57 protein-coding genes and 1 pseudogene (1 of these 58 running past the window's edge) are annotated in these 55,052 nt (G+C 63.0%); 42 read left to right on the forward strand and 16 right to left on the reverse strand.

Annotated features, from left to right (window positions below):
- The first annotated feature begins 178 nt into the window (after positions 1-178).
- From RTQ46_RS20885 to RTQ46_RS20910, 6 genes are all read left to right on the forward strand, one after another.
- Positions 179-1,009 carry an ABC transporter substrate-binding protein gene (locus RTQ46_RS20885; protein WP_312439509.1) on the forward strand — a complete coding sequence of 277 codons (831 nt, stop codon included), beginning with the start codon at positions 179-181 and terminating at the stop codon, positions 1,007-1,009.
- 5 nt (positions 1,010-1,014) lie between these two features.
- A complete protein-coding gene (locus tag RTQ46_RS20890) occupies positions 1,015-1,695 on the forward strand; it encodes an amino acid ABC transporter permease (protein WP_312439510.1) in 681 nt (226 codons plus the stop codon).
- Entirely contained in the window at positions 1,692-2,384 is a 693-nt protein-coding gene (locus RTQ46_RS20895) for an amino acid ABC transporter permease (protein ID WP_312439511.1), read from the forward strand. The genes RTQ46_RS20890 and RTQ46_RS20895 overlap by 4 nt, the downstream gene beginning before the upstream one ends.
- On the forward strand, positions 2,381-3,124 hold the full coding sequence (locus RTQ46_RS20900; protein WP_312439512.1) for an amino acid ABC transporter ATP-binding protein: 744 nt from the start codon (positions 2,381-2,383) through the stop codon (positions 3,122-3,124). The genes RTQ46_RS20895 and RTQ46_RS20900 overlap by 4 nt, the downstream gene beginning before the upstream one ends.
- A 109-nt stretch (positions 3,125-3,233) precedes the next feature.
- Positions 3,234-3,809, forward strand: coding sequence for a hypothetical protein (locus tag RTQ46_RS20905; RefSeq protein WP_312439513.1), 576 nt, complete (start codon positions 3,234-3,236; stop codon positions 3,807-3,809).
- 94 nt (positions 3,810-3,903) lie between these two features.
- A complete protein-coding gene (locus RTQ46_RS20910) occupies positions 3,904-4,266 on the forward strand; it encodes a hypothetical protein (RefSeq protein ID WP_312439514.1) in 363 nt (120 codons plus the stop codon).
- Between the two features lie 5 nt (positions 4,267-4,271).
- On the opposite strand, the gene RTQ46_RS20915 is transcribed toward RTQ46_RS20910, so the two are convergent.
- Positions 4,272-5,147, reverse strand: a complete 876-nt coding sequence (locus RTQ46_RS20915) for a universal stress protein (protein ID WP_312439515.1) — start codon at positions 5,145-5,147, stop codon at positions 4,272-4,274.
- Positions 5,148-5,308: 161 nt separating this feature from the next.
- On the opposite strand from RTQ46_RS20915, the gene phbB reads away from it, so the two are divergent.
- Positions 5,309-6,067, forward strand: a complete 759-nt coding sequence (phbB, locus tag RTQ46_RS20920; protein ID WP_312439516.1) for an acetoacetyl-CoA reductase — start codon at positions 5,309-5,311, stop codon at positions 6,065-6,067.
- 155 nt (positions 6,068-6,222) lie between these two features.
- Here phbB and RTQ46_RS20925 read toward each other — a convergent pair whose 3' ends face one another.
- The 3 genes from RTQ46_RS20925 to RTQ46_RS20935 all read right to left on the reverse strand — a co-directional run bounded on the left by RTQ46_RS20925 (position 6,223) and on the right by RTQ46_RS20935 (position 7,967).
- Entirely contained in the window at positions 6,223-6,663 is a 441-nt protein-coding gene (locus RTQ46_RS20925; RefSeq protein ID WP_312439517.1) for a VOC family protein, read from the reverse strand.
- Between the two features lie 87 nt (positions 6,664-6,750).
- Positions 6,751-7,197, reverse strand: a complete 447-nt coding sequence (locus tag RTQ46_RS20930; RefSeq protein WP_312439518.1) for a hypothetical protein — start codon at positions 7,195-7,197, stop codon at positions 6,751-6,753.
- Entirely contained in the window at positions 7,194-7,967 is a 774-nt protein-coding gene (locus RTQ46_RS20935; protein ID WP_312439519.1) for a hypothetical protein, read from the reverse strand. The genes RTQ46_RS20930 and RTQ46_RS20935 overlap by 4 nt, the downstream gene beginning before the upstream one ends.
- 124 nt (positions 7,968-8,091) lie before the next feature.
- Here RTQ46_RS20935 and RTQ46_RS20940 point away from each other — a divergent pair, with 124 nt between their 5' ends.
- Entirely contained in the window at positions 8,092-8,541 is a 450-nt protein-coding gene (locus RTQ46_RS20940) for a hypothetical protein (protein ID WP_312439520.1), read from the forward strand.
- A gap of 17 nt (positions 8,542-8,558) precedes the next feature.
- Here the strand turns inward: RTQ46_RS20940 and RTQ46_RS20945 are convergent.
- Together RTQ46_RS20945 and RTQ46_RS20950 are read right to left on the reverse strand one after the other, a co-directional pair.
- A pseudogene (locus tag RTQ46_RS20945) lies at positions 8,559-8,683 on the reverse strand (IS1595 family transposase); the annotation flags it as partial.
- Between the two features lie 238 nt (positions 8,684-8,921).
- Positions 8,922-10,292, reverse strand: a complete 1,371-nt coding sequence (locus tag RTQ46_RS20950) for a DEAD/DEAH box helicase (RefSeq protein WP_312439521.1) — start codon at positions 10,290-10,292, stop codon at positions 8,922-8,924.
- A 266-nt stretch (positions 10,293-10,558) separates the two neighbouring features.
- Between RTQ46_RS20950 and RTQ46_RS20955 the strand changes: the two genes are divergently transcribed.
- The 4 genes from RTQ46_RS20955 (at position 10,559) to RTQ46_RS20970 (ending at position 15,246) form a co-directional block, all read left to right on the forward strand.
- Entirely contained in the window at positions 10,559-12,295 is a 1,737-nt protein-coding gene (locus RTQ46_RS20955) for a methyl-accepting chemotaxis protein (RefSeq protein ID WP_312439522.1), read from the forward strand.
- Between the two features lie 87 nt (positions 12,296-12,382).
- Positions 12,383-12,760 carry a BlaI/MecI/CopY family transcriptional regulator gene (locus RTQ46_RS20960; protein WP_312439523.1) on the forward strand — a complete coding sequence of 126 codons (378 nt, stop codon included), beginning with the start codon at positions 12,383-12,385 and terminating at the stop codon, positions 12,758-12,760.
- Positions 12,761-12,763: 3 nt separating this feature from the next.
- Positions 12,764-14,233: a M23/M56 family metallopeptidase gene (locus RTQ46_RS20965; protein ID WP_312439524.1), complete on the forward strand. Its 1,470-nt coding sequence runs from the start codon at positions 12,764-12,766 to the stop codon at positions 14,231-14,233.
- Positions 14,234-14,592: 359 nt separating this feature from the next.
- Positions 14,593-15,246, forward strand: a complete 654-nt coding sequence (locus RTQ46_RS20970; protein ID WP_312439525.1) for a hydrolase — start codon at positions 14,593-14,595, stop codon at positions 15,244-15,246.
- A 43-nt stretch (positions 15,247-15,289) separates the two neighbouring features.
- Here RTQ46_RS20970 and RTQ46_RS20975 read toward each other — a convergent pair whose 3' ends face one another.
- Genes RTQ46_RS20975 through RTQ46_RS20985 form a run of 3 tightly spaced genes read right to left on the reverse strand, consistent with a single transcriptional unit; the run spans position 15,290 to position 17,759 of the window.
- The gene (locus RTQ46_RS20975; RefSeq protein ID WP_312439526.1) at positions 15,290-16,651 is read right to left on the reverse strand and encodes a VWA domain-containing protein; all 1,362 of its coding nucleotides are present in this window, start codon (positions 16,649-16,651) and stop codon (positions 15,290-15,292) included.
- Positions 16,651-17,262 (reverse strand): TadE/TadG family type IV pilus assembly protein, encoded by a 612-nt coding sequence (locus tag RTQ46_RS20980; RefSeq protein ID WP_312439527.1) that lies wholly within the window; start codon positions 17,260-17,262, stop codon positions 16,651-16,653. Before RTQ46_RS20980 ends, RTQ46_RS20975 begins: the two co-directional genes overlap by 1 nt.
- A complete protein-coding gene (locus RTQ46_RS20985; protein WP_312439528.1) occupies positions 17,262-17,759 on the reverse strand; it encodes a pilus assembly protein in 498 nt (165 codons plus the stop codon). Before RTQ46_RS20985 ends, RTQ46_RS20980 begins: the two co-directional genes overlap by 1 nt.
- A 336-nt stretch (positions 17,760-18,095) precedes the next feature.
- On the opposite strand from RTQ46_RS20985, the gene RTQ46_RS20990 reads away from it, so the two are divergent.
- The 15 genes from RTQ46_RS20990 (at position 18,096) to RTQ46_RS21060 (ending at position 33,693) form a co-directional block, all read left to right on the forward strand.
- Positions 18,096-19,748 (forward strand): sensor histidine kinase, encoded by a 1,653-nt coding sequence (locus RTQ46_RS20990; RefSeq protein ID WP_312439529.1) that lies wholly within the window; start codon positions 18,096-18,098, stop codon positions 19,746-19,748.
- A 42-nt stretch (positions 19,749-19,790) separates the two neighbouring features.
- Positions 19,791-20,492: a response regulator transcription factor gene (locus RTQ46_RS20995; RefSeq protein ID WP_312439530.1), complete on the forward strand. Its 702-nt coding sequence runs from the start codon at positions 19,791-19,793 to the stop codon at positions 20,490-20,492.
- Positions 20,493-20,693: 201 nt separating this feature from the next.
- Positions 20,694-20,855: a Flp family type IVb pilin gene (locus RTQ46_RS21000; RefSeq protein ID WP_312439531.1), complete on the forward strand. Its 162-nt coding sequence runs from the start codon at positions 20,694-20,696 to the stop codon at positions 20,853-20,855.
- Between the two features lie 425 nt (positions 20,856-21,280).
- Positions 21,281-21,442: a Flp family type IVb pilin gene (locus RTQ46_RS21005; RefSeq protein WP_312439532.1), complete on the forward strand. Its 162-nt coding sequence runs from the start codon at positions 21,281-21,283 to the stop codon at positions 21,440-21,442.
- Positions 21,443-21,571: 129 nt separating this feature from the next.
- Positions 21,572-22,165: a prepilin peptidase gene (locus tag RTQ46_RS21010; RefSeq protein ID WP_312439533.1), complete on the forward strand. Its 594-nt coding sequence runs from the start codon at positions 21,572-21,574 to the stop codon at positions 22,163-22,165.
- 27 nt (positions 22,166-22,192) lie between these two features.
- Positions 22,193-23,590, forward strand: a complete 1,398-nt coding sequence (locus tag RTQ46_RS21015) for an ATP-binding protein (RefSeq protein ID WP_312439534.1) — start codon at positions 22,193-22,195, stop codon at positions 23,588-23,590.
- Complete coding sequence (gene cpaB / locus RTQ46_RS21020; protein ID WP_312439535.1) at positions 23,587-24,435, forward strand: Flp pilus assembly protein CpaB; 849 nt, start codon at positions 23,587-23,589, stop codon at positions 24,433-24,435. The genes RTQ46_RS21015 and cpaB overlap by 4 nt, the downstream gene beginning before the upstream one ends.
- Before the next feature lie 23 nt (positions 24,436-24,458).
- Positions 24,459-26,039: a type II and III secretion system protein family protein gene (locus RTQ46_RS21025; RefSeq protein WP_312439536.1), complete on the forward strand. Its 1,581-nt coding sequence runs from the start codon at positions 24,459-24,461 to the stop codon at positions 26,037-26,039.
- 10 nt (positions 26,040-26,049) lie between these two features.
- Positions 26,050-26,331, forward strand: a complete 282-nt coding sequence (locus RTQ46_RS21030; RefSeq protein ID WP_312439537.1) for a pilus assembly protein — start codon at positions 26,050-26,052, stop codon at positions 26,329-26,331.
- A gap of 37 nt (positions 26,332-26,368) precedes the next feature.
- A complete protein-coding gene (locus RTQ46_RS21035) occupies positions 26,369-27,529 on the forward strand; it encodes an AAA family ATPase (RefSeq protein WP_312439538.1) in 1,161 nt (386 codons plus the stop codon).
- 25 nt (positions 27,530-27,554) lie between these two features.
- On the forward strand, positions 27,555-28,925 hold the full coding sequence (locus RTQ46_RS21040) for a CpaF family protein (RefSeq protein ID WP_409518358.1): 1,371 nt from the start codon (positions 27,555-27,557) through the stop codon (positions 28,923-28,925).
- Positions 28,926-28,931: 6 nt separating this feature from the next.
- Positions 28,932-29,909: a type II secretion system F family protein gene (locus RTQ46_RS21045; RefSeq protein ID WP_312439539.1), complete on the forward strand. Its 978-nt coding sequence runs from the start codon at positions 28,932-28,934 to the stop codon at positions 29,907-29,909.
- Between the two features lie 33 nt (positions 29,910-29,942).
- Complete coding sequence (locus RTQ46_RS21050) at positions 29,943-30,872, forward strand: type II secretion system F family protein (RefSeq protein ID WP_312439540.1); 930 nt, start codon at positions 29,943-29,945, stop codon at positions 30,870-30,872.
- A gap of 4 nt (positions 30,873-30,876) precedes the next feature.
- On the forward strand, positions 30,877-31,374 hold the full coding sequence (locus RTQ46_RS21055; RefSeq protein ID WP_312439541.1) for a tetratricopeptide repeat protein: 498 nt from the start codon (positions 30,877-30,879) through the stop codon (positions 31,372-31,374).
- Positions 31,375-31,440: 66 nt separating this feature from the next.
- Complete coding sequence (locus RTQ46_RS21060; protein ID WP_312439542.1) at positions 31,441-33,693, forward strand: hypothetical protein; 2,253 nt, start codon at positions 31,441-31,443, stop codon at positions 33,691-33,693.
- A gap of 75 nt (positions 33,694-33,768) precedes the next feature.
- Here the strand turns inward: RTQ46_RS21060 and RTQ46_RS21065 are convergent, their stop codons facing one another.
- Positions 33,769-34,548, reverse strand: a complete 780-nt coding sequence (locus tag RTQ46_RS21065) for an inositol monophosphatase family protein (RefSeq protein WP_312439568.1) — start codon at positions 34,546-34,548, stop codon at positions 33,769-33,771.
- Between the two features lie 193 nt (positions 34,549-34,741).
- On the opposite strand from RTQ46_RS21065, the gene RTQ46_RS21070 reads away from it, so the two are divergent.
- From RTQ46_RS21070 to RTQ46_RS21125, 12 genes are all read left to right on the forward strand, one after another.
- Complete coding sequence (locus RTQ46_RS21070) at positions 34,742-35,500, forward strand: RNA methyltransferase (RefSeq protein WP_312439543.1); 759 nt, start codon at positions 34,742-34,744, stop codon at positions 35,498-35,500.
- 2 nt (positions 35,501-35,502) lie between these two features.
- On the forward strand, positions 35,503-36,408 hold the full coding sequence (locus tag RTQ46_RS21075; protein WP_312439544.1) for a LysR substrate-binding domain-containing protein: 906 nt from the start codon (positions 35,503-35,505) through the stop codon (positions 36,406-36,408).
- A 91-nt stretch (positions 36,409-36,499) separates the two neighbouring features.
- Positions 36,500-37,666: an MFS transporter gene (locus tag RTQ46_RS21080; RefSeq protein ID WP_312439545.1), complete on the forward strand. Its 1,167-nt coding sequence runs from the start codon at positions 36,500-36,502 to the stop codon at positions 37,664-37,666.
- Positions 37,667-37,755: 89 nt separating this feature from the next.
- Entirely contained in the window at positions 37,756-38,262 is a 507-nt protein-coding gene (locus RTQ46_RS21085) for a hypothetical protein (protein WP_312439569.1), read from the forward strand.
- A 10-nt stretch (positions 38,263-38,272) separates the two neighbouring features.
- A complete protein-coding gene (locus RTQ46_RS21090) occupies positions 38,273-39,901 on the forward strand; it encodes a GMC family oxidoreductase (protein WP_312439546.1) in 1,629 nt (542 codons plus the stop codon).
- A complete protein-coding gene (locus tag RTQ46_RS21095; RefSeq protein ID WP_312439547.1) occupies positions 39,898-40,848 on the forward strand; it encodes an alpha/beta fold hydrolase in 951 nt (316 codons plus the stop codon). The genes RTQ46_RS21090 and RTQ46_RS21095 overlap by 4 nt, the downstream gene beginning before the upstream one ends.
- A gap of 333 nt (positions 40,849-41,181) precedes the next feature.
- Positions 41,182-44,805, forward strand: coding sequence for an EAL domain-containing protein (locus RTQ46_RS21100; protein WP_312439548.1), 3,624 nt, complete (start codon positions 41,182-41,184; stop codon positions 44,803-44,805).
- 44 nt (positions 44,806-44,849) lie between these two features.
- Positions 44,850-45,293, forward strand: coding sequence for a phasin family protein (locus RTQ46_RS21105; protein ID WP_312439549.1), 444 nt, complete (start codon positions 44,850-44,852; stop codon positions 45,291-45,293).
- A gap of 85 nt (positions 45,294-45,378) precedes the next feature.
- Positions 45,379-46,077 (forward strand): TetR/AcrR family transcriptional regulator, encoded by a 699-nt coding sequence (locus RTQ46_RS21110; protein ID WP_312439550.1) that lies wholly within the window; start codon positions 45,379-45,381, stop codon positions 46,075-46,077.
- Between the two features lie 12 nt (positions 46,078-46,089).
- Positions 46,090-46,863, forward strand: a complete 774-nt coding sequence (locus RTQ46_RS21115; protein WP_312439551.1) for a hypothetical protein — start codon at positions 46,090-46,092, stop codon at positions 46,861-46,863.
- A 12-nt stretch (positions 46,864-46,875) separates the two neighbouring features.
- Positions 46,876-47,421: a TIGR00730 family Rossman fold protein gene (locus RTQ46_RS21120; protein WP_312439570.1), complete on the forward strand. Its 546-nt coding sequence runs from the start codon at positions 46,876-46,878 to the stop codon at positions 47,419-47,421.
- 301 nt (positions 47,422-47,722) lie between these two features.
- Positions 47,723-48,316 carry a PEP-CTERM sorting domain-containing protein gene (locus RTQ46_RS21125; protein ID WP_312439552.1) on the forward strand — a complete coding sequence of 198 codons (594 nt, stop codon included), beginning with the start codon at positions 47,723-47,725 and terminating at the stop codon, positions 48,314-48,316.
- Between the two features lie 125 nt (positions 48,317-48,441).
- On the opposite strand, the gene RTQ46_RS21130 is transcribed toward RTQ46_RS21125, so the two are convergent.
- From RTQ46_RS21130 to phaP, 3 genes are all read right to left on the reverse strand, one after another.
- The gene (locus RTQ46_RS21130; RefSeq protein WP_312439553.1) at positions 48,442-48,951 is read right to left on the reverse strand and encodes a M48 family metallopeptidase; all 510 of its coding nucleotides are present in this window, start codon (positions 48,949-48,951) and stop codon (positions 48,442-48,444) included.
- Positions 48,952-49,050: 99 nt separating this feature from the next.
- Positions 49,051-49,464: a KGG domain-containing protein gene (locus RTQ46_RS21135; RefSeq protein ID WP_312439554.1), complete on the reverse strand. Its 414-nt coding sequence runs from the start codon at positions 49,462-49,464 to the stop codon at positions 49,051-49,053.
- A 67-nt stretch (positions 49,465-49,531) separates the two neighbouring features.
- Positions 49,532-50,032 (reverse strand): TIGR01841 family phasin, encoded by a 501-nt coding sequence (gene phaP, locus RTQ46_RS21140; RefSeq protein WP_312439555.1) that lies wholly within the window; start codon positions 50,030-50,032, stop codon positions 49,532-49,534.
- Between the two features lie 350 nt (positions 50,033-50,382).
- Here phaP and purU point away from each other — a divergent pair, with 350 nt between their 5' ends.
- Positions 50,383-51,252 carry a formyltetrahydrofolate deformylase gene (gene purU, locus RTQ46_RS21145; RefSeq protein WP_312439556.1) on the forward strand — a complete coding sequence of 290 codons (870 nt, stop codon included), beginning with the start codon at positions 50,383-50,385 and terminating at the stop codon, positions 51,250-51,252.
- Positions 51,253-51,289: 37 nt separating this feature from the next.
- Entirely contained in the window at positions 51,290-51,832 is a 543-nt protein-coding gene (locus RTQ46_RS21150) for a YaeQ family protein (RefSeq protein WP_312439557.1), read from the forward strand.
- 49 nt (positions 51,833-51,881) lie between these two features.
- Here RTQ46_RS21150 and RTQ46_RS21155 read toward each other — a convergent pair whose 3' ends face one another.
- Complete coding sequence (locus tag RTQ46_RS21155) at positions 51,882-52,667, reverse strand: head GIN domain-containing protein (protein ID WP_312439558.1); 786 nt, start codon at positions 52,665-52,667, stop codon at positions 51,882-51,884.
- Positions 52,668-52,832: 165 nt separating this feature from the next.
- On the opposite strand from RTQ46_RS21155, the gene RTQ46_RS21160 reads away from it, so the two are divergent.
- Positions 52,833-53,468, forward strand: coding sequence for an SAM-dependent methyltransferase (locus tag RTQ46_RS21160; RefSeq protein WP_312439571.1), 636 nt, complete (start codon positions 52,833-52,835; stop codon positions 53,466-53,468).
- A 191-nt stretch (positions 53,469-53,659) separates the two neighbouring features.
- Here the strand turns inward: RTQ46_RS21160 and RTQ46_RS21165 are convergent, their stop codons facing one another.
- Together RTQ46_RS21165 and RTQ46_RS21170 are read right to left on the reverse strand one after the other, a co-directional pair.
- On the reverse strand, positions 53,660-54,937 hold the full coding sequence (locus RTQ46_RS21165; protein ID WP_312439559.1) for a c-type cytochrome: 1,278 nt from the start codon (positions 54,935-54,937) through the stop codon (positions 53,660-53,662).
- A protein-coding gene (locus tag RTQ46_RS21170; protein WP_312439560.1) for a cytochrome c4 crosses the window boundary here: on the reverse strand, positions 54,934-55,052 show its final stretch. The gene runs 598 nt beyond the window's last position; the window shows 119 of its 717 coding nt (coding positions 599-717); the start codon falls outside the window, past its right edge; the stop codon is at positions 54,934-54,936. Before RTQ46_RS21170 ends, RTQ46_RS21165 begins: the two co-directional genes overlap by 4 nt.

Genomic DNA, 55,052 nt, shown 5'->3' on the forward strand with positions numbered 1-55,052 from the left:
AACGGCATGAGGGGATAATACAAGGTCGGATTAGGCCGCAGGCCGTAATCCGACAACATTGTTGGCGGTGTCAAGTAATAAGTAAATTTTCTCATAAGCAAACCCGAAAATATTCCTTTTTGCAAATATAACGCGTGCGGTCTAATGGCGGCATTGCTCATGTCACCACAGGATTTCCATGCAGACCCGTCTTCACCTCGCCGCGCTTGTCTTGACCACCGTCGCGTTTACCCAGCTGGCGCATGCCGACCAGCTGGCCAATATCAAGGCCAAGGGGGAGCTGGTGTGCGGCACGCTGGGGACGGACGAGCCGAACAGCTTTATCGATGCGAAGACGCGCCAGCTGGTCGGCTACGAAGTGGATCTGTGCCGCGAGATCGCCAAAGGCCTGGGCGTGAAACCCGTGCTCAAGCAGCTGGCGGTGGCCGCCCGTATCCCGGAGCTGCAGCAGGGCCGCATCGATATCCTGACCGCCTCGCTGACGCACAACAGGGAGCGCGAAAGCCTGATCGATTTTTCGCTGTCGACGTTTGCCACCGGCCAGCGCGTGCTGGTGAAAAAGAGCAGCAATATCAGCAGCGTTGCGGGCCTCGCCGGCAAGAAAGTGCTGACCGTCAAGGGCGGCACGCAGGAGCCGAATATCCGCAAGGCCGTGCCCGGCGTCGAGGTGGTGACGTTCGAAACGGCCGGCCAGGCCTACCTCGGTTTGCAGCAGGGCAAGGGCGCCGGCTATGTCGACGATGAAGTTTCCTTGCTGAACAATTACGGCAAGCTGGGCGCGGCGCAAAAGGACTATCTGGTGTTGCCGCAAAACATCAGCCACGAAGTGCTGGCGTTCGGCATCCGCAAGGGCGAAACCGGTTTCAAGACGGCGGTCGACAATGTGCTGCGCGGCCTGGAAAAATCGGGCGAGGCGGAAAAGCTGTTTTTCAAATGGTATGGCCCGACCAGCAATGTGAAGTTTGAAAAACGCACCTTCAAGATCGACTCGGACAAGATCGCTTCTTAAGCGGCATGTTTGATCCACAAGTTTTGCTGTCCGGCGACTACCTCGACTGGTTGCTGGCCGGACTGCAGATGTCCTTGCTGCTGATGGGCATGACCTTGCTGCTGGCGCTGCCGCTGGCCTGCGTCGTGGCCATGCTGCGCCTGGCGCCATCGCGGCTGCTCAATGCCGTGGGCATGCTGTATATCGAGCTGATCCGCAACGTGCCGCTGCTGGCGCATTTCCTGTTCTGGTATTTTGCCGCGCCCGAACTGCTGCCGCAGCAGTGGAAGGAGCAACTGTACGCCGGCAATATCGAAGCGACCAGCGCCGTCGTCACGCTGACCTTGTATACAGCCGCCTACATGGCCGAAGATATCCGCAGCGGCATCCGCGCAATTCCCGTGCAACAGTTTGAAGCAGGGCGGGCGCTCGGCTTCAGCTATCTGCAAACCATGCGCCTGTGCATCCTGCCGCAGGCGCTGCGCCTGGCCGCGCCGCCGCTGCTGTCGCAAACCCTGAACCTGTGGCAGAACACCAGCATTGCCACCGTGATCGGCGTGGCCGAGCTGATGTACCAGACCCAGCGCGTGGAAACGGCCTCGTTTCGCAGCGTGGAAGCGTTTGCGTTTGCCAGCGCCGCCTACCTGGCGATCTCGCTGCTGATCGCCGGCGTGGCGTTCCTGCTGCAGAAAAGGCTGGCGCGATGATCGACCTGATACACGATTACTGGCTGTATTTCCTGGTCGGCCGCTATCCGGACGGCCCGCTGGGCGGGCTGGCGCTGACGGTGCTGCTGGCCAGCCTGGCGCTGGTGCTGAGCCTGCCGTTGGGACTGCTGTTGGGCCTGGCCCGCATCAGCCCGTGGCGCGCGCTGCGCTGGCCGGTAGCCTGCCTGATCCAGCTGGTGCGCGGCGTGCCGCTGCTGCTGGTGATTTTCTGGGCGTATTTCTTTTTGCCCAGCTTGACGGGCCACGAAAGCGGCCAGTTCGGCACCATGCTGGCGGCACTGGTGGTATTCGATGCGATCTACCTGGCGGAAATCGTGCGCGCCGGCGTGCAGGCAGTGCCGAAAGGACAGTTCGAGGCGGCCCGCTCGCTCGGTCTCGGCTATGTGTCCACCATGCGCGCGATTATCTTGCCGCAGGCGCTGCGCCATATGCTGCCGTCGCTGGTCAACCAGTTCGTCTCGACCATCAAGGAAACCTCGCTCGGCTACATTATCGGCCTGTCCGAAGTGTCGTTCATCGCCTCGCAGATCAATGGCCTGGTATTGACGAAACCGGTGCAAGTGTATTTCCTGCTGGGACTGACGTACTTCATTCTCTGTTTCAGCCTGTCGCGCGCCGCCTTCTGGCTCGAGCGGCGCCAGGCCCGCATCTTGAAAGCTGCCGCATGATCACGTTTGAGAAGGTCAGCAAATACTATGGTAGCCATCACGCGCTTGACAGTATTTCGGGGCAGGTCGCCAAAGGTGAGGTGCTGGTGGTCTGCGGGCCGTCCGGGTCGGGCAAGTCGACCCTGATCCGCACCATCAACCGGTTGGAGTCCATCGCCTCGGGCCGCATCACGGTGGCGGGCCAGGATATCCATGCACCGGGGCTGGAGGTGAACGCATTTCGCTCGCAGATCGGTTTCGTGTTCCAGCAGTTCAACCTGTTTCCACATTTATCGGTGCTGGACAATTGCGCGCTGGCGCCGCAGCGGCTGCGCGGCCTGTCGCGCCAGGATGCCGAACAGCGCGCGCTCGACCTGCTCGACCGCGTCGGCCTGGCGCACAAGGCAAAGGCCATGCCGGCCGCCCTGTCCGGCGGCCAGCAGCAGCGCGTGGCGATTGCCCGCGCGCTGGCCATGCAGCCGCCGTTGATGCTGTTCGACGAGCCGACCAGCGCGCTCGATCCGGAAATGGTGGGCGAGGTGCTGCAGGTGATGCGTGACCTGGCACAGGACGGCATGACCATGGTCTGCGTCACGCACGAGATGGGCTTTGCGCGCGAGGTGGCCGACCGGGTCTGGTTCATGGACCATGGCAAGGTGCTGGAGCGGGCCACGCCCGGCGAATTCTTCAGCCGGCCGCAGCATCCGCGCGCGCGGCAATTCCTGGCCGATATCCGCAGTCCCTGGGCGGCGGCCGGCTGATTTTTTGGCAACGTGCGCAAGCGTACAGTCGTCTCGGCCCTGCAGGCGCACTCTGGTGACCGTGGCGCCCGTGCGCCGATCATCGACAATCGCGACCAGGAGAACCATCATGTCACGTATCCTTGCAGGGCATTTCCAGTTACAGGACGAGGTCGACGCAGCGCGCGCGGCCCTGATCCAGGCAGGCTTTCCCGACAGCCGCATCAGCGCTTTTTTCGTCAACCAGCCGGGCCAGCATGATTTGCATGAGCTCGGGGGCGACCGCGACATGTCGCCGGGCGCCAAGGAAACGCCGGAAGGCATTGCCGAGGGTGCCGCTGTCGGGGCCGCCGTCGGTGCCGGCGTGGGCGCAGCGGCCGTGCTGGTGACCGGCCCGATCGGTCCGGTGGTCGGCGCACTGGTCGGCGCCCACGTGGGCTCGCTGTACAGCCTGAACAAGATGAAGGGCGCTGGCGAGTCGGAAGAAGTGGAGCCCGGCGAAGGCAGTCCGCATGAAAACCTGCGCCGCCCGCGCCAGCCCGGCATGCTGATTGCCGTGGCCCTCGATGGCGTCGCGGATCGCGAAAAGGCACTGGCGACCCTGCACGAACTGGGTGCACGCAATATCGAGGAAGCCGAAGGCACCATCGTCAACGGCGACTGGCAGGACTTCGATCCGCTCAGCATCCCGGTGCTGGTGGCCTAGAGGCGCGATAATAAACGTGTGTGTGTGCGACAAGTTCCCTGTTACTATTATTTACATCGATAGTGCCAGCCAACGAGCAGGAATAGGGGGCATCATGACACAAGCATGGTTTATTCTTACCCGGCCTGATGGGCGCGACGTCAGCGCCCCCACGCCCAGCCAGCTGTCCGAAGCGCTGGACCAGGTGTATCACGATGCCGGTACGGTGGCCGATGGCAATCCGGCCAGCGCCATGCTGCGCTTTGGTTACGATGACGGCCTGATGTACCAAGTGGAAGTGACTAGCGGTGGCGAAGTCACTTTCGAGGAGTGGTCGGACCGCGATTGCGAGATCGCGCTGGCCAGTCCGCGCCGCATGACGGCGCTGGAGCAGGACGACGCGTTGCAGCTGTGGCAATGGCTGGCGCAGCGCCAGGTGGCCAAGATCCGCAGCCAGCCCTGGCATTCAGAAGAATAAAAAAGTTAATGCGCCATCAGCACGGGGATGGTCATGCTTTGCAGCACTGTGCGCGTGACGCCGCCGAGGATGGTTTCGCGCAGGCGCGAGTGGCCGTAGGCGCCCATCACCAGCAGGTCGGCCGACAGGTCGGCAGCTTGCGACAGCAGCGCGTCGCCGATATCGCCGCGCCGCGTGGCGCCCCCGTCGAGCAACAGCAGTTTCGCCTGCACGCCGTGGCGCGCCAGGTATTGCAGGATATCGGCGCCCGGGTTTTCGCCATGCTCGGCCGCATGCAGCTGCGCGTCGAACACGGCCACGTGCACCTGGCCTGCCCGTTGCAACAGCGGCAGGGCGGCACTCACCGCACGGCTTGCTTCCTTGCTGCCATTCCATGAAATCAGCACATTGTTTGCCGCTGCCGGATGGGCTGCCGGCGCCAACTGTTCAGCCCGCAGTGCATGCGGCACGATCAGCACCGGCCGCCCCGAGTGCAGCAGCACATAGGCCGGAAAATCGCGCATCACGGACGGCGACTTGTCCTCGGCATTGTACTGGCTGATGACCACCAGGTCGGCATAGCGCGCCAGCAGGCTGATGCCACCGGCCGCTTCGTCATCGACCACGCGCTGCTCGTACGAGGCCACGCCGAAGCCGCTGGCCTGCTGCTCGAAACCGTCGAGCGCACGGGCGGCCCGCTCGCGCAGGAAATTGAGGTGCAGTGTCAGGTTGGGATCGGCATCCAGGTCGGGCTGGTGCTGGTACAGCAGGCGCGATACGCCGGTCAGCGCCACACCCGTCAGATGGCCGCCGCAGGCTTGCGCCACGCTGGCGGCCAGCGCCACGCGCGCATCGCGCCCGGCGCCGTCATCGATATGCAGCAATACGGTCTTGTATGTCATGTCTCCACCTTTTCAACAGAATACCAGGCCCATTCTGGCACAGAGAGGGAGTGGGCCTGCGCACGGCAGCACCAGGCCGATCGCTTGATCTTGCGCAAGGCCGGCCATAAAAACAGCTCCTACACTTGATCCCACTCAGAAAAACAATTCAAGGAGACGAGATGGCAGAACAGGGTGTGGAACAACGCGTGGCGCTGGTGACGGGCGGCATGGGCGGTCTGGGTACGGCACTGTGCCGTCGTTTGCAGCGCGCCGGTTTTGCCGTGGTGGCCACGCATACGCCAGGCAACCCGCGCGTGGCGCACTGGCTGGAAGAGCAGCGCGCGGACAACTTCAATTTCCATGCGCTGGCCGCCGACGTGAGCGATTTCGAGGCCTGCCGCTCGGCCGTCGGCCATGTGCTGCAGCAGTTCGGCCGGGTCGACGTACTGGTCAACAATGCCGGCATTACACGCGACCACAGCATGCGCAAGATGGAGCGCGTGCACTGGCAGGAGGTGATGCGCACCAATCTCGACAGCCTGTTCAACATGAGCAAGCAGGTGCTCGAACCGATGCTGGAAAACCGCTGGGGCCGCATTATCAATATCTCGTCCGTCAACGGGCAGAAGGGCGCGTTCGGCCAGTGCAATTATGCGGCGGCCAAGGCGGGCGTGCACGGCTTTTCCAAATCGCTGGCGCTGGAAGTGGCGCGCTACGGCGTCACCGTCAACACCATTTCTCCCGGCTACCTGCGCACGCAGATGGTGACGGCCGTGCCGGCCGAGATCATGGAAACAAAGATCCTGCCGCAGATTCCGCTGGGCCGCCTTGGCGAACCCGAGGAAGTGGCGGCGCTGGCGGCTTACCTGGCGTCCGACGAAGCGGCGTTCGTCACGGGCGCCAATATCGCCATCAACGGCGGACAGCACATGAGTTGAACAGATTTTGGCAGTGGAGGAGACCCGGCGCCCAGCCGGCACGCAGAGGCGGGCAGGCGCTGGAGCAGTAGCGGAGTGGCGGCATGCGGCAGGCACGAAGACAAAGGGCAGGGCAGCGATGCCTTGCCCTTTGTTGTTTGCCGGTGTCGATGGTTTCAGGCCGGCTTCAGGCAATTGATCATCCAGGCCACGCCGAACTGATCCTGCAGCATGCCGAACTTGCGTGCCCAAAAGGTTTCCTGCAGCGGCATCTGCACCTTGCCGCCTTGCGCCAGTGCGCCGAACACGCGTTCCGCTTCGCCCGGCTCGTCCACCGTCAGGCAGACGGCCGATCCGCGCATGCCCTGCTGGCTGTCGATGGTATTGGCGTCACCGCCCTCGCCCGGGCAGCCGCCGTCCGCGCCCATCAGCATGGTCGGCCCCAGCGTCACGCTGCCGTGCATGATCTTGTCCTGCCAGTCAGCGCCTACCTGGTCGGCGGCCGGACTGCCGCGATACGGCATCAGGCACAGCTCTTCGCCACGCAGATGCTGGCGGTAATATTCGAACGCTTGCGCGCAGTTGCCATTAAATTGCAGATACGGTTCGATACGCATGATGGCCTCCCTTGATGGATTCCGGCGGCGCCATTGCCGCGCGGCGCAGTCGCATTGGAATTATAGGAAGCGCCGCGCCGATTGCAATCACTCGCCGGCAACCTCCTGCAGCCGTTCGCGCACGGTATCGAACGTCGCCAGGATGCGTTCCGGACTGCGCGCCAGCACGGCGCGGCCCAGGTTCAGCAGGCCGGTGGCCAGGCTGATCCAGTGGCTGACATGGTCATGCCGGGCGATGCGCTGGCGCACCGCATCGAGCAGGCCGCTCAGCTGGCGCTGGGCCGTGTCGAGCCCCGTGATGGCGTGGCCGGCCGCATCGGCATACAGTGTATTGGCCTGCTGGCGCAGTTCCACTTCCAGCGCAAACACGGCCTGCGCCTCGGCCTGGCTGATGCCGGCCTCGCCCAGGCTGGCGCGCTTGCGGATGGCGCGTATCACGGCCGCATGCAGGGCGGCGGCTGCCTGCGACAGGCTGTCGGCCAGCTGCTCGACGCGCATGGCGTTGCTGAGCGCAGCTTCGCGGCGTTCGCTCATGGCAGTTCCTCCAGCGCGGCCAGCCGCGCATGCTCGCTGGCCAGCGCCGCCAGTTGCCGCTGCGCCAGCGTATGGCGCAGACCGTACAGCCGGTATTCGTCCGTCTTGCTTTGCTGTACCGTCTTGGCCAGTACGGCCAGCAGGCGCTGCGATGGCGTATCGGCGAAGGCGATATCCATTTCCAGCAGGCCCAGCACAATATCGCGCTCATTGTCGCCGGCCTTGTCGTACAGGCGCAGCAAGGTGGTCAGCGCCGAGACCAGCGTCTGCATTGCCGCGTTGCCGTCGCGCAGCGCCTGGCCCAGTGTCTGCCGCTGCGCCTGTTCCCCGCGCATGCGCGCCAGCAGGCGCAGCAAGATCGTATACGCCGTCACTTCCCGGTCGGCGATGCCGGTACCGGGCCAGGCGCGCAGCGCGACGCCGGCGCTGTTGATCTCGCTGGTGTAGGCCAGCCGGTCCTGGCGCGCCAGCTGGCCCAGGCCCTGCAGATACTGCGCCAGGCCCTGCTGGATCAGCGCGACGTCGGCATGCATGGCGCGGCGCTGCTGGTCCAGCGCCTGTTCGCTGGCGTCCTGCTGCGGGTTCAGATAGGGCCGCAGCCGGTGATAGCTGTCACGGTGGCGCAGCGCCAGCTCGCCGAATGCCTGCAAGGCTTTGGCGTCGTCGGCCAGCGCCAGCACTTGACGGGTAAGGGGTGGGGCGGGCTTGGCGGCGCAAGCGCCCAGCAGCAGGCACAGCAGCACAGCGGCGAAAAAAGGCAGGGGCTTCATGATGGTCGGCATGGTGGCGGAATAGATATTGTCGCCGGCCGATTGCTAAAGGTATTGCGATTAAGCAACTTTTATGGCATCTTGCTGCCATTCATTATTTTGTTCATATCGAGAAAATTCCAACATGAAAAAATCCGTCTTCGCCGGCATGACATTGCTGGCTGCGCTGTCGTCGGCACACGCTGAATGCACGTTCAACAACCAGACCAGCGACGATATTCGCGCTACGGTGGTGGCCGCCGGCGGCTGGCCGATCAACGATGCAAAGTGCGCGGTGCTCAACGCGAAGAAGCTGAGCCTGAGCGTCTCCGGCCAGGCCACGGTGCTCGATGGCGTTTCTGTCGGCTGGGTCAGCGTGATGCTGACGGATACGGCACTGAACATCCGTTCCGATCTAACGCAAAAATCAACCTACGTCAATACCAAGCGCGCCAGCATGGACCTGGCCAAGGAAATCCAGTACGACGCGATCCGCGATGCGATCAACGGCCTCGATTTTGACAAGGCTGCGCGTGAAGTCGACGCCTACCGCGCCAAGGCGCTGGCCAGTGGCAAAGCGGGCATCAAACGCTGAGCTTGCCATAAAAAAGGCTATGTCACTGTCATGTGTGGAAAAAACCGAGAGTGGCTTTGAGCAAGCTCTCGGGCGACATGATGCGGCGCGCGTCGAGTATCCAGCGCCAGCCCAGGTAGTTGGGCAAGTAGCGGGTCGCCATGGCGCAGCAAATCGGCGCCGGCGATACGCTGGCGTGGGGACAACTGCGCGAACTGGGCGATGAAAGCCTGCCATTGCTCTGGACGCATGATGTGCTCCTGTATGGAAAGGTCTGATCAGTTAGACCTCAGGCACGCAGGAACATTCCCCCATTTACCACTGACAGAGCTTAAAAAAAAACCGTCCGTCAGTTGCCTGAGGGACGGTTTTTTTATCAGCCGCAAGCCTGCGGCATGATATTAACGGCCGCGGCCGCCCGAACGATGGTTCGCTGCCGAACGCGGCGCGTTGCCGGAGCGGTTGCCGCCGCCACCGCCGCCCGACGGGCCGGCGCTGCGCGGCTTGGCGCCGCTGCCGCCGGTTTTCACGCGCACCACGGCGCCGGCTGGCGCACGGCTGTTGTTGCGGTGGCCGCCGGTACCGCTGCGCAATTGCACAGGCTGGGCGCGGGCGTTCAGGTCCGGCTCGAAGCCTTCGATGACTTCGCGCGGCAGGGTTTGCTTGATCAGCTTTTCGATGTCTTTCAACATTTCGTGTTCATCCACGCAGACCAGCGACACGGCTTCGCCCTTGGCGCCGGCACGGCCGGTACGGCCGATACGGTGCACATAATCTTCCGGAATGTTCGGCAGGTCGTAGTTGACGACGTGCGGCAACTGGTCGATATCGATACCGCGCGCGGCGATGTCGGTGGCGACCAGCACTTGCAGCGTGCCGTCCTTGAACTCGGACAGCGCGCGGGTGCGGGCCGACTGGCTCTTGTTGCCGTGGATCGCCAGCGCGCCGATGCCATCGGCGCCCAGCTGTTCAACCAGTTTGTTGGCGCCATGCTTGGTACGCGTAAATACCAGCACCTGCGTCCAGTTGTTCGATTTGATCAGGTGCGACAGCATCGGGTGTTTCTTGTCGCGGTCGACCGGATGGATCTTCTGCTTGATCACTTCGACGGTCGAATTGCGGCGCGCCACTTCAATCATGGCTGGCTTGTTCAGCAGGCCATCGGCCAGGGCCTTGATCTCTTCCGAGAAGGTAGCCGAGAACAGCAGGTTCTGGCGCTTCGGCGGCAGCACGGCCAGCACTTTCTTGATATCGCGGATAAAGCCCATGTCCAGCATGCGGTCGGCTTCGTCAAGGATCAGGATTTCCACTTTCGACAGATCGACCGTGCCCTGGCCCATGTGGTCGAGCAGGCGGCCCGGCGTGGCCACCAGGATGTCGACACCATGTTTCAGCTGCTTGATTTGCGGGTTGATGCCGACGCCGCCGAAGATCACGGTCGAGTTCAGCTTGGTGTACTTGCTGTAGGCGCGCACGCTTTCTTCGACCTGGGCCGCCAGTTCGCGCGTCGGCGCCAGGATCAGGGCGCGGATCGGGCGCGTCGAGCTGTTGCTGGTAATGGCTGCGCCATTGGCGTCGGTCGACAGGCGGTGCAGTACGGGCAGGGTAAAGCCGGCGGTCTTGCCGGTACCGGTTTGTGCGCCGGCCAGCAGGTCGCCGCCAGCTAACACGGCAGGAATCGCCTGGGTCTGGATCGGGGTCGGCACGGTGTAGCCGTGTTCGGTAACGGCACGTACGATAGCGTCGGACAATCCGAGGGAGGAAAAGGACATGGTAACTTTATTGTGAGATCGGCCTGTCGCCATCGGGAGGCGCCAGTCGCAGGCAATCAGATTAGGAGTCAAAAGACAGCGGCAAGGGGACTGGTCATATGTGCCGCACACGCGAAGTATAACAGCATGGAGAAAAAGCGCTGTAACTGATTCAGATCAAAGGTTGTGTGGGTGGCGCGCCTCATTTAAACTTTTTGATAATATTTCCGTCACCTTAGCGCGGGAGGCGCCGCGCCGCCACGATTTTTCACCCAGGAGAAATAATCATGCGCATTGCCGATCTACGCATCGCCACCCGCCTGTACGGCGGCTTTGGCGCCACCGTGCTGCTGGTGGCGGTACTCGTCACCGTCGCCTCCGTCAACTTTGCCCGCCTGTCCGAGGCCAACGCCATCAACACCCATACGTACCAGGTGCTGGCAAAATCGAATGAACTGCTGGAAAGCCTGCTCAATATGGAAACGGGCGAGCGCGGCTATGTCGTCACGGGCCTGGACAGTTCGCTCGATCCGTATACCAAAGGCAAGGCTTCGTTTACGGAACAGCTGGGGCAGATGCGCGCCCTGACCAGCGACAACCCGGCCCAGCAGCAGCGCCTGGCGCAGCTGGAAACGGCGCAGCAGGGGTGGCTCTCCAGCGCGCTCGACCCGGTGATCGCCATGCGGCGCGCGGTGGCGCAGGGCACGGCCGAGATCGAGCCGGTGCTGGCACTGGAGCGGCAGGGCAAGGGCAAGCAGGGCATGGACGCCATGCGCGCGCTGCTGGCGCAAGTCGGCGACGCTGAAACCGCGCTGCTGGCCGAGCGCAGCAGCGCCGCCGCCGGCCGGCAGGCGCAGACGCGCTGGGTGCTGCTCGGTGGCGGCGCGCTGACCATGCTGCTGGCCGCCATGATCGCGATGTGGCTGGCGCGCAATATCAGCCGGCCGCTGCGCTCGGCCATCGAGGTGGCGCGGCAAGTAGCCGAGGGCGACCTGACGGTGCGCGTGGAAGTAAAATCGAAAGATGAAACAGGCGAGCTGATGCAGGCGCTGCGCGACATGACGGCCAGCCTGCTGCGCATCGTTACCGAAGTGCGCGGCGGCACCGACAGCATCGCCACCGCCTCGCGCCAGATCGCCGCCGGCAACCTCGACCTGTCGTCGCGCACCGAGCAGCAGGCCAGTTCGCTGGAGGAAACCGCGTCCTCGATGGAAGAGCTGACCAGCACGGTGCAACAGAACGCCCACAATGCGCGCGAAGCCAATGACCTGGCCGCTTCGGCCTCCAGCGTGGCCGGCAAGGGCGGCGCGGTGGTGGCGCAGGTAGTCGACACCATGGGCTCGATCAATGACTCGTCGCGCAAGATCGTCGACATTATCGGCGTGATCGACGGCATTGCCTTCCAGACCAATATCCTGGCGCTGAATGCGGCGGTCGAGGCGGCGCGCGCGGGCGAGCAGGGACGCGGCTTTGCGGTGGTGGCTACCGAAGTGCGCAACCTGGCGCAGCGATCAGGCCAGGCAGCGCGCGAAATCAAGGAGCTGATCAACGACTCGGTGGCGCAGGTGGAAAGCGGTGCGCGCCTGGTCGATGAAGCGGGACTGACCATGCGCGACATCGTCGACAGCGTGCACAAGGTCAGCAGCATTGTCGGGCAAATTGCCGCCGCCAGCGACGAGCAGCGCGCCGGCATCGAGCAGGTCAACCAGGCCATCGTCCAGATGGACCAGGTCACCCAGCAGAATGCCTCGCTGGTGGAACAGGCCGCCGCCGCTGCCGAAGCCATGCAGGACCAGGCGGCGCGGCTGGCCGAGGCGGTGGGCGTGTTCCGCACCGGCGAAGCAGCTGCTGTCGCCAGCCGTCCTGTTGCCCGCGCGCGCATGGTGACGCGCGCGCCCGTGAAAGTGCTGGCGGCCACGCCGGCCAAATCGGCCGGGCCAGTCACCCTTGCCAGGGCGCCGTTGGCGCCGCACGCTCCAGCCGGCAAGCCGCGTCCCGGCGAAGATGAGTGGGAAGAATTCTAGGGTGTGTGACAGCGGTCGCGGAAAGTGCTTGCACGGCGTGTGACAGCGGTCGCATAATCGCTGCACACGTTATTGCAAAGGATTCCCATGGCCACGCCCTCCGTTACCGAACTGACGCTATTGAAAGCCTTGTGGAAAGGCCAGCCGCTGTCGGCCCGCGCGCTGCACGCCAGCGTCGAGGCCGAACTGGGCTGGTCGTTTTCATCGACGCGCAAGACTGTCGAGCGCATGCTGGAAAAAGGCATGCTGGTGCAGCGCAGCGAGCAGGGCGTACAGGTATATGAAACGCGGGCCGACAAGGTCAGCACGCTGGCCGCGTTTGCCCGCGACTTTGGCCAGCGCGTGATGGAACTGGACAGTCCTTTGCCGGTCAGCATGTTCACCGGCAGCAAGCTGGTCGACCGGCAGGAACTGGCGCAGCTGGAGCAGCTGCTGCAGGACTGGCCGCTTGAGTCGAAGGAGTAGGCGATGCTGCTGCTGTCGCTGACCCTGGTGCAGGCCAGCGTTGCCTGCATGCTGACGGGCCTGCTGTTGTGGGGCTTGCTGAGCCAGGCAGCGCGGCACTGGCCTGCGCTGGCGGCGCAGCGCAGTGTCTGGCTCGGTGCGCAACTGGTGCTGGCCGCCGCCTTTGTACTGCCCTTGCTGCCAGCGACGCAACAACTGAGCGTGGTACCCGAAGTCGGCGTGCCGGCTGCGCTGGCCGTGTTAAACCCGTTGGACCCGTTGGGCCCACTGGGCCATCTCGCGCCCGGCTTGCCGATGGCAACCGATGCGCCCGCCACCGCGCCGCCGTCGGGCATGGCGTGGCTGGCGCTGGCGCCGCCCGCCTGGAGCCTGATCTATCTGCTGGGTTTGGTGTGCACGGCCTGGCGCTGGCAGCGTGGCCGCGCCATGCTGCGCACATTGCTGCAACTGGCGCAGCCACGCCATCTGCATGGCATCGATGCGCTGGAAGTGGACGCGCCGATTTCGCCGATGCTGGTCGGCGTCTGGCGTCCCCGGTTGCTGCTGCCGGTCCATCTGGCGCAGTTCACGCCAGAGCAGCAGCAACTGGTGATTGTCCACGAGCTGACCCATGCGCGCCGCCGCGATCCGCTGATCCTGCTGCTGGCGACGCTGCTGCAGGCGCTGCTGTGGTTCAATCCGGCCGCACGCTGGCTGGCCGGCAAGCTGGCCTGGGCGCAGGAGCTGGGCTGCGACCGCCAGGTACTGGCCGGGCGTCCCCCGCGCGAATGCCAGCAATATGCGGCGGCGCTGGTAAAGCAACTGGGCCTGCAGATGCAGCCGCTGCCGGGACTGGGCTTCGGGGGCGGCACGCGCGTGATGGCCGAGCGCGTGATGCGGATGCGCGAAGGGCAGAAGCGCCAGCCTGTGGCGATGCGGGTGCTGACAGGATCGGCCCTGTGCGCCATCGGTGCGGCCAGCCTGGCGCTGCAGCCGTCGCTGGCGTGGACGGTCGCCGCAGTGCCGGCTGCCATGCTGGCCGCGCCAGCCACGGCGCCAGCGGCATGGCGCAATCCGCTCGACACCATGCGCGTCACCGGCTTCTTCGGTGTGGTGCGCCCGGTCACGCCGCAGGGTCACAGCGGCATCGACCTGGCTGCCAGGCGCGGCACGCCCGTCCATGCGGCGGCCGACGGCATCGCCAGCGTCAGCGAGGATGCGCGCCTGGGCAAGGCCGTGCGGATCAATCATGGCGGCGGCGTCGAGTCGCTGTACGCCCATCTCGACCAGGTCAGGCTCGCCACCGGCATGGCGGTCACGGCAGGGCAGGCCATCGGCACGGTGGGCGCCACCGGCATGGCGACGGGACCGCACCTGCATTTCCAGGTCAGCCGCAACGGGCACTTGCAGGACCCGCAGCAATGGCTGGCCGGCCTGGACGCCAAAGCCACGGCGCGCGCCCTGCGCGTGCGCAAGGAACAGTTCGGGCGTTGATTAACCCAACAGCAGGGGCTGGGGTCGGACCCTCAGGGTCCGACCCCGGCATTTCCCGAGCTTGGGGTTCATTCAACCGGCACGATCTCACCCCCCGACTTTAAAGGCTTTTGATGCCACAAGCCGATATCTTGGCTTGCGCGCGCTGCCGCAAGGGAGGTTATAACGCTCAAAATCAATATTCGAAAATATCGAATATAACCTCGCAAACTTTGCGTTTTAAATTTCGCGATACGTGCTGCATACTGCACAGCACTGGCCCGGCACATACAGACATAGAGTGAAGGCCAGGCAGTACCAATCACGTTTTACGATATTCAATTTTTTCGACCAATTTCAATTTTCTAAAGGAAACCATCATGCCTGTCGCCACCGCCCAAGCCGCTCAAAAACTGCTGACCCCGAACGACCACACGCTGATCATGATCGATCACCAGTCGCAGATGGCGTTTGCCACCCGCTCGATCGACCTGGCTTTGCTGCGCAACAATGCGGCGCTGGTGTCGAAGGCGGCGGCCGAATTCAAGGTGCCGACGATCCTCACCACGGTGGCGGAAAAATCGTTCTCCGGCCCGATCTTCGGTGAAATTCAGACGGTGTTCCCGGAACTGGCGCCGATCGACCGTACCAGCATGAATACCTGGGAAGATGCGCGCATCGCCGAGCGCGTCAATGCCCACGGCAAGGGCAAGATCGTGCTGGCCGGCCTGTGGACCTCGGTATGCATCGTCGGCCCCGCACTATCCGCGCTGGAGCAGGGTTTCGAGGTGTACGTGATCGCCGACGCCAGCGGCGACGTCTCGGACGAAGCGCACCAGATGGCCATGCAGCGCATGATACAGGCGGGCGCCCAGCCGATGACGTCGGTGCAATACCTGCTGGAATTGCAGCGCGACTGGGCCCGTGGCGAGACCTACAACGAAACCGTGGCCACTGCCGTGGCGCACGGCGGCGGCTATGGCCTGGGCTTGATTTATGCGAAGACCATGTTCAATGCCAGCGAAGGGCATTGATGCCAGGTTGAGTACTGCAACCCCGCCTGCGTGGCGGGGTTTTTTATTTCGAGATGCGCAGGATGGCCGAGGCCAGGCGCGTGAAGCAGGGGCTGAGATCGCTTTCGGTGGCGGCGTAGCAGTACAGGCCGACGGGCTCGGCCGCCTTGCGGCAGCGGCTTGGCGCGTCCACGGTGTTGGCCAGGCAGCGCAGCAGGTCTTCGCCTTTTTCAGCGTCGGGTCCTTCCGCTGCCGTCAGCGAGGCGCCCATGCCGAGCGTGAAAACAAAAATGCCTTCCTGGCGCGCCTTGGTCGCGATCGCTTCTGCCAGATTCCGTGAGGCGCGGTGCACATTGGTCCATTCCAGCAGCGGCGTGGCCAGCGAGTTGGTGACCACGCGCGGTGTGGTGGTGACGATAGGAAATTCGCGTACCGTGGCGCTGTAGGTGCGGGCTGCGTCATTTTGCATGTTATACCAGTCAGGCAGGGTGGTGAGCTTGTCAACGTCGCAGGAGGTAGTGGGCGCCAGTTCCGTATCGGTTGCATCCATTCTGTAGAGGCCGCGCAGCGGCGAGGCGCTACCGGGTTTGTCGGTGAGAGTGGCGATCGTTCCCGTTGACTTGCAAGTAGTGCTACCAGGGAAAAAATACGAAGAAAATGCTGCTGGCGAACCATCGGAAAAAAATACGATCACCCGCAGGCTGGAGCGGTTGATCTGCTCAATGCTGTTGAGTTGACTGCGCGCCTGCCACATCCCCTCCGAAGAATTGGTGCCGCCGGTAAAATTGAATGCATTGATCGCTGTCGATGCGATCGTTCGGTCAAAGCCGCGATTGACAGGTTTGATCGGCAGGTCCAGCTGGACGCCGCTGGCAAAATGCAGCAATCCTACCCTGTCCACCGTTGTATTGAATTTGTTCAGGAACGACACCCCGGCAGCCCTGACAGCTTTTGCATTGCCATTGAGCGAACCAGACGTATCCATCACCAGTACCATATCGAGGTCCTTGCGAATGGTTTGCGCGCTGGCGGCCACGTCCAGCGTCTTGAAACCGAGTACTCCCATCAGGGATACGGGCAGTGATGCGGTGGCCGACACGTCGATCGTTACCATGCCCTTGTCGAAGGTGACGCCGACCGGATTGAGGGTCGGTGTCGACAGCAGGAATTTGTCGGGATAATTAATGTTGAAGAATTCTTTTGCCGATTGGCGCGCATTGGCTGCCTGCTCGGTCTGGGTGTCGCCCAGCGTCACGCTGCGCGCCGCCGCCAGGCTGGCCGAATCGACTGCCGAATTGAGTTTTGCCTTGACCAGGTAGCCCAGGCCGGAATCTACCGCCAGTCCCACCGAGGCGATCAGCACGATCGCGCACAGCGCCACCAGTATCAGTACCTGTCCGTCTTGTCGTCTGTAAGGAATGCGCATCAGAACACCGTCATCGAATAAAGGTTGGGTCCCAGTACCGGGGTAGTCGTGCTGCCGATCTGTAATGTGCCGAACAACACGTCGAAGTTATAGAAGGTCTCCACGGCATAAATGAGTTCGCCATCGGCCAGCTGCTTCTGCATCAGGGTGACAGTAGGCGCACTGGCGCCTTTTAGAATAGTGGTGCAAGTGCCATTGCTGTCCCAGCCGCCGCAGTTCCACACCTGGCTGGCAGGCTGGTAGCCGCTGCTTTTCACGCCGGCGTTCCAGCGGTATTGCTCCAGCACGATATTGGGCTGGCCCGCCGTTGCCGGGCCCATGATCTTGGTGATGTAGATCATGCCGCGTTTATTCATGTCCAGCGGCGGGGTGGTCGCCGCCAGCGCGTTGAGAATGGTCTGGCTGGAGCCGACCAGGTCGGACGTGGCGCGTGCGGCCAGGTTGGCGCCTTCGCGGCTGATATTGAGCAGGATGATTTTGGCCTGGATGGCGCGTGACAGGTCGACTACCATCACCAGCAGCAGGGCCAGCAGCGGCAGGACGATAGCAAATTCAACTGCGGCAATGCCGCGGGCCTTGCACCGGGGGAAAGAGAAAGAAAGTCTTTTCATCACAGGCCACCGAAGCTCTCGTTGCGCATGGTTGCCGCCACCACGAAGTGCGCTTTGCCATCCTTGAAAAAGGCCGCAATCATCGGGGTCGAGAAAGGCCAGCTGCAATCGACGGAAATGACGACGATGTCGCCAGCATTGCCGAACATGCTGGCACTGGTCGTGTTGACGCCATTGACCGAGATGACGGGGTTGACCTTGTCGTACATGCCCATCGAGCTGTCTTTCATTTTTTGAATGACGGCCTGGTAGCGCTGCTGGTTGGAGGCATTCGGGTCGAGATTGCTCTGGCCCGTCACGGCATAGCGTGCGCCCTCGCGTACCGCGTGCTGCATGGTGAGGTTGGCGAAATAGGCCATGCTCAGTTCGATCACGGCGATCATCAGCAGCAGGAACACCGGTGCGATGATGGCAAACTCGACGACCGTCGCCCCTGCCTGTCTGGCCTGCTTCAGGCGCGATGGCTGGCAGCGGCCTGCAGCCTTGAAAAGGATCATGTCTGATATCCAAAGAAAAGAGGCACGCCTGGCGGCGTGACGGGGTGTGGCGTTGCGCGCACTTGCCCGACGCCATTTTATATTGCTTTACATAAGTAAGCGGGTAATAAAATGCTTATAAATCACGCCTGTTGCATTTAATATAGTAAAAACTGTGTAAATAAGCAGCTTCGTATGTCATAAAACTAGTGCGTAAGAGTAATATGCAGGTGGATGGATGGTCCGGTGCACATGCGTGGCATGGATAGCCCCGGACTTGGATTTTTGTATAAAAGTGATGACATCAGGATGGTGCAACAAAAACAAGGTCAGCTAGAACAGAGCAATGGATTGGTCATGCCGATGACCGATCATGCGGACCTGACGATGATTTTCGGCATGCGGTTATTGTTGGCAGTCACAGCCCTGCTGACCCTGTTCATCAATATCGAGCATATGGACGTGCCGCCCCTGCCGGCCTGGCTGGCGCTGTCGCTGTATGTCGTCCACAGTGCGGTGTTGTTTCTTCTGCTGTATGTCAACGTGCCGGTAACACACGGCAGGCTGATTTTCTGGCTCGACGTCTTGTGGTACGGCCTGATCGTCCTGTGTACCGGCGGCGGCGAAAGTTATTTTTTTCCCTTCTTTTTCTTTGTCATCCTGACCTCGTCATTCCAGCGCGGACTCGACGAGGGCGCGCGCATCACGCTGGCCTCCTGCCTGTTGCTGGGGCTGGTGTCGGTCGTGGCCGATCACGCGCTGAACACGCCGAAACTGCTGCTGCGCATGACGTTCGTGATGGCGCTCGGCTACATGATTGCCTACTGGGGTGGCCTGAGCCTGCTGCAGAAGCGGCGCCTGGCCTTGCTGCGCGAGGTCAGCCAGCAAGCCAATCCGCGTTTTGGCGTCGACCATACGGTTGCTTCAATACTGGAGAAGGCGCGAGTTTTTTTCGGCGCCAGCAGCTGCATACTGGTCATGCGCGAAAACGGCGCGGAGCATTGGCAGTTGCGCACCGCGCTCAACAGCGGCGGCGGACGCCCCGGGTATGTCAGCCAGATGAGCGAAGCGGCCGTCGCACCGCTGATGGGGTTTGGCGCGCGCCAGAGCGTGCTGTACGCGCCGTCGCTGCGCGCGCGCCTGCGCCTCGGCCATGCATTGTCGGCCATCGAACGCGGCGGCATGAGATGGCAGGGACTCGATGCGGCCAGCGGCGCTGCCCTCGCCGAACTGCTTGACGCCAGGTCTTTCATCAGCGTATCGATTCCCTTGCGCAAAGGAGAGGGACGCATTTACGTCGTGTCCACCAGTCACCATTTCTTTCGTTCCGATGCCAGGTTTCTGATGCACCTGGTAGCGCATGTCTTTCCGCTCGTCGAAAATATCGCGCTGCTCGATACGCTTGCTTCCGGCGCCGCTTTTCGGGAGCGCCAGAAAATCGCCCGGGACTTGCATGACACGACGATCCAGCCGTATATCGGCCTGCGCCACGGCCTGAACGCCTTGCGGGCCAGTGCCGCGCCGGACAATCCGCTGGTGGGCGAACTCGACAAGCTGATCGACATGAGCACGCAAGTCATCGCCGATTTGCGGCATATGGCGCAATCGGTCAAAAGCGGCGTCCAGCGCGAAGAGCTGGAACTGGTATTCGCACTGAGGCGCCAGGCTGAGCAGTTGAAGAAATTTTTCGGGCTCGATGTCGAGATCGTCGCCGACCAGGCGTTTCACGTGAGTGATCGCCTGGCCGCTGAAGTGTTTCAGATTGTCAATGAAGGCATGAGCAACATGCGCAAGCACACCACGGCACGCGGCGGACGCGTGGTGCTGGCGCGCGATGCCCACATGCTGACGATATCGATCGAAAACGAGCGTGCCGCCGGTGTTGCGGCACAGGCGGCGGACTTCATGCCGGTGTCGATCACAGAGCGGACACAGGCGTTGGGCGGTACTGTCCAGGTGGGCCATGGCGCCAATGGCGCAACTCTCGTACGCGTCGACATTCCGGTGTAGGCGCGCCGCCCGGTGTGGCGGTTTTCAGTGAAAAGGTAAAGCATGTCAAGTCAAGATGCCATCCGGGTCATATTGGTCGATGATCATAAGACCATGTTGTGGGGACTGGAAAAATTATTGGCAGGCGCGCAGCCTGCAATGGAAGTGGTCGGCACCGCCAGCGACATCGGCAGTGCCGTGGCGCTGGTCAACGCACTGGTTCCCGATGTCGTCGTGCTCGATGTCGACCTGGGTGGCGTCTGCTCGGTCGATTTCCTGCCGGCGCTGCTGGCCAACGGCGCAACGCGCGCCATGATGCTCAGCGGTTCGCGCGACCAGGAGGTGCTCAGCCGCGCAGTGCGCAGCGGCGCGCGCGGCGTGATGGGCAAGGAAGCCTCGGCCGAGCAGGTGATCGATACCATCGCCAGGGTGCACCGTGGCGAATTGTGTCTGGACCAGGATCTGTTGGGCAGCATGCTGGGGGCCCTCAGCCGTCCGGCGCCGCCGCCCGATCCCGAAGCGCCAAGAATCGCCACCCTGACACTGAAGGAGCGCAAGATCGTGGCGATGATGGTCGAAGGTAATGGCGCGCTGAACAAGGCTATCGCCCAGCGCGCCTTTATTTCCGAGCAAACCCTGCGCAACCATCTGACCTCCATTTACAGCAAACTGGGCGTGGCCAACCGGCTGGAACTGTATGTCTATGCTACCAGACATGGGCTGGCTGATGCGGCAAGCCCTGTAGCGCAGGGCAAGGCAGGATAAATGTCATGTTGGCCATGTCCTGGAAATAGGTGGTTTGTACTGTATAAAAAGTGATATTTGTCTGATTTGCATTAAAATCCATTGATATATTATCTATTCTTGGTCGTCCGCTCGCCTGGTGCATGGCGCAGCGCACAATATTGTTTTTTTTTGACATCGGCCGCGACCTTGCCGTTGTTGAAATAACCTGAATGGATAATCATGAACTTCATTAAAAACTTTATCACCGACGAAGATGGCGTTACCGCAATCGAATATGCGCTGATCGCAGCATTGGTCAGCGCCGTGCTGGTCGCAGCAGTGACCAGCATGACCGGCGGCCTGACGCTCGTTTTTGATCGCATCAAAGGTTTGTTGACCTGATTGCTGGTGTTGCCAACCGATCCAAGAGCGATTGGTACAAATGTACTGTTACGGGGTAGGAGAAAGGGCTGTTTTGTACTGCCACGAAAATGACTTTTGTCTGATTCAAAGCAATATGCAACGCTCTATAATTCTTACATCAGCAAACAGTAATTGTTGCCGACAAACCAGTACGGCATAAAAGACAGTTACAGGAGCAGGGAATGCAGTTAAAGAATGGTGCAGGACCGCAGCTCGCCGATTTTATGCGAGAGCAGAGCGGAACTTCATTTTCGGAGCATGCCTTGCTTGCGTCACTGGTAGTGGTAGTGTGCCTGATTGCACTTCTCGCCATTTGCAAGGGTCCATAAAGTTGATCCATTTACTGGGTGCTAGTCGTAAAAAACCCCTTACATGTTGTTAAACTTACTCTGAATGGATTAATCATGAATTTCATCAAAAACTTTATCGCTGAAGAAGATGGCGTTACCGCAATTGAATACGCACTGATCGCAGCACTGGTCAGCGCTGTACTGGTAACGGCTGTGACCGCAATGAGCGGTGGCCTGACTGCCGTGTTCACCCGCATCACCACTTCGCTGAAATAAACACGACTTGCGCTGTCGGCGAGTGCACCTTTAGCGTGCTCTTGCTGGCGTGGTGGTCCGGGCCATATTTGATGGCGCCGGGCCGTTTTCGCTTTGTCGACGCTGCTTTTCTCTTGTGCTGGCTTATCCATGTACGCTCATCCTGTTGTGACCTGGTTGCCGTCGCTGTTGCTGGCCGGCCTGATGGCTGGCGCTGTTTGGCATGACGTGCGCAGCCGCAAGATCCCCAATCGTCTCGTCTTTCCCGGCGCACTGGTCGGCGTGCTGCTCAATGCCCTGCTGCCGGCCGCTGGCACTGCTTTCATGCCGGTGCCGGGTGGCCTCGGTATGCTAACTGCATTGGTCGGCCTGGGTCTGGGTCTGTTATTGCTGCTGCCGATGTATGCGCTGAAAACCATGGGCGCCGGCGATGTCAAGCTGATGGCAATGATAGGCGCGTTCGTCGGCCCGCAAGCGGTGTTCGGCTGCATGCTGTTCAGCCTGCTCGCTGGCGGCGTGCTGGCGCTCGGCGTGGCGGCGTATCACGGTACGCTGCGCCAGATGACCAGCAACAGCTATCATTTGTTGTTGAGCAGCTTGATGCGCGGCATTGCCGGCCAGCGTCCCGAGGTCGATGCGCCGAAGGCTCCCAGCGGCAAGCTGCCGTATGCCATCGCCATCGCTGCAGGCACCCTGATTTATCTGTTGCTGGTTGCCAGCGGCCGCTTTGCCTTGTTTGCGTAATGCGTTTCATATCCTTCCCGATTGCCGATGTTTATCCATCCTGACGCGCGCGACGTTGCCGACCCGGTGCCGGCATCCTTGCGCGCTGCGCGCACGGTCGAAGAAACCGGCCTGCCTTTTCTCTTCCTGGTCGAGCTGCTGGTGAAGGTGTTGTTCCAGCGCGGCCAGCTCCATCTTCCTGAACTGGCCTCGTATGTCAAGCTGAGTCTGGTCGTGATCGATCCCGTGATCTCTTTCATGCGGCAAGAAAAGATGTGCGAAGTCACACGCCGTGGCGCCAGCGGCACTGACGCCGACATTCATTATCAACTGACGGACAGCGGGCGCCAGCGCGCGCTCGAATGCCTGGCGCGCAATGCCTATGCGGGGCCATGCCCGGTGCCGCTGGCTGCCTATAACGCCCAAGTGGCCGCACAAAGCGTGGCCAGCATGCATGTCACGCGGGCCGACGTGCAGGCCAATTTCGACGGGATTGCGGTCAACGCCAGGGTGTTGGACCAGCTGGGCTCGGCCATGAATTCCGGCCGCGCCATTTTTATCCACGGCGCTGCCGGCAGTGGCAAGACCTACCTGGCGGAACGGCTGTCCGGCCTGTTACAGGGCAGTATCGCCGTGCCTTACGCCATCATGGTCGATGGCGAAGTAGTGCCCTTTTACGATCCGGTATTGCACGTTCCTGCCGGTGAGGCGCAGCAGGTTAATGCAGGCATCGAAAAAACCGTCCAGCTCGATGCGCGCTGGGTACGCGGCGTGCGACGCCCGGCCGTGCTGACCGGCGGCGAACTGACGCTTGACATGCTCGACTTGCGTTTCGATAGCGTCACGCGGCTGTACCGGGCGCCGCCGCACTTGAAAGCCAATAACGGCATTTTCATCATCGACGACCTGGGCCGCCAGCGCTGCTCGCCGCTCGAACTGATGAACCGCTGGATTGTGCCGATGGATCGCGCCATCGATTTCCTGTCGCTGCACAACGGCTATACCTTCCAGGTGCCATTCGATGTGGTAGTGGTATTTTCCTCGAATTTCCTGCCCGAGCGCTTGTCCGATGCGGCATTTTTACGACGCCTCGGCTACAAGATCGAAGTGCCCGCCCTCAGCGAAAGCGAGTACGAGCAAGTGTTTGCGCAGACCTGTGCCCGATACGGCGTGGCGTTCGATGCACAGGCATTCCGGTATCTGCTGCATCAGCTCCATTATCGTTGTAATGTGGCATTGCTTGCCTGCTATCCGCGCGACCTCATACGCCAGGTGCGCGACCTGGCAAGGTACGAAGGCACGGCCATGGTGCTGAACGATACCGTGCTGGAATGGGCGTGGAACAATTATTTTGCCGGCGCCAGCCAGCGTAGTGGCAGCGACAACAAAACCGCCCAGGAGCGGCGTGAACCTACAACGATAATGAAGTCAGAGGAAATGCGATGAGAAACACCCGTGCTGTAATCATGTTGCTGCTGGCGCTGGTGCTGGCCGGCGCGGCAGTGCTGGCGGCGGCTGTCTGGATGGGCGGACAAAATACGCAGTCGAGCCAGAAGGTCGTGGTGGCGCTGGTCGAGATCAGCGTGGGCAGCAAGGTCACGCCCGCGATGCTGCGTACGCTCGACTGGCCTACCGGCGCGCTGCCGCCCGGCGCATTCGGTGAAACCAAGCTGATCGAAGGGCGCATCACGCGCGCCAATATCAGCATGGGCGAGCCTGTGCTGGAAAGCAAACTGGCACCCGTGGGCGCTACTGGCGGGCTGTCGTCCATCGTCGCCGATGGCAAGCGCGCCATGACCGTGCGCGTCAATGACGTGGTCGGGGTGGCCGGCTTCGCACTGCCCGGCAATTTTGTCGATATCCTGGTCAATACCCAGGACGACCGCGCCAAGCTCACCGGTGGCGGCGAACTGGCCATTTCCAAGATCGTGCTCGAACGCATACTGGTGCTGGCCGTTGCTCAGGAGTCCAGCCGCGACGACAATAAGCCGAAAGTGGTCAATGCGGTGACCCTGGAACTGACGCCGGATCAGGTAGAAAAGCTCGACCTGGCGCGCAGCGTCGGCACCTTGTCGCTGGTCCTGCGCAACCAGATCGATCCGTCGCCCGTGAACACCGAAGGCGCGACCAAGGAATCGTTGTTGGGACTCAAGCCGCTGAATCCCGTCGCGCCACCGCGCACCGCCGCACCGGCCGCGCCACGGGCGGTGGCGCGGCCGGCCCCGCCACCGCCGCCAACCGACAGCGTCAAAGTGATCAAGGGCATGGACACCAGCGTCCAGCAATTTTAAGCAAACCGATTCAAGGATAGTTGATGAGCAAATTTCGTATCAGTACGCTGTCGGTCACGCCACGCCTGGCCTTGATGCTGGGAGGCGTGACGGCGGGCATGCTGTGCCACGCCGCTGTCCTGGCGGCTCCCGCATCTGCGCCCAGGAAAGCTGCCATCGCGGTCAGCGCGGACGAACCGTCGGCGCCCCTGTCGCTCGGCGCCGATATTGCCCGGCTGGGTCCGCCAATCCGCATTTCGGTCGGCAAATCTACCTTGCGCAGCCTGACGCGCCCGGTTTCCCAGATCGCCATCAACGATCCCAAAGTGGCCGGCGCGCGCATGCTCGGCACGTCGAGCGAGCTGTATGTATGGGGTGTCGCGCCCGGCAGCACCAACCTGATTTTGTGGGACAAGAATCACAAGCCGGTGATCGTCGATATCGAAGTCGACGTCGACGCCGAAGGCTTGCAGGCGCAGCTGTCGCAGACCTTCCCGAACGAACGCACCCTGAAGGCCAGCGCTGCCGGCGGCGCCATCGTCCTGTCGGGCGTGGTGTCGGATACCGTCAAGGTCAGCCAGATACTGGAAATGGCCAAGGCATTTGCCCAGCGCGGCGCAGGCGAAGGCGCGGCAGCTGGCGCAGCGACCGGTACCTTGACGACGATGCTTGGCCCGTCTGCTGGCGCATCTGCCAGCGGTACTGGCAATGGCGGCGCTGCGACGGGCGTGGCGGTGATCAACATGCTGACCGTGGCTGCACCACAGCAAGTCATGCTGGAAGTAAAAATTGCCGAGGTCTCCAAGACGCTGGTTGACCAGCTCGGCGCCAGCATCGGCGCGCGCGCCACCAGCGGCAACTGGACTTACAGCCTGCTGTCGAATCTGCTCAGCGGCAATCCCAGCCTGGTAGATGGCTTCAACGGCAAGAACGGCAATTTCCTGACCCTCGATGCGCAAAAGCGCGACGGCCTGGTGAAGGTGCTGGCCGAACCGAATATCATGGCCATCAGCGGCCAGGAAGCCAGCTTCCTGGCCGGCGGCAAGATTTTCATTCCGGTATCGCAAGACAGCAGTAGCGGCACCAACAAGATCACGCTGGAAGAAAAGGAATTCGGTATCGCCGTCAAGTTCACCCCGACCGTGCTCGAAGGCGGGCGCATCAACCTGAAAGTGGCGCCGGAAGTGTCGGAGCTGAACAAGGAAGGGATCGGCATTACGGCCAGCGGCACCGCTGGCACCGCCGTGCTGCCGGCCTTTACCACGCGCCGCGCCACCACCACGGTGCAGCTGTTCGATGGCCAGAGCTTTGCGATTGGCGGCCTGATCAAGAACAACGTGACGACCAATATCAAGGCCCTGCCGATGCTGGGCGAGATTCCGGTGCTGGGTGCGCTGTTTCGCAGCAGCGACTTCCAGACCGACCGCACGGAGCTGGTGTTCATCATCACGCCGCACCTGGTCAAGCCACTGAGCGGGGAAGTTGCCTTGCCGACGGATGCCTACGTGGCGCCGACGCGTGCCGAATTCTTCCTGCAGGGGAAAATGGAAGGTGCTGCCAAGCCTCAGCCACAACCTGCGACACAGCCGAGTGCGCCAGCCGCGACCGGCTTTGATATTCAATAGGAGAGCGACCATGCAGCGTCCTCGATTTTTATTCCTGCCGTGTGCGATGCTGGTGCTGGCCGCGATCGGCGGTTGCGGCACCACCCCCAGGCTGGACCGCGATTTCGGCCGCAGTGTTGCGGCATTGCGGACCCAGCAGGTGTTCAACCCGCAGGCAGCACTGAACCGCGATCCGGTGGTGGGCATGGACGGCAAGGCCGCCAATGCGGCCTATGAATCGTATCAAAAGAGCTTTACGGCGCCGGTGCCACCGACCGCTGCCTTCACCATCGGTGTCGGCGGTCGTCAGTGAGCAAGACGCTGTCACAACAGAACCAGTTAGGCATATCGTGAAAATCGCCATCATATCCAGGGATGAAAAAACGCTGGCCGAATTGAGCCGGCTGGTACGCGGGCGCAATCCGGACGACGATATCGACGCCGGCGCCGGTCCGCTCGAACAGCTGTATGCGGCAACGCAACTGCCCGATGTCCTGATCTTCGACCGGCCAGGCAACGACGGCGTCGATCTGGCATCGATCGAACGGCTCAGTACCCAATATCCACGGCTGGCCTTCATTTTGCTGTGTCCGCAGCATTCGCCCGAATTCCTGCTGCAGGCGATGCGCGCAGGCGTGCGCGAAGTGCTGCCATTTCCGGCCGCAGCAGCCAGCCTGCACCCGGCGCTCGACCGCATCGAGGAGAAGCTGGAACGGCGCGATAACGGCAATGGCAAGGTGCTGGCTTTTATTTCGTGCAAGGGCGGCAGCGGCGCCACCTTTATCGCCACCAACCTGGGCTTCGCACTGGCTGCCAGCGGCCACAAACGCGTCGCGCTGATCGACATGAATCTGCATTTCGGCGACGCTTCGCTGTTCGTCTCCGAACACAAGCCGCTGGCCACGCTGTCCGACGTGACGCATGACATTCACCGACTCGATCCGTCGTTCCTGGCCTCGAGCATGCTCAACGTGCTGCCCAACTTCAGCGTGCTGGCGGCACCCGAGGATCCGGCCCACGCCAGTGAAGTACTGCCCGAACATATTGACGCCATCATCAAGCTGGCGCGCCGCCAGTACGACTTCGTGGTGCTCGACGTGGGCCGAAACCTCGACGCCGTCAGCGTGCGCGCGCTCGACCATGCCGACATGATCTTCCCGATCCTGCAGACCACCTTGCCCTATATCCGCGACGGCAAGCGCCTGCTGGGCATGTTCCGCTCGCTCGAATACGACAAGGACAAGGTGCATCTGATCGTCAACCGCCACGACAAGGGCGGCGAGATCCGCCTGCAGGACCTGGAAGCGGCGTACGGTACTGCGATCTATCGCACCGTGCCGAACCACTATGCCTCGGCAGCGGCGTCGGTCAACCAAGGCGTGCCCATCTTGCAGCTGGACAAGGCCAGTCCCATCACGCGCTCGCTCCAGGAATTTGCCGCCGCGCTGACCGGCACGACTGTCGAGCCGGTCCGCCAGGGTTGGCTGAGCCGCGTGCTGTCACGCGGCTGAACGGATAAGGAACAGGATATTATTCATGGCTAGCTCACCCCCACCATCATTGTCGATCCGCGAGCGCCTCGGCAGCGGCAAGATCGCCTCGCTCACGCCGTTGCGCGCGCCGGCCATCGATAACCGCGGCTATCGCGAGCTCAAGCTGCGCATTCATGGCCTGTTGCTCGAGCGGGTCGACCTGGAAAGCATGCAGCGATTGACGCAGGAACAGATCCGCGATGAATTGCGCGGCCTGGTCGAACGCCTGCTCGATGAAGAAGCCACCGTCATCAACGACACGGAACGCAAGAACCTGACGCGCGACATCCAGAACGAAATGCTCGGTTTCGGACCGCTGGAAACCCTGCTTTCCGATCCGACCATTTCCGATATCCTGGTCAACGGCCACAAGCAGGTGTATGTCGAGCGGCGCGGCAAGCTGGAGCTGACCGACGTCGTCTTCAATGACGACGCGCACCTGATGAAGATCATCGACAAGATCGTCTCGCGCGTAGGGCGCCGCATCGATGAGTCGAGCCCGATGGTCGATGCGCGCCTGCCGGACGGTTCGCGCGTCAATGCCATCATTCCGCCGCTGGCGCTCGACGGCCCGGTGATGTCGATCCGGCGCTTTTCCGTCGACCCGCTGCGGCTGGCCGACCTGGTGGCCTACAACAGCATGACCGCCGAGATGGCCGAAATCCTGCAGGGCCTGGGCAAGGCCAAGATGAATATCCTGATCTCGGGCGGTACCGGCAGCGGCAAGACCACCATGCTGAACGTGATTTCGGGCTTTATCGGCCACAGCGAACGCATCGTCACGGTAGAAGATGCAGCCGAGCTGCAGCTGCAGCAGCCGCACGTGGTGCGTCTGGAAACGCGCCCGCCGAATATCGAAGGCAAGGGCGAGGTATCGCAGCGCGCGCTGGTGAGGAATGCCCTGCGGATGCGCCCGGACCGCATCATCCTGGGCGAGGTACGCGGTGCAGAAGCGCTCGACATGCTGGGCGCGATGAACACGGGCCATGAAGGCTCGATGGCGACCATTCACGCCAACACCCCGCGCGATGCGATTACAAGGCTTGAAAACATGATCAGCATGGCCGCCGCCAACCTGCCCAGCAAGGCGGTGCGCCAGCAAATCAGCTCGGCCGTATCGGTGGTGGTGCAGGTATCGCGCCTGATTGATGGCAAGCGCAAGGTCACCTCAATCATGGAGATCACCGGCATGGAAGGCGAAGTAATCACCATGCAGGAAATTTTCAGCTTCAAGCAGACCGGCGTGGGCGAGGGCGGTGCGGTGGTCGGGCATTTTTCGGCCAGCGGCATCCGTCCACGCTTCCTTGAACGCCTGAACAGTTTTGGCATCGGCGTGCCCCACACGCTGTTCGAGCCGACCGGTCCCGGGCGCTGACGCGACATGAACTATCTTTCCCTGCTGGTCTACCTGCTGATTTTCCTGGCCGTGCTGCTGCTGGTCGGCGCGGTGTATTACGCCTGGCAATCGGCGCGCGGACCCGGGGCAGAGCGGGTGGCACGGCGCCTGCGTGCCATGCATACGGCCAGCGACGACAGCGAAAAAGCCGTCTCGATTACCAAGGAGCGCCCGCTCAGCGAACATGCCGGCCTGCAAAGCCTGCTCGAAGTGCTGCCAGGCGTCAAAGCGCTCGATCGCTTGCTGCTGCAGTCGGGCAAAAGCTGGAACGTGGGACGCTTCCTGGGTTACTCCTTGCTGGGCCTGCTGATTGGCTTCCTGCTGCTCAGCGTCGTCAGCATTCCCTGGTATGCGCGCCTGTTGCTGGTGCTCGCCTGCGCCGCGCTGCCATATCTGCTGGTGTCGCGTACCAAGGCCAAGCGCCTGGAAAAAATCGAGCAGCAATTGCCTGATGCGCTCGACCTGATGGGACGCTCGATGCGTGCCGGCCATGCTTTTCCTACCGCGCTCAAGTTGGTTGGCGAGGAAATGACTGCTCCCTTGGCGGACGAATTTCGCATCGTGTTCGACGAGGTCAACTTTGGCGTATCCATGTCGGACGCACTGATGAACCTGGCGTCACGCGTGCCCAGTACCGATTTGCGTTATTTCGTGATCGCCGTGCTGATCCAGCGCGAAACCGGCGGCAACCTGACCGAGCTGCTGGGCAGCATCAGCAATATCATCCGCGACCGTCTCAAGCTGATGGGCCAGGTACGCGTGTTGTCGGCCGAAGGGCGCATGTCGGCTTGGGTGCTGGGGTTGCTGCCGTTTGGCGCCGCCCTGATGATGCAGGTGATGAATCCGGTATTCCTGTCGCTGCTGTACACCGACCGGGGCGGACGCAAGATGGTGGGCGTGGCGCTGGGCCTGCTGTTGGTCGGCGTGCTGGTCATCCGCAAGATCATCAGGATCCGGGTCTGATATGAAACTGTTGAAACAGAGAGCGGCATTATCATGAGCGCAACACAAATTGTCTTGCTGGCCGTGTTGTTCGTGATCGTCTTCGCGATCGCCGTGCTGGTCTTGCGCCTGGTCGCAGGCACCCCCGTCAAGGGGCGCCTGGAAGCGCTGGAGGGCAAGAAGATCGATGTCGACAAGCGCAAGACCAATCAGCGCTGGGTAGCGCGACTGATCAGCCTGACCAAGCCGCTGGCCAAGCTGTCGCTGCCCGAGGATGGCTGGGAAACGTCGCCGATCCGCATCCGCTTCATCAATGCCGGCTGGCGCAACAGCGCCGCGCCCGCGCTGTTTTATGCGGCCAAGACCGGCCTGGCCCTGCTGTTTCCGCTGGTGACGTTTTTTGTGCTGCGCGGTGGCCAGCACAATATGCTGCTGTGGCTGGTTGGCGTGGCGGCGCTCGGCTACTACCTGCCCGATATCGCGCTCAAGCACAGCCTGAAAGTGCGCCAGCGCGAGATCTTTGAAACGTTTCCCGACGCACTCGATCTGATGACGGTGTGCGTGGAAGCGGGCCTGGCCATGGATGCCGCGCTGGCGCGCGTGGCCCAGGAAATCGGTTTGAAAAGTGAAATCCTGGCCGAGGAGTTGCAGTTGGTAACACTGGAATTACGCGCCGGCAGCGCCAAGGACAAGGCCCTGCGCAACCTGGCGCTGCGCACCGGGGTCGAAGACGTTGATTCGCTGGTAACGCTGCTGATACAGGCCGAGCGTTTCGGTACCAGCATTGCCGCCTCGTTGCGCGTGCAGTCCGACCAGCTGCGCACCAAACGCCGCCAGCGCGCCGAGGAAACAGCCGCAAAGATCGCGCTCAAGCTGCTGTTTCCGCTGATTTTCTTTATCTTTCCATCGCTGATGGTGGTACTGATGGGGCCGGCGATTCTGCAAATCTACCGTGTGCTGCTGCCTGCCATGAACGGCAACTGATTTCATGCCGATCCTGCTCCCATCCAGGCTGGCCGTCGCACTGGCATCGGCGTGCCTTCTGCAAGGCTGTGCCTCGCCTCCGGCGCTGCCAGCGTGGTCCGTGGAGCCGGTACAGCGCATCGACAATTCGCCGGGCCAGAGCGCCGCGACTTGGTTTGAACTGGGCAAGTTCTACCAGCGGCGTGGTCAGTTGCAGCTAGCCGAAGAAGCCTGGCGCGCCTCGCTCGCGCTGGAGCCGCGCCAGCTCGCTGCGCGCAATGCGCTGGCCGTGCTCGATGCGCGTGCCGGACGGCTGGAGCAGGCTGCCACGGCGTTGCGGGAACTGGCAGAAGAGTACCCGCAGTCGGCGCAACCGCTGGGCAATCTCGGTTATGTGTATTACCTGCAAGGACAGCTTTTAAAGGCGGCCAGCACGCTGCAGCGGGCGGTCGCGCTGGGCGGCGACGTCCGGCTGGCGCGCAACAACCTGCAACTGGTGCGCGCGGCGCTGGCGTCGGGCTGATGTCTGCTCACTATCATTTAACAACAACATCGTCATCGCAATATGAAAAACAACAGGGAGAAGTGCATGTTTGATATTCGCAGTAGCAGTACGCCGGCACGCTGGGCGCATTATCTGGCAGCGGGCAGTGCGGCCGTCCTGCTGGCCGGTTGCGGCGGTGGCGGCGCGTCCGATACCAGCGACTGCGCCAGCCTCGATCCGACCCGCCCGTCTACCTTGCCTGGCTGCGTGGCAACGCCGGTCACGCCGGTGACTCCCGTGACACCGGTAACACCGGTAACGCCTGCGCCGGCGACGCTGGTGCTGGCGCTGAAGGACGCCGATGGCAAGGCCACCATGGCGGTCGGGTCCGCCAGTACGGCAACGCTGCAGGCGGTGGTCAAGGACGGCAGTGGCGCGGTATTGCCCAACATCCTGCTGAGCCTGACGAGCAGCGACAAGACGGCAACCTTTACGCCGGGTTCGGCCAGCGCGCTCACCGATGCCTTTGGCGTGGCCAATATCGTCATTGGCGCCGGCACGCAGAGCGGTGCATTTATGCTGACCGCCAGTGCCCTGGTCAATGGCGCCGTGCTGACCTCGACCACCAATTACAGCGTGGTATTCCCGACCCTGGCCCTGACGCCAGTGACAGCGTCCCCCGCGACGCTGGCCGCTGGCGGCACGGCCGGCCTGAGCGTAACCGTCATGAATGGCGCCGCCGCTTACGCACCGGTCCAGTCGGTAACCTTCAGTTCGCCATGCGCGACCGCAGGCAAGGCCAGCATCAGCAGCCCTGTCAGCACAGTCAATGGCGTAGCCAGCACTTCGTATATCGACAAAGGCTGTGGCGCGGCCGATGTCATCACGGCCAGCATCGTGTTTAACGGCACGACCATTACTCAGACTGGCAATCTGGCGGTGCAGCCGGCCAGTGCCGGCCAGATCGGTTTCGTATCGGCACTGCCGCAAAATATCGCCCTGAAAGGCACGGGCGGCGCAGGTAGGCAGGAGTCGTCTGTCGTTACTTTCAAGGTGCGCGACAAGAACGGCAATCCGGTTGGTGGCCATATCGTCGACTTTGCGCTCGACAGCACGGCTGGTGGCCTCACCGTCAATCCTGCGCAATCGACCAGCGCCGCCGACGGCAGCGTCAGCACCACAGTGGCGTCCGGTACGGTCAACACGCCGATTCGCGTCACGGCCCGTCTGCGTGACACCAGCCTGTCGACCGTGTCGGACCAGCTGGTGGTGTCGACCGGCATTCCCGAGCAAAACAGCTTCACGCTCAGCAGTTCGATGTTCAATACGGAAGGTGCCAATTTTGCCGGTTGCCCGGCGCCTGCTGGTGCGCTCATTACGGCGCGCCTCGGCGATCATTTCCATAATCCGGTGCCGGACGGCACGGCAGTCAGCTTCACGGCCGAAGGCGGTACCATCGACGCGTCCTGCCTGACCGGTCTGGAAAATACCACGCTGACCGACGGCACCGTGATTACCCAGAAAGGCACGCCTGGCTCGTGCAGCGTACGCTTCTGCGCTGGCAATCCTCGTCCAGCCGATGGCCGCGTGACGATCTTCGCGTATGCACTCGGTGAAGAAAGTTTTGTCGATGCAAATGGTAATAATCTGTTTGAAACGGGCGAGACTTATACCGACCTGGGCGAGCCGTTCCGTAACGACCGCGCCATTACTGCCGCCAACGCCAATTATATTAATGATGCCTACAGTGCAGGCAATACTTCGCGTGTCAGCGGCGAGCCGTATATTGACTCGAATGGCAACGGCCGGTGGGACCTGACCGGTGACGAACAGTACAATGGCGTACTGAAAGGCGCATCGAGCGTCAATACCACGGCAGCCAATACAGTACATGTACGCAAGGCGCTGGTGCAGGTGCTGTCGGGCAGCGACGCGCGCATTACGCCGCTCGATGCGGCGCCGATTGTGCTTGATGAGTGCGTCAATGGTACGGCGTTCGAGAACAAGATCCATACCTTCCGGCTTGCCATTCGTGACACTAACCCCACCGTATTTGCCATGAACACAGCCAAGGTGACAGGCTTGACGGTGGACTTGCCAGGCAATCTGCTGCCAGCCGGCACCACGATCAGCTTTTCGACCACCAATGGCGCTATCATCAACGGCAGCAGTTTCATTGTGCCCAATACGGAACAGCCCAGTGCGGCCGGCTGGATCTATCCGATCCAGATGGTCAGCGATGTGACTCAGGAAGCCGGCGTTTGCAAGGTCAACACCGCACGCAGCGGTGCCTTGACCGTAACGGTCAGGACCCCATCCGGCGTGATTACCACGGCGTCGTACACCGTCACCGACTGATACGCTCAGTCATGCAGGCGAAAAAAAAGCTGCCAGGGCAACCCGGCAGCTTTTTTTACATCGGCAAGATGTTGATCAGGCAAACGGCGCCAGCAGGCTGACCATCTGGCCGAACACTTTCGGGCTGGCGGCGATCACGTCGCCCTTGTACAGGTAGTCCGATTCGCCGGAAAATTCACCGACAATGCCGCCCGACTCGGTGATCATCAGCGCGCCGGCGGCGATATCCCAAGGTTTCAGGCCTTTCTGGTAGAAGCCGTCCAGGCGGCCGCAAGCGACGTAGGCCAGGTCCAGCACGGCCGAGCCGGCGCTGCGCACGCCCTGGCTGCGTTCGCCCATGATGGCGTACATTTTCAGGTATTCGTCGAGCGCGCGCGGGCCTGCGCCATGGCCGGTGCCCAGCATGGCGTTGGCAACGCGGTCGAGCTTGGTGACGCGGATGCGTTTTTCGTTGAGGAAGGCGCCGGCGCCTTTGCTGGCGGTAAACAGGTCGTTGCGCACGGGATCATAGATGACGGCTTGCGTGACGACGCCGCGCTGGGCCAGCGCGATCGAGACGCAATATTGCGGGAAGCCGTGGATGAAGTTGCTGGTGCCATCGATCGGGTCGATGATCCACTGAAATTCATTCTCGTCGTGCGAGTTGGCGGAAGCGCCCGATTCCTCACCCAGGAACGCGTGGTCCGGGTAGGCTTTGGACAGCACCTCGATGATGGCCTGTTCGGCCGCCTGGTCGACATCGGTGACGAAATCGTTATGTTGTTTTTCCGTGACGACGACGCGGTCGAGGTCGAACGATGCGCGGTTGATGACGGTGGCGGCGCGGCGGGCGGCCTTGATGGCCGTGTTGAGCATTGGGTGCATGTGAGCTTCCGTTAAAAGCACGCGAGCGCCCGGCAGTACCGGTTTGTACTGGAGCGCAGGAGTGCAAGAATGAATTAAAGAGCAAAGCGGTGGCGAAGTGGTTAAAATCCCGGCCTGGCGTCAGCGTTTTGTGACGTCGTCCCGACATTTCCTGTATCGATACCGCGCAATGGCGCTATTTTAAATGAATCTGCCCGAAATCAATACGTCTCTTTTCAAACGCCTCCGATTTATCCTGGTCGAGACCAGCCGTTCCGGCAATATCGGCGCCGTCGCGCGGGCCATGAAGACGATGGGCTTTTCCGACCTGGTGCTGGTCAACCCGCGCTTTGCGGACGCCCTGACGGACCCGGAAGCGGTGGCCTTTGCCAGCGGCGCGCAGGATATCCTGGCCGGCGCGCGCATCGTCGGCTCGATCGCCGAAGCGTTGGAAGGCTGCAACTACGCCGCCGCCGTGTCGGCCCGCCTGCGCGAGTTTTCGCCGCCCGTCACCGCGCCGCGCGCGATTGCCGCGCAGCTGGCGGCCGGCGGCGAGCTGCACGCGGCTGTCATTTTCGGTAACGAGCGTTTCGGCCTGCCCAACGAGATCGTCGAGCAGTGCAACGTGCTGATCAATATTCCGGCCAATCCCGCTTATTCGTCGCTGAACCTGTCGCAGGCGGCGCAGGTGATTGCCTATGAATGCCGGGTGGCGGCCCTCGGCGATGCGCAGGCGGCAAGTCCCATCGGTTTTCATGGCGACGCGGCCAGCCTGGCGCAGGTCGACGGCATGTATGCGCACCTGGAACAGGCGCTGGTGGCGATCGATTTCCTCGACGCCGGCAATCCGAAAAAGCTGATGCCGCGCTTGAAGCGCCTGTTTTCGCGCACGGGGCTGGAGACGGAAGAAGTCAATATCCTGCGCGGCATCGCGCGCCATATCCTCGCTGCCGCGAAAAAGTAACCATGATCGAGACGCGACTGCTGCGCCAGTTTATCGCCGTGGCGGAAGAGCTCAACTTCCGCCGCGCCGCCGAACGGCTGCACATGGCGCAGCCGCCGCTGTCGCAGGCCATCATCCGGCTCGAAGACCTGCTGGGCTATCCCGTATTCGAGCGCAGCAACCGCAAGGTCAGCCTGACGCCGGCCGGCACGGCATTCCTGTCCACCGCACGCGGGGTGCTCGCTGCGCTCGACGAGGGTGTGGCCGAGACGCGGCGCGTGGCGCAGGGCAGCGCCGGCCACTTGCGCCTGGGGTTTATCCAGATCACGCCGTATGCGCACGTGCTGGCCGCGCTGCGCCAGTTCCGCAGCGATGCGCCGGCCGTGCACCTGAGCCTGCGCGAAGCGTCGACCCAGGAACTGGTGGACGCACTGGAAGCGGGCGAGCTCGATATCGGCATTGTGCGCGCGCCGGGGCGTAGTACGCCCGCCCTGGCGTTCGAGCGCTTGTCGGGCGAAGCCATCATGGCGGCCCTGCCGGCCACGCACCGGCTGGCGGGGCAGGCGTCGGTAGCGCTGGCGGCGCTGAAGGACGATGATTTTGTTGCCTCGCCGCGCGCGCTGGGACAGGGCTTTCACGACCAGCTGACCGGCCTGTGCCTTCATGCCGGTTTCGTGCCGGACGTGGCGCAGCAGGCGCGCCGCCTGCAGACGGTCATCGGCCTGGTGGCCGCCGGCTTTGGCGTGGCGCTGCTGCCGGCCAGCCTGGCCATGTCGCTGCCGCACGGCGCCGTCATGCTGCCCTTGATCACCGACGCGCCGCTGTCACTGCGCCAGCTAGACCTGTACATGGCGTGGAATGCGCGCCAGGTGTCGCCCGTGCGCGAGCGGCTGCTGGCGCAGCTGCGCGCATCGGCCGTTTCAAACTGATACTTTCAAGGTCTCAATCCGAGACAAACAAGATATTTTACAGATGGCGCTGCTGGCGCCAGCATGGTGGTTTCAGCTTGCAAGGAACCCCATGGCATCCATTTCCGTTCGCCGGCCGCCGCTGCCGGCCGCCATCTATCTGCTGTCGCTGTGCAGCTTTGCATTTGGTTTGTCCGAATTTATCGCCGCCGGCCTGTTGTCCGGCATGGCGCGCGACCTGCACGCCAGCGTGGCCGCCACCGGCGGCGCGATTGCCGCCTATGCACTGGGCGCGGCCATCGGCGCGCCGGTGCTGACCGCCATGCTGGCGCGCTGGCCGCAGCAGCGGGTGCTGGCGGGCAGCATGGCCGTGCTGGCGCTGGGCAACCTGGCGATGGCAGCCGCGCCTGCCTTGCCGGCGCTGCTGCTGGTGCGCTTTGGCGTTGGCCTGGCGCATGGCGTCTTCATGGCGGTGGCCTCGCATGCGGCTACCAGCCTGGTGGTGCCGGCGCGCGCGGGCCGGGCGTTGTCCATCGTCTGGCTGGGACTGACCCTGGCGCTGGCCGCCGGCGTGCCGCTGGGCACCTGGCTGGGCGCGATCTGGTCGTGGCGCGTCGTGTTTGCCGCCATCGCGGTGCTGGCCCTGGCCGGCGGCGCGGGCCTGCTGTGGGCCATGCCGGTGGCGCGCCCGGCGCAGGCTGCCGGCGCGCTGGGCAGCCTGCGCGCGCTGCTGCAGCCGGCCTTGCTGCTGGCCGCCGGCGTGGCGGCGCTGGTCAGCGTGGCCACCTTCAGCTTTTTCACCTATATCTCGCCCTACCTGCTGCAGGTGAGCGGGCTGGGCGCCAACTGGCTCGGCGCCGCCATGCTGGCCTTTGGCGTGTGTGCGATCGGCGGCAATCTGCTGGGCGGCCGCCTTGCCGATGGCGCGCGGGCGCGCGGCGCGACCCTGCTGGCGCTTGGCGCACTGGCCGCCACTTTGCTGGGCTGCCATCTGCTGCGTACGCAGGCGCTGGCAATGCTGGTGCTGTGCGGCTGCCTGGGCCTGCTGTTCTTTGCCATCGTGACCCTCTCCACCATGCGCCTGCTGGCGCTGGCGCGGCAGCACAGGCCGGGGCTGGAAGCGGTGGCCGCCGGCCTGAATATCGCCGCGTTCAACCTGGGCACGGCCGCCGGCGGCATGCTGGGTGGCGCGCTGATCGCCGGCTGGGGACTGCCGGCGATTGCGCTCGGCGGCATGGCGGCGGCGCTGCTGGCCATGCTGCTGCGCTGGCGCAGTTAGACTGGCCACTCTAGTTTTTGCGCGCAGGTACCCATGCCCTTGACGTACACTGGCGCTCAAAACAGATGCTCAAGAGGGGACGGGTGGTGATGCGGCGCAGATCGTTTTTCAAGTTGGGTTTGCTTGGCGCCTGCACGCTGGCGGCCGGTGGCGCAGTCTGGCGCGTGGTGGGCACGGCGACGCCGGCGCAGCGCTTCGTGCTGGACGGCGAAGCGCGCGCGGCATTGTCCGCCATCGTGCCGGTCATGCTGGGCAGCGCCTTGCCGCCCGGCATCGCACCACTGGCGCGCGCCATCGATGGCGTACGCACCGCCATCCTCGGCCTGCCACTGGCGCAGCAGGGCGAGGTGCGGGACCTGTTCGGCCTGCTGGCGCTGGCGCCCGCGCGCCGCTTTGTTGCCGGGGTCAAAGGCGGCTGGGGCCAAGCCGATCCGGGCCAGGTGGCGGCCTTTCTGCAAGGCTGGCGCCTGAACCGGCTGGCCACCTTGCAGACGGCCTACCTGGCGCTGCATGACCTGATCCTCGGCGCCTGGTATGGCGACAGCGCCAGCTGGGCCGCCATCGGCTATCCGGGGCCGCTGGCCGAACTGTCATGAAAGCGCGTCCATGAGTTCTCCGATACCCGATCCGATCGCTGCGGGCCTGGCCGCCGGCTGGCAGGTCACCGACGCCGCCACCTTGCGCACTGGCCGCACCATGGAAGCGGACGTGGTGATTATCGGCAGCGGCGCCGGCGGCGGCATCACGGCCGAACTGCTGGCGCTGGCCGGTTTGCAGGTGCTGATCGTGGAGGAAGGCGGCCTGCCGTCGTCCAGGGATTTCAAGATGCGCGAAGCCGACGCCTACCCGGCGCTGTACCAGGAATCGGCCGCGCGCAAGACGCGCGACAAGGCGATCAATATCCTGCAGGGGCGCGCCGTGGGCGGCTCGACCACCGTCAACTGGACCTCGAGCTTTCGCACGCCGCCCGGCACGCTGGCGCACTGGCGCAGCCACCATGGGCTGGCCGGCTATACGGTGGAAGCGATGGCGCCATGGTTCGCGCTGGTCGAGCAGCGCCTGCATGTCAGTGACTGGCCGGTGCCGCCGAATGAAAACAACGATTTGTTACGGCGTGGCGCGCGTCAGCTGGGCATTCCGACTGCCGCCATCCGGCGCAATGTGAACGGCTGCTGGAATCTCGGCTACTGCGGCATGGGCTGTCCCACCAACGCCAAGCAGTCGATGCTGGTCACCACGATTCCGTCGGCGCTCTCCCTGGGTGCGGGCCTGGTCACGCATGCGCGTGCAGAACGTTTCATTTTCGACGGCGAGCGCATCAGGGACCTGCAGGTGACGGCGCTCGATGCGGCGGGGCTGGCGCCGACCGGCGTGGTGCTCACGCTCAGGGCCAGGCACTATGTGCTGGCCGGCGGCGCGATCAATACGCCGGCCCTGCTGCTGCGCTCGAACGCGCCCGATCCGCACAAGCTGCTGGGCCGGCGCACCTTTCTGCATCCGACCGTGATTTCGGCCGCGCTGTTCGCGCAGCGCGTCGACGCCTATGCGGGCGCGCCGCAAACGATTTATTCCGACCACTTCCTGTCGACCCAGGCCATCGACGGGCCGATCGGCTACAAGCTCGAAGCGCCGCCCCTGCATCCGCTGCTGATGGCCACCACCATGGGCGGCTTTGGCGACGCGCATGCCGAGACCATGCGCCAGTTCCCGCACGTGCACGGCCTGCTGGCGCTGCTGCGCGACGGCTTTCACGAGGACGCGGCGGGCGGCACGGTCGCCATCGACGCCAGCGGCGCGCCGGTGCTCGATTATCCGCTCACGCCATTCATCTGGGACGGCGTGCGCCGCGCGCTGCTGTCGATGGCCGAGATCCAGTTTGCCGCCGGCGCGCGCAGCGTCTATCCCGTGCATGAAATGGCGCGCCACTACACGTCATGGGGAAGGGCGCGCGAGGCCATCGATGCGTTGCCCTACCAGGCGCTGCTGGCGCGCGTGGTGTCGGCGCATGTGATGGGCGGCTGCGCGATGTCGGACGAGGCGCGCCTGGGCGTGACCGATGCCAGCGGCCGCTACCGGGGCGTGCGCAATCTGTCGGTGCACGACGGCTCGCTGTTTCCCACCTCGATCGGCGCCAATCCACAGCTGTCCGTGTATGCGCTGGCCGCGCGCCTGGCCAGCAGCCTGGCCGCGGAACTGACGGGCAAGCCGGCGCCCGGCTTCAGGGTGGACGCATGATCGCGCGCGCCCTGCGCTGGCTGATGCTGCTGCAGCTGCTGGCAGTGCTGGGCGTGGCATGGCTGCTGCTGCAGGCGGGCGTGCGTCCGGGCGCACTGGCGCTGCTGCTGGCACTGGCCGCGCTGCTGCTGGTGCGTGCGCTGATCGTGGGGCGCAATTTCTGGCATAGCCGGCGCTTTGGCTGCGCTCCGGCGCCGCATGGCCTGACAGCGGCGGGTGCGGCGCGGCTGTTCTTTGGCGAAGTTGGCGCCAACCTGCGCACCTCGTCGTGGGGCATGCTGCGCCCGCGCCTCAGTCCCGTGGCGGAGGCGACTCCGGGCGCCTTGCCGGTGCTGCTGGTCCACGGCTATGTATGCAATCGCGGCTTCTGGGCGCCGTTGAGCCGCCGGCTGGCGCAAGCGGGCATCGTGCATGGCGCGGTCGACCTGGAGCCGGTCAATGCCGGCATCGACGACTTCGTGCCGCTGGTGGCGCAAGCGGTCGATGCGCTGCTGGCGCAAACGGGCGCGCGGCAGGTGATCATCGTCGCGCACAGCATGGGCGGCCTGGTGGCGCGCGCCTTTCTGCGCCGGCACGGGCTGCGGCAGGTGGCACGCGTGATCACGCTGGGCACGCCCCATCACGGCACGGCGCTGGCGAATCTCGCCGTGGGACGCAATGCGCGCCAGATGAGCCGTCCCGGCGGCAAGCCGAACGGCTGGCTGGCGCAGCTCGATGCGGACGAGACGCCGCAGCTGCGGGCGTTGTTCACCTCGATCTGGTCGCATCACGACAATATCGTCGCCCCGCAGGCGTCGTCGCACCTGCCTGGCGCAACCAATATCGCGCTCGGCGGGGTCGGCCATGTGGCGCTGGCTGCCGACCCGCGGGTGCTGCAGCAAGTCTTGTCGGAAATCACTATCGTTTCCGAAGTCGGCACAGCGGCTTTTGCTCATCAATACGGCTGAGTTGCTGGCTGTTTTGGCAGGCTGTCAACAGTGTCGTTTTTGACGTGATTTGTTGCCTGTGTTTAAGAGCTTTCCCCCACAAAATGCTGTCTGGAACCGGCCCCGTGGTTTAAGCTGGTGCCGGTCAACCGGCGCATGCGCGGGCCGCCAGCCGTACTGGAGTGTGGTGAAACCGGTGCCCGCCGATTTATACTGAGCATGTCGCCAGCCTATTGTAGGATTGTCATGCAGGGCAAGCGCAGGCTGTGCGCGGGAGCGCACGGACGGCAGGGCCGGCAACGGGTATTAATAGTGAAATCGATAGTGCAAGTTTATTTTAGGTGGGAGTGCTAATTGTCCGCACGTATCCTGATTATTGAAGATAACGCCACCAACATGGAATTGATGGTGTATCTGCTGCGCGCCTTCGGCTATACGCCGCTGGCCGCCTATGACGGCGAAGAGGGCGTGCGCATGGCGCGCAGCGAATTGCCCGACCTGATCATTTGCGACGTCCATCTGCCCAAGCTCGATGGCTATGGCGTGGTAGCCGAACTGAAGAAGGACCCGGCGCTGCGCACGATCCCGGCGCTGGCCGTCACCGCGCTGGCCATGGTGGGCGACCGCGAGCGCCTGCTCGAAGCCGGTTTCAACGGCTATATCGGCAAACCGATCGAGCCGGACCTGTTCGTGGCGGAGCTAGAATCTTTTTTACCCGGGGCGCCGTCGACGCCAGCTAAAAACGACATCTCCACTATCCTGATCGTTGACGATCATGTACTGAACCGCGAGTTCCTGACAGCCTTGCTCGGCTACAGCGGCCACCGCCTGCTGGAAGCGGCCGACGGAGTCGAAGGCCTGGAACTGATGCGTACCGAGCGCCCGGACCTGATCATCTCCGACATCCTGATGCCCAATATGGATGGCTACGAATTCGTCACGCGCGTGCATGAAAACCCCGTGCTGGCCGAGGTGCCCATCATTTTTTACACGGCCACCTACCGCGAACAGGAAGCCATCCTGCTGGCCCAGGCCTGCGGCGTGCGCTGGGTCCTGCCCAAGCCGTCGGACCCGGACGTGATCGTGCGCACCGTGAATGAAGCGCTGGGCCTGGTGGCGCCGGCGCCGCCGGCCAGCGCGCATGCCGGCGCGGCGCCCGATGCGGGCAAGCTGGCCGGCATCGAGCAGCACGTCAGCGGCTGCCTCGACGAACTTGAATCGAGCAGCCAGCAGATTTCGCAGCTGGCAGGGCAGGGCGACGGCGCGGCGCCCATGCCGGAAGACCTGGCGATCATGACCGAGCGCCTGTCGCGCTCGCTGTCGAGCCTGCAGGCGGTCAGCCTGCGCCTGACGGCCCTGATCGAACTGGGCATGGACCTGGCTGCCTACCGCGATCCGCATGCGCTGATCGAGGCGGGCTGCAAGGTGGCGCAAAACATCTGCGTGGCCCGCTACGCCTGTATCGGCGTGCTGGAAGACGGCGCCGACAAGCTCAGTTATTTTTCCTCGTGCGGCACCGAACGCAACATCGAACAGATCGCCAGTGCGCCGCGCGTGGGTATCCTGAACCGCCTCCTGACCCAGCACCAGCCGCACCGTGTCAACGGCCTGAAAGGCGACCCCACCGCGCTGGGACTGCCGGCCAGCCATCCGTCCGTGCATTCCTTTCTCGGCGTGGCCATCGCCTCGCGCGAACGCGTGCATGGCTGGCTGTACCTGGTCGACAAACTGGGCGTGCACGAGTTTTCGGAAGTCGACGAACGCGTCGCCGCCACGGTGGCGGCGCAGATCGCCGTGGCCTATGACAACCTGCTGCTGTACGACGAAATCAAGCGCCACCACGAACAGCTGACGCTGGACATGGCGGCCCGCATCCGCCTCGATGAAGACCTGCGTCGCTTCCGCCTGGCGATGGACGCCACCGCCGACGCCATTTTCCTGGTCGACCGCGCCGGCATGTGCTTTGTCGACGTCAACCAGACGGCCTGCCGCATGCTGGGCTTCGAGCGTGAAGATTTTCTGCAGGTGGGGCCAGGCCGCGCGCGCGACGGCCAGTCGCAGCTCGAAGAGCTGTATGACAAGCTGCTGGCCGGCGACCAGGGCGCGCCGATGGCTGAACTCCAGCTGCACCGCAAGGACGGCTCGCAGCTGTCGGTCGAAGTGCAGCGGCGCACGCTGCGTTCGGGCCAGAGCTGGATCCTGGTGGCCGTGGCGCGCGATATCACCGAGCGCAAGGAAGCCGAGCAGCGGCTGCTGAAACTCGCGCATTTCGATACCCTCACGGGATTGCCGAACCGCAGCCAGTTCTATGATTCGCTGGCCCATGCGCTGGGGCAGGCGCAGGAGCACCAGTGGTCGGTGGCAGTGCTGTTTCTCGACGTGGACCGCTTCAAGAACGTCAATGACACGCTGGGCCACACCATCGGCGACGAGCTGCTGCGCCAGTTTTCAAGCCGCCTGGTCGACTCCCTGCGCGTGCGCGACACCATCGGCCGCTTCGGCGGCGACGAATTTGCCGCCATCCTGATCCTGCCCGACGGCGCCCAGCATTCGGTGGCGGTGGTCGACAAGATCCGCGAAGCGATGCGCAAACCGTTCGACCTGCACGGCCATGAAGTGACGGTCACGGCCAGCATCGGCATTGCCGTCTATCCCGATGATGCGAAGGACGCCGACACCCTGATCCAGTACGCCGATACGGCCATGTACCGCGCCAAGGAAGCAGGACGCGACGCCTTCCGCTTCTTCACGGCGGAAATGAATGCCCAGTCGATGGCCCGCCTGGACATGGAAAACGCGTTGCGGCGCGCCATCGACAACGAAGAATTCGTGCTGTACTTTCAGCCCAAGGTGCATATCGTGACGGGCCGCGTCAGCGGCGCCGAAGTGCTGATACGCTGGAAGCGTCCGGGCCACGGCATGGTATCGCCGGCCGTCTTCATTCCGCTGCTGGAGGAAACCGGCCTGATCGTGCGGGTCGGTAACTGGGTACTCGACCAGGCTTGCCGCAAGATCGCCGACTGGTGCGCCAGCAGCATCGGCCCGGTGCACTTGTCGGTCAATGTGTCGGGTATCCAGTTTTTTGTCGGCGGTCTCGAGGAAGAAGTGCTGCGCGCGATCCGCAAGCACGATATCGCGCCCGATCTGCTGGAGCTGGAACTGACGGAAAGCTCTTTGATGTCGAATGCGGAGGAAACCATCTCGGTGCTGCGCAACCTCAAGGCGCTGGGCATCCAGATTTCGATCGACGACTTCGGCACCGGCTATTCCAGCCTGGCGTATCTGAAACGCTTCCCGATCGACAAGCTGAAGATCGATATCGCGTTTGTGCGCGAAGTGACCAGCAACCCGGACGATGCGGCCATCGTGCTGGCGATTATCAGCATGGCGCACAGCATGAAGTTGCAGGTGATCGCCGAAGGGGTGGAAAACGATGCCCAGCTGGCCTATCTGCGCCGCCACGGCTGCGATGAAATGCAGGGCTATTATTTCAGCCGCCCCGTACCGCAGGAAGAATTCGAGCAGATGCTGATGGGTGGCAAGCTGCTGCAGGCACCGCGCGAAATGGGCAGCGAAGAGCAGCAGACGCTGTTGATCGTCGACGACGATGTATTCATGCTCGACGTGCTGAGCGACTTCCTGGCGCAGGACGGCTATCGCATCCTGACGGCGCAGACGGCCGCCGAAGGCTTCGACATCCTGGCGCGCCACAAGGTGCAGGTGATCCTGTGCGACCAGTGCATGCCGGCCATGAGCGGCACCGAATTCATGGAACGCGTCAAGCACCTGTGTCCCGATACCTTCCGCATCATGCTGTCGGCCTATGCCGACCTGACGCCGATCATGGCGGCGATCAACCGCGGCGCCGTCGACCGCTTCTATACCAAACCGTGGAAGGGCGCCGTGCTGCGCGAAAATATCCGCGAAGGCTTCCGCCTGCATGGCCTCTTGCACGGGCCGGTGCAGGCCGCCGCCTGACACGGTTACGCCCTTATCACACGGAGCTGGCAATGACGAAAAAAATGAAACAGGCCCTGGACGACCATGCGGCGCCGGACGCCATGCGCGCCTCGGCCCGGCAGATCTGGCAGGCCAGCCTGGGCGCGTTTGCGCGCGCGCAGGAGGAGGGTGGACAGGGTGGCCAGAGCGGCCGCACCCTGCTGGCGCGGCTGGCGCAGGATGGCGCACCGGCTGCGCTGCCGGACGACAAGGTGGTGCCGCTGGCGGGTGCCGCGGCGCGCGACCGGCTGGAGCAGGTGTTCGAAGAGCGCGTGGCGCGCGCGCTGGCTTCCATCGGCGTGCCGTCCCGGGCCGAACTGGCGGCCTTGCGCGAGCAGGTCGCGCAGTTGAGCCGCCAGGTGGCCGAGCTGTCGGGCACGGCCGGCAAGACGGTGAAAAAAGTGTCTGCCAAGAAAAAGGACGCCCCTGCCGGCAGCCGCGGCAAGGGTGGCAAAACGCCTGCCTGAATCCGCCATTGGCCGGATGCGGGGTGTTTCGCCACGGCTATCTTCAATGGTATGCTTGGGGCAGAACAAAGAGAGATTGCCCGCCATGCTACAAAAAGCACCACGCCGTACCCGCGAACGCATCCTGGAATTGTCGCTACGCCTGTTTAACGAGTTTGGGGAACCGAATATCACGACCACCGTGATTGCGGAAGAGATGAATATTTCTCCCGGCAACCTGTACTACCACTTCCGCAACAAGGACGACATCGTCAATTCGATCTTCGTGCAGTTCGAGGCGGAGATCGAGCGCATACTGACCGTGCCCAGCGGCCGCCGTTCGAATATCGAGGATGTCTGGCTGTATCTGCACCTGATGTTCGAGCTGATCTGGCGCTACCGCTTCTTCTACCGCGACCTGAACGACCTGCTGTCGCGCAACCGCAAGCTGGAACTGCATTTCAAGCTGATCCTCGCGCACAAGATCAAGGTGGCGACGCAGCTGTGCGAAGACCTGCGCAGCGAGCAGTCGCTGGTCGCCTCGGACATGGAAATTGGCGCCATGGCGACCAATATGGTGGTGGTCGCCACCTACTGGCTGTCCTACGAATATGTGCGCAATCCGCGCAAGTACAGCGAGCAGCAGTCGATGTCCGATGCGCTGGCGCGCGGCTGCTACCAGGTGCTGTCGCTGATCGGCCCGTATCTGCGCAATGAAACCCATCTGCTGTTCCGTAAGCTGTCGGAAGAATATGTGACTACACTGCAGAACGGCGGACAACTGGCCGACGGCCCGATACCATGAAGGAGGCGCGCAATGGCTTGGAAACAATTCCCGTATCCTGACGATGCTTATGTGCATACCCCCGCGTCGCTGGCGGCGGCCTGGCCGCGCCTGCACGCGGGCGATGCCGAGCCGTTTCCGCAGCAGGCGGCGCTGGTGCAGGCGTGGATCGCCTTTCACGCCGGCGACTTCGAGCGCGCCGCCAGGCTGGGCCTGGCGGTTGGCGTGCCCGGCTATTGCGTGGCGCACAAGGCCAGCTGCATGTACGCCACCCACCTCGAGCTCGACGAGGGCGCCAGGCTGGCGCTGTTCGAGGAGGTAGCCGAACGCTGCGAGCGCCAGCAGGCCGAGCAGCCAGACAATCCGGCCGGCTACTACTGGCATGCCTACAGCCTGGGCCGCTATGCGCTCGGCATCTCGGTGGTCAAGGCGCTGGCCCAGGGCATGGGCGCCAAGGTGCGCAACAGCCTGAACCGCACCGTGACGCTGGCGCCGCTGCATGCCGACGCGCATATCGCGTTCGGCATTTATCATGCTGAAATCATCGACAAGGTGGGAGCCATGATTGGCGGTCTCAGCTATGGCGCCGACAAGGAGGACGGCTACCGGCATTTCAGGACGGCGCTGGCGCTCAATCCCGCATCGGCATCGGCCCGCAGCGAATATGCGCGCGCCCTGCAGATGCTCGATGGGAAGAAAAAACTGGCTGAAGTGATGAGCCTGTATGCACAGGCGGCCGAGTGCGTGGCGCTCGACGCCAAGGAGCGGCTCGAAGTCGAGGCCGCTATTGATGAACTGAAGAAATAAAGGGATGCTGTGATCAAGGCTTTATGTGTGTACTGTGGCGCCAATGCAGGCGTCACGCCCCAATATGCGGTGGCGGCGCGCGAACTGGCGCGCGTGCTGGTGTCGGAAAATATCGCGCTCGTATATGGCGGCGGCAATGTGGGCCTGATGGGCGTGATCGCCGATGAAGTGCTGCGCCTGGGCGGCGAAGTGACGGGCGTGATCCCGACCGCGCTGGTGGAGCGGGAAGTGGGCCATACGGGCCTGACACGCCAGTTCGTGGTAAAGGACATGCATGAGCGCAAGGCCATGATGGCCAGCCTGGCCGATGCCTTTATCGCCATGCCGGGCGGTTATGGCACGCTGGAAGAATTGTTCGAGATGCTGACCTGGGCCCAGCTGGGCATCCATGCCAAGCCGATCGGTCTGTTGAACGTCGACCATTTTTATGATGGCCTGCTGAGCTTCGTGGACAATGGCCGCGAACAGGGCTTTATCCGGCCGCAGCATGCCGGCTTCCTGAATGCCGATGCCGATCCGGCGGCGCTGGTGCAGCGCCTGAAAGACTGCGCGCTCTGACGTTTCTTGTTCTGCCATTCAACGAGCCATGCATGCGTGCATGGCTTTTTTATTGCTGCAAGAGAAAAGTAATCGAAAGCGTCAAACTTATTGATAAAATTATGCCCATAAAGTTGCTTTGATAGCATGTTCTTTTGAAAATAAAGATGATTTTTGAATATGGTTGTGATCTACTGGAGAAGTCCAAAAGCGAGGATCTCCCCGGCAAACAGCGGGCGCGACTGTTGCGCTCCCCAATAAAAGTTCCGGTTTGTTACAAGTAGCCACATCCCTGCCACTTCATCACTCGAAAGGATTTATCTTGAAAACACTAACTTTGTTACGTACGGCCGCCGTTGCCACCCTGATCATCGGTGGCAGCGCCCAGGCTCAGAACACCGTGATCGGCTTCGACGCGCTGGAAGAGTCGGGCAGTTTCTTCAACGTGGTCAACACCTATTCTGAAGGCGGCTATAACTTTGACAGCAGCTTCGGCTGGCTGGTTTCGGCCGAACAGGGAAACTTCGCGTATGCGGGTTCGGCAGGCCTGGGGGCGACGCCACTGGCGACCACGAAGCTGTCGCGTGACGACGGCACCGCCTTCTCGCTCAATTCGATCAGCCTGGCCAATTTCGTCAGCGTGCTGCCTGGCAGTTTCAATGTGACCTTCACGGGCGTCAAGGCGGGCGGCGGTACCGTCAGCCAGAACTTCACGGTCAACAGCAGCCATTCCTTCAACGACTATACCTTCAACGGTTTCAGCAACCTGGTGTCGGCGTCGTGGACCGAAGGCGGCTTCCGTACCTATCAGGTCGACAATCTCAACGTTACTGCCGTGCCGGAGCCGGGCACCTATGCCATGCTGCTGGCCGGCCTGGGACTGCTGGGTTTCATGCGCCGCCGCAAGAACGCGTGACAAACCTGCGGCGCGGTTCGGTTTGCGGCTGGCGCTGCTCGCTGAGCCTGCGCCCAGCGGTACTTCTCAGCCGCAACGCACACGCGACGGTGTTTCAGGAAAAAAGCCGCTCTCAGCGGCTTTTTTTACGTCCACAGGCGCTGGCCTGACAAGTCGAGCTGGGTGAGGTACAGGCGCAGATCGAATTCGTACTGGTGATACTGCGGTTCCATATACGTGCACAGTTTATAGAAGGCCTTGTCGTGCTGTTTTTCCTTCACATGGGCCAGCTCGTGTACGGCGATCATGCGCAAAAATTCCAGCGGCACTTCCTTGAACATGGTGGCCACGCGGATCTCGTGCTTGGCTTTCAGCTTGCCGCCCTGCACCCGCGAAATCGAGGTGTGCAGACCCAGCGCATGCTGGATCACATGGATCTTGCTGTCGAACGTGACCTTGTTGATCGGCTCGGCATTGCGCAGGAATTCATTGCGCAGGTCCTGCACATACTGATACAGCGCCTTGTCGTTGCGTACCCCATGCGCCTGCGGATAGCGCTTCTTCAGCACATCGCCCAGCTTGTCTTCGGCGATCAGCTGCCGTACTTGCGATTGCGTTTGCTCGGAATAAGCGCTCAGGTATTTCAGGGAAGGCATCAGGGCACAGGGAGGGGCGGTCGGTCGAGGCGAGAATGTACCACACTGCGGCGCCGGCCGCAGCGGGTACCCCATCCGAATGCGGCCGCCGCTGCGCGTTCAGCCCTGGTCGTCCGGTTTGCCCTTGCCGCTGCCTTGCCGGCCAGGCTTGTCCTGGTCGGCCATGCCGCTACGCGACGCGGTACCGCGGCTTTCATTGTCGCGATGGGCCGACTGGCGGCTTTCACCGCCCTTGCGGCCGATTTCGGCCATGTGCTCGCGGTTACGGCTGACGGCTTCACCGCCTTTCTGTCCGGCGCGGCGCGCTTCTTCCGAGTCGAACTCGTGCGCCGTGCCTTTCTGGTGCGCCGCCTGGCCACCCTTGCTGGCAATTTCGCGCTGCTGCGCCTCGCTCATGGCGGCAAAGCCCCGCTTGCTGCTGCCCTTCTGGGTGCCTTGTGCCTCGGCCTTCTGGCTGCTGCCCGTGCTTTTGCCCTGCTCGCTGCCTTGCTGATTGCTTTGATTCGTAGCCATATCGCTCTCCTTGCGCTCTGTGCGTGGATTTTGTGTGCATTGTGCCGACGGGGGGGCGTGGGGCCGCTCAGTGCGCCTGCCCCGGCTGTCCGCCCTGGTCGCGCTGGCGGCCGGCGCCATCGCTGTGGGTGCTGACCTGCATTTTTTGAATCAGTTCACGCTGGCGTTGCGTGGCCTTTTCGGTTTCTTCGGCCGTTTTGCGCACCAGTTCATCGGCGTAGGCAACGGCCGTGCGGCTCGCCACCGGCACATGTGTTTCGGCCGTACGATTGATCTCGACATAGCCGTGGGTCAGCAGGTTGGACAGCTGCTGCTGGTAGCGGAGCAATTTGTCGGTGCCCGGCTGCACATGGCTGGCTGCCGTGATCATGGCGTCGCCGGCGTCGCGCGCCGTCAGGATGTGCTGGTTGGCAGTGGTCATTTCCTGCAGCAGGTCTTGCAACAGGCGCAGGTTCAGTTCGTTGACGCGCTGCGCCGTCTCGAACAGCTTGCGCGACAGTTCCGTGGCAAAGTTGCACTGGGCTTCCAGGTGGGATTGCAAGGCGGGGCTGATACTGTTTGTGAACATGTTCTACCTCAATAAGAATCTGTCTATCTGTCCAGGAAACATCCGGGATCCCGGATGCACGTTTCAAAACAAGCAAAGGGATAGACGCCGCGGACGGCGCCAGGTTCCACGCCTGTGGCGGTTTTGTCGATGTCCGGGCATGTTTTGTCTCAAAAAAAAGCGTGGTTTGCGCCAGATCAAACGTGCGTCGGATCGCTGCGCGATCGGAGCGGTCAACACAAAGGCGGGAAAATGCAGGGAAGAGAGCCGAGCCGTGCGACAATACCGGCCTCGCGGCAGCGCGGCCGGTAGCCGGCGCGCATGCCTGAACCCGGTATGATCCTTCTAATTTATCTGCATTTTTCGCGACCATGACGCATCCCGAATACATCCTGACCCTGTCCTGCCTGGACCAGCGCGGCATCGTCCATCGCGTGTCCGGCTTCCTGGCCGAACACGGCTGCAACATCATTGATTCCGCCCAGTTCGGTGACCAGGAGTCGCAACTGTTCTTCATGCGCGTGCATTTCGCGCTGGAAGACGCGGCCGTCAGCGATGCCGCGCTGCGCGCCGATTTCGCGGCCCTGTCGGACTCCATGCAGCTCAATGCTCAGCTGCACGACGCCCATTACAAGCCGCGCGTGATGCTGATGGTGTCGAAAATCGGCCATTGCCTGAACGACTTGCTGTTCCGCTACAAGAGCGGCCTGCTGGACGTGGAAATCCCCGCCATCGTGTCGAACCACATGGAGTTCTACCAGCTGGCGGCCAGCTATAACATTCCGTTCCACCACCTGCCGCTGGTGGCTGGCGCGCCCGAATCGGCCAAGCTGGCGCAGGAAGCGAAGATCATCGAACTGCTCAACACGCACAAGATCGACCTGGTGGTGCTGGCGCGCTACATGCAGATCCTGTCGCCCGGCCTGTGCCAGGCGCTCGACGGACGCGCCATCAATATCCACCATTCCTTCCTGCCCAGCTTCAAGGGCGCCAAGCCGTATGCGCAGGCCCATCACCGCGGCGTCAAGCTGATCGGCGCGACCGCCCATTTCGTCACCGGCGACCTGGACGAAGGCCCGATCATCGAGCAGGATGTGGAGCGGGTCGACCATGCGATGGATGCCGAAACGCTGACCGCGATCGGCCGCGACGTCGAATGCGTGGTGCTGGCGCGCGCCGTGAAATGGTTCGTCGAACACCGCATCCTGAAAAATGGCAACAAGACGGTCGTCTTCCGCTGATACGTCCCACCACCCAACCACTCCTGACCCAGACACCATGGCACTCAAAGCAACAATCTTCAAAGCCGATCTGCAGATCGCCGACATGGACCGCAATTATTACCAGGGCCACGCGCTGACCCTGGCCCGCCACCCGTCGGAAACCGACGAACGCATGATGGTGCGCCTGCTGGCGTTCGCCATCCATGCCGACGAGGCGCTGACATTTACCAAGGGCCTGTTCGACACGGAAGAGCCGGACCTGTGGCAGAAAGACCTGACGGGCGCGATCCAGCTGTGGATCGAAGTGGGCCAGCCTGATGAAAAACGCATCCTGAAGGCGTGCGGCCGTTCGGAACAGGTGATCGTCTACAGCTACGGTTCGACCAGCCACATCTGGTGGAAACAGATCGCCAACAAGCTGGAACGAGCAAAAAACCTGACCGTGATCAACCTGCCGTCGGAAGCGGCGCAGGACATGAGCAAGCTGGCGCAGCGCAACATGCAGTTGCAATGCACGATCCAGGATGGCCAGATCTGGCTGACCGACAGCGTCAACACGGTGCAGATCGACCGTGAACCGGTCAAGTCCGTGCGCTGATTTTGTCGTCGCAGCATGAAAAAAGCCCGGCGCGATCCGGGCTTTTCTATTATTGTGGGCTGGTGCCCAGCCGCTTGATGCTGCTGGAGCGCTGCATGCTCCGGCTGATCTGCGGGTCGCCGTAATAACTGACTTCGCCCGAACCGCCGATGCTGATGGCCAGGTTGTCTTTTGCCCACACTTCGGCCTCGCCGGAGCCGCCGATGCTCACCTGCACATTGCTGGCGGCCAGGCGGCCGGCCGCGATGTTGCCCGAGCCGCCGATCGACGCGCTCAGCTGCTCCGTCTTGCCGCCGGCCTTGAAGTTGCCGCTGCCGCCGATCGCCACCGACACGCTGCGCGCATCGAGCTTGCCCGCATTGATCGAGCCCGAACCGCCCACGTCGAAACGCAGCTTCTCGCCACGCAAACCGTCGGCATTGATGGTGCCCGAGCCGCCCACGCTGACGCGCTCGACCTGGCGCGCATGCACCACGATGGTCAAGGCCGTCTGGCGGAAATTGCTGTTGCGCTTGGTCGAACGGATGCGCAGCGTGCCATTTTCCACCACCGTTTCGATCAGCGGCAAAATGTTGTCGTCCGTTTCGATGGTGATGCCTTCCGTATTGCCGATGCGCAGTTCCACGTTGCCCGGCACATTCAGCGCCACGCCGTTGAAATTGCCGACCTCGCGCGCCTGCTTTTGCAGCTTGCCGCTGCCCTTGATGCTGCTGCCCGAGATCCAGTCCAGCGGCGAGGCGGCGGCAGGCGCCAGCGGCGTGGACAACGCCAGCACGCTGGCGGCCAGCAGCAGGGCGGTAGCGGTGCGGCGGGCCTGGAAAGTGGTGGATATCATGCTTGCTCCCTGTTCAATGGTATGCCTGCATGGTAGGCCGCCGGCCGGCCCCCGGGTAGCGCGGTGCGACAGACTGCGCTGCCGCGGGCACAGAATGCAGGCTGTGGCGACAGGAACGCATGAGGTATCATGCCGGTATTGAAATGGAACGACCACTGGAATGACATGCTGATTATCACCATCAAACAAGGCAAGGAAAAAAGCTTGCTGGGCCAATCCTGGATTTATGCCTCCGCGATCGACAAGGTCGAGGGCAAGCCACAGGAAAAAATGAAACCCGGCTCGACCGCCATCGTGCAAAGCTCGTCCCGGCAATTCATTGCCCGTGCCGCCTACAACTCGAAGTCGCAGATCCGCGCGCGCATCTGGAGCTTCCGGGAAGACGAGCCGGTCGACCACGCGCTGATCAAGCGCCGCGTCAAGGCGGCCATCGAAAAGCGCCTGCCAGCCATCAATAAGGCCGGTGAAAACCAGCTGCTGACCCTGATCAAGGGCGAAGACGAGGGCTTGCCCGGCCTGGTGGTGCAGCTGTTTGGCGGCGCGCACGGTTATCTGATCTGCGAATTCAATGCCGGCGGCGTCGATGCCTGGAAAGTGGCAATCGTGCAGTCGCTGATGGCCTCGACCGGCTGCCCGAACGTGTATGAGCGCTGCGACGAACTGCTGCGCAAGGGCGAAGGCCTGCCGCTGATCGACGGCGCGCTGGCCGGCGAAGAGCCGCCCGACGAAGTCATGCTGACCGATAATGGCGTGCGCTATGCGCTCGATCTGAAGACCGGGCACAAGAGCAAGTTTCGTTAACTTGTCGGTACGGGCGTAGGTCGGATTAGCGCGCAAGCGCGTAATCCGACAACATTGATAACGCTTGCCGTGGTGATGTCGGATTACGGCGCTTTGCGCCTAATCCGACCTACCCGAAACGCACGTCCGGGTCGCAAACGTAGGTCGGATTAGTTCCGCAGGACCGTAATTCGACGCCATTGTTGGCTGACCTACTCCAGCGGCACGCTGCGGTATTTGTTTACCTCCAGCGCCGACACCGCCGGCGCATCATTGCCCCAGCTGGCCCGCAAATGGCTGACCACGGCCGCCACCTCGCTGTCGTCCAGCACCGGGCCGAACGGCGGCATGCCGTACGGGCGCGGGTTGCCGGCCGTGCCCGGTGCAAAACCGCCATTGAGCACGATGCGGATCGCATTGACCGGCGACACGGTCAGCAGCGCCCGGTTGCCGGCCAGCGGCGGGTAGCCGGGCGGCACGCCCTTGCCGTCGGCCTGGTGGCAGCTGGCGCAATGCGTTTCATACAGCCTGGCTCCCTGCGCCAGCTGCCGGGTTGCCGTTTCCGAGGTGTCGCGCGGCGCCGGCCTGGCTGGCGGCGCCGTGTCAGGCAGGCTTTTCAGGTACACCGCCATCGCCTGTACGTCCGCGCGCTCCAGGTGCTGCAGGCTTTGCCGCACCACCTCGGCCATCGGCCCGAACACGGTGGCGCGCGGCGAGACGCCGGTGTGCAGCAGCTCGACGATCTGCGCCGTGTCCCAGTCGCCCAGGCCCGCTTCCGCGTTCGAGGTCAGCGACGGCGCGTACCAGCCCAGCACGGGAATCAGCCCGCCTGACAGGCCCTCTTCGCTGCCGCCCAGCGTGGTGCGGCTGCTGTGGCAGGCGCTGCAATGTCCCAGTCCCTGCACCAGGTAGGCGCCGCGGTTCCATTCGATGCTTTGCGCGCGGTCGTTCTGGTAGACGGCCGGCCTGAAATACAGCGCGCGCCAGGCGGCCAGCGCCACTTGCTGGTTGTACGGAAAGCGCAGCGCATGCGGCGCATTGGCCTGCCGGCGCGGCGGCAGGCTCTGGAAGTAGGCATGCAGGGCGTCGCTGTCCTCGCGCCTGACCTTCGTGTAATTGGTGTATGGAAACGCCGGATACAGCAGGCGGCCATCTTTTGATTTGCCGTTGTGCAGCGCGCGCCAGAAATCCGCTGCCGTCCAGCTGCCGATGCCGGTGTCGCGGTCCGGCGTGATATTGGGCGAGACGATCGTGCCGAATGGCGTCTGCAGCGCCCGTCCGCCAGCATACTGCACCCCGCCGCGCGTGGTATGGCAGGCCATGCAGTCGCCCGCTTTGGCCAGATAGGCGCCGCGCGCGATCAGCTGTTCGCTGCCCAGGCTGCTGGCAGCGGCCGGCGGCCCCAGGTCATCGGCCGGCCACAGCAGCACCTTCGCGCCCGCGCCGGCAAGCACGACCAGCACGCCGGTGGCGATCAGCCATTTTTTCATGGTGCCACCTGCGCCGTGGAGCCGGGCACGCTGCCGCAGTGCAGCGGCAACGGCAACGGCAAGGCAATGCCGGCGGCGGGCCGGGCGCCGGCATCGGCCACCTGGGTGCCCAGCC

The organism is Janthinobacterium sp. (assembly GCF_031995485.1).
Lineage (GTDB): Bacteria > Pseudomonadota > Gammaproteobacteria > Burkholderiales > Burkholderiaceae_D > Janthinobacterium.

Bases quoted from the DNA above. Each gene is read 5' to 3' on its own strand.
- RTQ46_RS20985 (WP_312439528.1), bottom strand. From the start codon at position 17,759: ATGATCCTTTTCAAGGCTGCAGGCCGCTGCCAGCCATCGCGCCTGAAG.
- RTQ46_RS21115 (WP_312439551.1), top strand. From the start codon at position 46,090: ATGGCTTGGAAACAATTCCCGTATCCTGACGATGCTTATGTGCATACC.
- RTQ46_RS21060 (WP_312439542.1), top strand. From the start codon at position 31,441: ATGTTTGATATTCGCAGTAGCAGTACGCCGGCACGCTGGGCGCATTAT.
- RTQ46_RS20900 (WP_312439512.1), top strand. From the start codon at position 2,381: ATGATCACGTTTGAGAAGGTCAGCAAATACTATGGTAGCCATCACGCG.
- RTQ46_RS21050 (WP_312439540.1), top strand. From the start codon at position 29,943: ATGAGCGCAACACAAATTGTCTTGCTGGCCGTGTTGTTCGTGATCGTC.
- RTQ46_RS20915 (WP_312439515.1), bottom strand. From the start codon at position 5,147: ATGACATACAAGACCGTATTGCTGCATATCGATGACGGCGCCGGGCGC.
- RTQ46_RS21040 (WP_409518358.1), top strand. From the start codon at position 27,555: ATGGCTAGCTCACCCCCACCATCATTGTCGATCCGCGAGCGCCTCGGC.
- RTQ46_RS20890 (WP_312439510.1), top strand. From the start codon at position 1,015: ATGTTTGATCCACAAGTTTTGCTGTCCGGCGACTACCTCGACTGGTTG.
- RTQ46_RS20995 (WP_312439530.1), top strand. From the start codon at position 19,791: ATGTCAAGTCAAGATGCCATCCGGGTCATATTGGTCGATGATCATAAG.
- RTQ46_RS20885 (WP_312439509.1), top strand. From the start codon at position 179: ATGCAGACCCGTCTTCACCTCGCCGCGCTTGTCTTGACCACCGTCGCG.
- RTQ46_RS20925 (WP_312439517.1), bottom strand. From the start codon at position 6,663: ATGCGTATCGAACCGTATCTGCAATTTAATGGCAACTGCGCGCAAGCG.
- RTQ46_RS21005 (WP_312439532.1), top strand. From the start codon at position 21,281: ATGAATTTCATCAAAAACTTTATCGCTGAAGAAGATGGCGTTACCGCA.
- RTQ46_RS20965 (WP_312439524.1), top strand. From the start codon at position 12,764: ATGCTGCTGCTGTCGCTGACCCTGGTGCAGGCCAGCGTTGCCTGCATG.
- RTQ46_RS21070 (WP_312439543.1), top strand. From the start codon at position 34,742: ATGAATCTGCCCGAAATCAATACGTCTCTTTTCAAACGCCTCCGATTT.
- RTQ46_RS21110 (WP_312439550.1), top strand. From the start codon at position 45,379: ATGCTACAAAAAGCACCACGCCGTACCCGCGAACGCATCCTGGAATTG.
- RTQ46_RS20940 (WP_312439520.1), top strand. From the start codon at position 8,092: ATGAAAAAATCCGTCTTCGCCGGCATGACATTGCTGGCTGCGCTGTCG.
- RTQ46_RS20910 (WP_312439514.1), top strand. From the start codon at position 3,904: ATGACACAAGCATGGTTTATTCTTACCCGGCCTGATGGGCGCGACGTC.
- RTQ46_RS20950 (WP_312439521.1), bottom strand. From the start codon at position 10,292: ATGTCCTTTTCCTCCCTCGGATTGTCCGACGCTATCGTACGTGCCGTT.
- RTQ46_RS20895 (WP_312439511.1), top strand. From the start codon at position 1,692: ATGATCGACCTGATACACGATTACTGGCTGTATTTCCTGGTCGGCCGC.
- RTQ46_RS21075 (WP_312439544.1), top strand. From the start codon at position 35,503: ATGATCGAGACGCGACTGCTGCGCCAGTTTATCGCCGTGGCGGAAGAG.
- cpaB (WP_312439535.1), top strand. From the start codon at position 23,587: ATGAGAAACACCCGTGCTGTAATCATGTTGCTGCTGGCGCTGGTGCTG.
- RTQ46_RS21080 (WP_312439545.1), top strand. From the start codon at position 36,500: ATGGCATCCATTTCCGTTCGCCGGCCGCCGCTGCCGGCCGCCATCTAT.
- RTQ46_RS21165 (WP_312439559.1), bottom strand. From the start codon at position 54,937: ATGAAAAAATGGCTGATCGCCACCGGCGTGCTGGTCGTGCTTGCCGGC.
- RTQ46_RS21155 (WP_312439558.1), bottom strand. From the start codon at position 52,667: ATGATATCCACCACTTTCCAGGCCCGCCGCACCGCTACCGCCCTGCTG.
- RTQ46_RS21085 (WP_312439569.1), top strand. From the start codon at position 37,756: ATGCGGCGCAGATCGTTTTTCAAGTTGGGTTTGCTTGGCGCCTGCACG.
- RTQ46_RS20960 (WP_312439523.1), top strand. From the start codon at position 12,383: ATGGCCACGCCCTCCGTTACCGAACTGACGCTATTGAAAGCCTTGTGG.
- RTQ46_RS21095 (WP_312439547.1), top strand. From the start codon at position 39,898: ATGATCGCGCGCGCCCTGCGCTGGCTGATGCTGCTGCAGCTGCTGGCA.
- RTQ46_RS20905 (WP_312439513.1), top strand. From the start codon at position 3,234: ATGTCACGTATCCTTGCAGGGCATTTCCAGTTACAGGACGAGGTCGAC.
- RTQ46_RS21130 (WP_312439553.1), bottom strand. From the start codon at position 48,951: ATGCCTTCCCTGAAATACCTGAGCGCTTATTCCGAGCAAACGCAATCG.
- RTQ46_RS21045 (WP_312439539.1), top strand. From the start codon at position 28,932: ATGAACTATCTTTCCCTGCTGGTCTACCTGCTGATTTTCCTGGCCGTG.
- phaP (WP_312439555.1), bottom strand. From the start codon at position 50,032: ATGTTCACAAACAGTATCAGCCCCGCCTTGCAATCCCACCTGGAAGCC.
- RTQ46_RS21010 (WP_312439533.1), top strand. From the start codon at position 21,572: ATGTACGCTCATCCTGTTGTGACCTGGTTGCCGTCGCTGTTGCTGGCC.
- RTQ46_RS21105 (WP_312439549.1), top strand. From the start codon at position 44,850: ATGAAACAGGCCCTGGACGACCATGCGGCGCCGGACGCCATGCGCGCC.
- RTQ46_RS21090 (WP_312439546.1), top strand. From the start codon at position 38,273: ATGAGTTCTCCGATACCCGATCCGATCGCTGCGGGCCTGGCCGCCGGC.
- RTQ46_RS20935 (WP_312439519.1), bottom strand. From the start codon at position 7,967: ATGAAGCCCCTGCCTTTTTTCGCCGCTGTGCTGCTGTGCCTGCTGCTG.
- purU (WP_312439556.1), top strand. From the start codon at position 50,383: ATGACGCATCCCGAATACATCCTGACCCTGTCCTGCCTGGACCAGCGC.
- RTQ46_RS21030 (WP_312439537.1), top strand. From the start codon at position 26,050: ATGCAGCGTCCTCGATTTTTATTCCTGCCGTGTGCGATGCTGGTGCTG.
- RTQ46_RS21025 (WP_312439536.1), top strand. From the start codon at position 24,459: ATGAGCAAATTTCGTATCAGTACGCTGTCGGTCACGCCACGCCTGGCC.
- RTQ46_RS21065 (WP_312439568.1), bottom strand. From the start codon at position 34,548: ATGCTCAACACGGCCATCAAGGCCGCCCGCCGCGCCGCCACCGTCATC.
- RTQ46_RS21015 (WP_312439534.1), top strand. From the start codon at position 22,193: ATGTTTATCCATCCTGACGCGCGCGACGTTGCCGACCCGGTGCCGGCA.
- RTQ46_RS21150 (WP_312439557.1), top strand. From the start codon at position 51,290: ATGGCACTCAAAGCAACAATCTTCAAAGCCGATCTGCAGATCGCCGAC.
- phbB (WP_312439516.1), top strand. From the start codon at position 5,309: ATGGCAGAACAGGGTGTGGAACAACGCGTGGCGCTGGTGACGGGCGGC.
- RTQ46_RS20975 (WP_312439526.1), bottom strand. From the start codon at position 16,651: ATGCGCATTCCTTACAGACGACAAGACGGACAGGTACTGATACTGGTG.
- RTQ46_RS21000 (WP_312439531.1), top strand. From the start codon at position 20,694: ATGAACTTCATTAAAAACTTTATCACCGACGAAGATGGCGTTACCGCA.
- RTQ46_RS20980 (WP_312439527.1), bottom strand. From the start codon at position 17,262: ATGAAAAGACTTTCTTTCTCTTTCCCCCGGTGCAAGGCCCGCGGCATT.
- RTQ46_RS20970 (WP_312439525.1), top strand. From the start codon at position 14,593: ATGCCTGTCGCCACCGCCCAAGCCGCTCAAAAACTGCTGACCCCGAAC.
- RTQ46_RS21055 (WP_312439541.1), top strand. From the start codon at position 30,877: ATGCCGATCCTGCTCCCATCCAGGCTGGCCGTCGCACTGGCATCGGCG.
- RTQ46_RS21135 (WP_312439554.1), bottom strand. From the start codon at position 49,464: ATGGCTACGAATCAAAGCAATCAGCAAGGCAGCGAGCAGGGCAAAAGC.
- RTQ46_RS20990 (WP_312439529.1), top strand. From the start codon at position 18,096: ATGCCGATGACCGATCATGCGGACCTGACGATGATTTTCGGCATGCGG.
- RTQ46_RS20955 (WP_312439522.1), top strand. From the start codon at position 10,559: ATGCGCATTGCCGATCTACGCATCGCCACCCGCCTGTACGGCGGCTTT.
- RTQ46_RS20930 (WP_312439518.1), bottom strand. From the start codon at position 7,197: ATGAGCGAACGCCGCGAAGCTGCGCTCAGCAACGCCATGCGCGTCGAG.
- RTQ46_RS21160 (WP_312439571.1), top strand. From the start codon at position 52,833: ATGCTGATTATCACCATCAAACAAGGCAAGGAAAAAAGCTTGCTGGGC.